This window comes from Helicobacter sp. T3_23-1056, assembly GCF_053654535.1.
This window is the reverse complement of sequence record NZ_JBSIUU010000013.1, coordinates 1-57,671: the sequence shown is the minus strand read 5'-3', so window position 1 is coordinate 57,671 and position 57,671 is coordinate 1. Positions and strand designations below refer to the sequence as shown.

Genomic DNA, 57,671 nt, shown 5'->3' with positions numbered 1-57,671 from the left:
GCAAAAAATAGCCTCAAAACACGCTCCTTAAATAAATCCATTAGGGCATTAAAAATTAGTCAAAATAAACAAATTTTATGCCAAAAAAGCAACTAAAATCTTGCGATAAAAAGCTACAAACCAAAACACTTTAAGCAAGATTTTATGGATTTCTTGTTTTTTTGGCTTTTTTGCGCAATTTTTAGGCAATGTAGCAATAAATTATTTATTCTGCGATAAAATCTCGCAAGTTTGTTTTGTCTAAATTTACATAAAATTTACAAAATTTATCATTTTTTTTCACAAAGTTTTTTGATGCGTGATACCTCGTTTGATTTAAGGATATACCTTGACTTACACAGATTCCAAACTTTCTAAAAAATCCAAATCAAATCATAGCCAGACACTCACATACAGCGATAGTGGCGTAAATATCGATGAGGGAAACGCGCTTGTGGATTCGCTAAAATCTGTGGTAAAAAGCACTTTTGATGATAATGTGGTGGGCTCTATCGGCTCTTTTGCAGGGGCGTATGCGCTTCCTAGCGGGTATAAAGAGCCTATTTTGCTAGCTTCTACTGATGGCGTGGGGACAAAACTCCGCCTTGCCATAGAATCAAAAAAGCTAGATTTTGTCGGCATTGATTTGGTGGCGATGTGCGTGAATGATTTGATTTGCAATTTTGGAGTGCCTTTGTTTTTTTTGGATTATTATGCTACGGGGAGGCTTGATAAACATAGTGCATTGCGCGTGATAAAAGGCATAGCGCAGGGGTGCAAAATCGCTAATTGCGCGCTTATCGGTGGGGAGAGTGCAGAGATGCCCTCAATGTATGCTAATGGGGATTTTGATTTGGCGGGGTTTAGCGTGGGGATTGCAGAGAGAGAGGATTTAGAGAGAATCAAAAGCGTAAAAGAGGGCGATATTTTGGTAGGGTTTCCAAGTAGTGGCTTGCATTCAAATGGATTTTCTTTAGCACGAAAAGTGCTTTTTGAGGTAGAAAAAATGGATTTTGACAAAAAAATCTCTGCCCTAGATTTTCGTCAAACTTCTAACACAAATAGCAAAAATCCAAAAACAATCAAAAAACCTCTTATAGACGCGCTTTTAGAGCCTACAAGCATTTATGTGCCATTTTTTAGACAAAAAAAGAATCTAATAAAATCCCTAGCACATATCACAGGCGGTGGCATACTAGAGAATCTACCTCGTGCCTTGCCAAACGGACTAGGTGCAAATATAAATATAGATTCTATCCCTAGCCAAGAGATTTTTAGTCTGCTTTGTGAGCGCGTGGAGCTAAAAGAGGCGTATAGGGTGTTTAATATGGGTGTGGGGCTTATCGCGTGTGTGGAGCAAACAAGCGTGGATAAAATCTTGCAAGGAAGCAATGGCTTTGTGCTAGGGGAAGTAGCAAGGCAAGATACTATCACGCTAAAAAGCCAATCTAGCGTTGTTTTAAAACATTTGATAAACCAAAATAGCCCAACAAAAGACGCACAAAAGCAAGCAGCTAAAAATCAACTACCAAAAAAACAAATGTGCAAAAAACAAATGCCCAAAAAGGATAAAGCGTGAAATCATTTTTTAAAGCATATACGCTACCTTTTTTGGTGCTAGTGCTAGGGCTAGTGATGTATTATGTGATGTTTATCAAAAGCAATGAACGATATAATCAATACTCTAGCAGGGATTATAATGCTGGATTTTATGGCGAGCGTAGCAAAGAATCTAACAAAGAGGATTCTAATTTCATAAGCGAATTTTTCGCCTCTATCAAGCAAATATTTCTAAATAGCAATCCAAATCAATATCCAAAAGAGGAAAGTCAAGCCCATTTCACCCAAAGCACCACTAGCCAATCACAAGAGATTTCACAAAATGAGTTATCCAAGTCTTTGCAAGAAAATCTAGCCCAAGATAGCCAAAATCAGCATAATCTAGCGCAAAATAATCTATCGCAAGAACGCAATTTGCACGAAAATCACACAGCCCAAAATCCACCGACTAATGATTTTACTACCGATACAAATATCGCCACAAACACATTTTCAAATACGCCCGCAAATATTACTACAAACACCGCCACAAACACGCCAAATAACAACACAAGCACTTCGCAGGGAATCACACATTATGCCCTTACGAGGGTAAATGTGCGAAAAGAGCCAAATATGAATGCCCCTGTGATTGGCAGGCTATCGAGCGGGGAGAGCACCAAAGTCATCAAAATCAATGATGAATGGGCACAGCTTGATAATGGTGGCTGGGTAAGTGTCAAACTGCTTACTTTGCAAAAAGAGAGCGAAATCTCTAGCAGATTTAGCACGCAAATCCAAATCTATATCGCCTCTGTAAATGCAAACATACGGCAAAAACCTGATAATGACGCCACACTTGTAGGCTCAATATTTAAAGGCGAGAGGGTGCGGGTGCTAAGCGTGGCAAATGGCTGGGCTAGACTAGAAAATGGCGGATATGTCGCAGCTAGATTGCTATCAAAAGATAGTGAATAATGCCTAATTTGGGCTAGATTTTAGAAAATGAAATATCTTTGTGTATTTGGAAATCCTATTTCACATTCCCTCTCCCCTCTTATCCATAATTACGCGCTTTGTAGCCTTGATTTGCCATTTGTGTATGGTAGATTTTGCCTCCAAAATGGCGAGAATCTAAAAGAGAAATTTTATAGCCTAAATCTTAGCGGGGCAAATGTTACGATTCCGTTTAAAGAATATGCGTTTAAGCAAGCCGATGAGCTAGATAGCCTAGCCCAAAAAATCGGCGCGGTAAATACGCTTGTAAAAATGAAAAATGGCAAACTAAAGGGGTATAACACCGATGCGAGCGGGTTTGTAGCAAGCCTAACAAATACTATGCTAGATTTTAGGCACAAAATCATAAATCCTACGCCTTTTAAAAGCGCGCTAGTGCTAGGGGCTGGCGGGAGTGCTAAGGCTGTGGCGTGTATTTTAGATGAGATTGGGCTAGAGGTGCTAGTGGCAAATCGCTCTAGCCAAAAGAGGGATTTTTATGATGCGTGCGGTATTAGGTATTGTGTTTTTAGCGAGCTAGAGACAATGCTAAAATATAGTGCAAAATCTAGTGCAACACCTAGTATGAACACACATTTTGATTTAGTCATAAACGCCACAAGTGCGAGTTTGCAAGGAAATCTGCCATTGCAAAAAGAAGTATTGCAAGATATTTTTTCACGCGCAAAATTTGCGTATGATTTGATGTATGGGGAGAATCTAACGCCATTTTTAGCCCTAGCCAAAAAATGCAATCTCACATATAAAGATGGCAAAGATATGCTTTTGTGGCAGGCTGCGGAGGCATTAGCGATTTTTATTTCACAAGATTTTGCAAGCAAGGATTTGAGAAATAGTGCTAGCAAAAATGACAAAGAATATTTTACAAAGCAGGGGGATTTTACAAAGTGTGAGGATTTTGCAAAGCACGAGATTTTGGCAAAGAAAATGGATTTTTCAAAAAATATCGCCACAGATTTTCAGCACGACAAAAGCAAGACAATCACGCATATTTATTCGCTAATGCTCCAAGCAATAAGGGATAAACATTGAAGGAATTTCTTATTAGCCTTTGTTTTGGCACAAAGCAGATTCCCAAAAAATACGCCTATCTTTATGAGCAAATAAAATCCTGCGGAGCGATACAAGACAATACAAAATCTAGCCACAAATCGTTTAAAAATCCCACAAAATCTACCAACGACTTTTTTAAGCTAATGCCTACATTTGGAATTTTTTGCGTGCATAAAACCACGCCAAAATCTACCCAAAAAACGCAAAAAATTTCGCAAAAAAAACTCTCCAAACATACTACAAAAAATCTCTCCAACCCTCCCAAACTTGCCCACAAAAATCAACTGATTTTTTTACAAGATATTACAAAAAAGCGCAATGATATAGCCCTAATGCGACAACATATCCCCACGCATTTGCAAGAAATGCTAAGTGATAATGACATTGTTTTAGCCCTTTTGGTAGGAAAGAGGGGCAAAGAATATGTGCGAATCATAAAGGTTTTATCTAGCGATTTTAGCCACAATCAAAAACGGCTTGTGTATCTAGAAAAACACCAAGACAAAATCATCGGCATTGATTTAAAAAATGGCGAAATCTATCCCCTACCTTTTTCGCAAAAATCTTTATCGCAGTTGCCATTTCATTGTGTGCTTAGCTATGAAAATGCGCACAAAGACAATCACAAAAAACCACAAATACATAAGATTTTGGGCGTGCTAGAAGATGCGCATATCGATGAAAAAATCGCATTGTTTTTGCACGGCAGGGAAGAGGATTTTAGCGCGGAATGCAGGGGGTTGGCACGGAGTTTTGGGGATAGGGTTGAGCCTAGTTTGTATAAAAATCGAGTGGATTTAAGGGGGCTAGATTTTATTAGCATTGACCCAAGCGATGCAAAGGATTATGATGATGTGATTTTTTATGATGAGAAAAAGGGTGTTTTGTATGTGGGGATTGCTGATGTGAGTGAGTATGTCCTGCCAAAAACCGCGCTTGATATGGAGGCAAAATCTCGCAGTTTTAGTTTGTATTTTCCGCACAAATGCTACCCTATGCTACCCCAAGAGCTAAGTGAGAATCTATGCTCTCTAAAAGCAGATGAGACAAAGCTAGCTATGGTGTGTGAGATAGAGTTTGGGCGTGCAAAAAATCCCAAAAATGCAATATCTTGCCAAACAAAATCAAAACAACTACAACCCCATAAACCAAAATCGTGCAAAATCTATGAAGCAATCATACAGCCAAAAGCAAATGTAAGCTATGAATATATCGACACGCTTTTAGACGCGCTAGAATCTAGCAAAAACACACCACAAAATCCCTCAAAAAATATCACAAAATCTACCACCAAATCTAGCCAAAAATCTAATCTAAAATCCATTTTTGCCCCGCTAAAATCGCTTAAAAATCCCAAATGGATTTTAGATTTTAGTGAATTGGCACAGGGGTTAAAAAAAGAGCGATTACAAAATGGATTTGATTTTTTTACCAAAGAGCGCAAGATGATATTGGATAAAAATAACGAAATAAAATCCATAAAAGAGATTTATCCCACGCGCTCCCATAACCTAATACAAGAAGCTATGCTACTAGCAAATGTAGCAGTGGCAAAAATCCTAGATAATACACTTGAAGGCAGGGGAATCTACCGTGTGCATAATCCTCCGACAAAAGATAGGCTACACGCGCTTTTTGCCGAGCTAGCATTGCTTGGGTATGAGATAAAAAAGCAAGGCACAATCTATGAGCAAATCTCTGCTTTGCAATCCCAGCAACAAAATCTAAACGATAGAGAATATATCGACAAGCTAATCATCAAAGCCCAGCAAGAAGCAAGATACGCGCCTAGCAAGGAAGCGCATTTTGGGCTAGGGTTTGAGGCGTATAGTCATTTTACTTCGCCTATCCGTAGGTATAGCGATATTTTAGCCCATAGGCTTATAAAGCTATTGTTACAAAGCTATGGCGGGGTGCTAGATTTTGCGCTAGATTGTGCAAATGCCACGACTAAAATCACGCCCAAAATCAATCAAAAAATCGCCACAAAAAATACGCAAAAAATCACGCAAGATTTCACAAGGCATATCAATTTTGTTTTAGATTCTATCGCTGTGGCTACGCCACTGCTAAATGACGCAGAGAGAAAAATCACAAAATGTGAAATGGGTTTTAAAGATAGAAAATACGCTAGAAGCGCGCTAAAAATGCTAAGAGCAAATGAGGAAATTTGCATTAGAATCATTGATGAGCGATACCCCGCAATCGGCGTGGTAGAATCTAACCCAAAATCTAATGACGCAAAATCTAGTCAAAATGATAATGTAGCGAAATCTAACACAAAAACAAATCTTGCAAACAATGTATTGCAAGGTGCGCGGGTGTTTGTGCTAGATAGTGATGAGGATATAAAAAAGTATGGATTATATCTTGCTAGAATTATCGAGGTGGAGCTAGGGAGCGCGAAAATCTATGTCAAAATCCATTCTAAAATCAATGATTTGCAAAATCAACCTTTGCAAAAACTACATTCCCAAAATCTGCATTTGCAAAATCCATATCCCAAAAATCCCAAAGCAACCCCCTCAAAAATCCACAAACATAAAAAACGCACGCAACAAAAAAACACCAAAATCAACGCCACACGCACAAAAACTCTAACAAATAAAAGGGCTAAATAATGTATAATGTGCCAAAAAATAAGGGGTGTAAAATGACACAACCAAACGAAAAAAAACCACAAAGCCACTTTCACAAGGCATTTGCTAGTATTTACCTGCCTATCAAAAACCTAATCGCGTTTATAAATTCCATAAAAAACAATATTTTTAAAATCTTAAACGATGTTTATCATTTTTTGACTTACAAAGAAGAAATGTTTTATTATGCCTCTTCGCTTAGTTTTTATACGATTTTTGCGCTTATCCCTATGCTCTTTATCACTTTTTCTGTCCTGCTTGCATTTTCACATTTCCAAGACAAAATCAGCGATATTCAGCACCTTATCATTTCAAATATTTTGCCTGCAAATGCTGAAATTGTGATTAAATTTATGAATACATTTTTAGAAAATGGCTCAAAAATGGGAGTGGTAGGCGTAGTAAGCGTGTTTATCACTTCGCTACTTTTTTTTCGCAACTATGAATATATCACTTCTAAAATGTTTGATTCTAAGCCACGCAAATTTTTTGATTCGCTGATAATGTATTGGACGATGATTACGCTATTTCCTTTGGGTAGCGTGGTGATATTTTATTTTAGCGCGAGTGCGCAGGGGATATTTATGCAGGGAGGGAAATCGCTCTTTTTTAGCGATTTGTTTTCGTGGCTTGCGACTTGCGTGCTGTTTTTGATTTTGTTTCGCATCTCGGCAAATAAACCACTGCATAAACGAACGCTATTTTTTAGCTCTTTTGCCTCTGGCACCGTGTGGTTTGCGCTAAAAAATCTATTTGTATTTTATATCACTTACAACAAAACCTACACCACGCTTTATGGCTCTGTCTCAATCATTCTTTTTCTTATGGTTTGGATTTATGTTTCGTGGCTTGTTATGCTTTTTGGTATGCGCTCTTGTCAGGGGCTTTTGCAATGGTTTAAAAACGATTCACGCCAAGCAAGCAATGAGACAAAAGGCAATGAAAACATATAAGATTTTGCTAGATTTTCAACATTTTCGTTAAGTTTGAGCTAAGTTTGCGACTAAAAAAGGGCATAGATTTTGAAGTATATGATGAGTTTTTATACTCCGCCAAAAGATTTTGCAAGACTAGGCAAAATCGTTATGCTTAGCCCCAAAGATTTAGCAGATTTTGGAGAATCTAGCGTATTTTTGTGCCATACAAAAATATCAACCAAAAATCCACAATTTTTAAGCGGAATCTATTTTGAAAATCAGCTAGAAAATATCCCACAAAATCACTCACAAAATCTACAAAAATATAACAAAAAAATAAAGAGCGCGAATATTGATTTATCGCAATGCGAAGTTTGCCAAGATGGAAAAAAAGATGGGCAAAAAGAGGGGAAAAAAGAGGGCAAATATGACAAAGAATGGGATATTTTCAAGCAAACAAAAGAATGGCTAGATTTGTATTTTGCAGGGGAGGGGTTGCCACCTTTGCCCCCGATTGTGCTAAAAGGCTCTAGTTTTAGGCTAAGCGTGTGGCAAGAACTGCTAAAAATCCCTTATGCAAGCACGACTACTTATGGCACACTAGCCACAAAAATCGCCACACTTAAACAAATGCCAAAAATCTCTGCCCAAGCCATAGGTGGCGCAATAGGGCAAAATCCTATCTCAATCCTTATCCCCTGTCATCGTGTCATAGGCGCAAATGGGGATTTGGTAGGCTATGCTAGCGGGTGTGAAAAAAAGAAAATCTTGCTAGATTTTGAAGCTAGACACAAAGCCACATACAAACAAACGCCAAAAAACACCCAAAAAACGCCCAAAAACACCCAAAAAAACCAATGAAGTGCAGGTAGTTTATAAAAGCGCAGGCAATTTATGAAGCACAGACAATTTATAATGTTCGTGCTTAAAATCTATTTGCAAAAATTGACTAAAATCCAAGACTTAAATGCTTGCATTTATAAAATACAAATTCTACTTTCAAAGAAATCACGCAAGGAAACTACGATGAAACCAAACCAACCAAATGCCAAAGCACATTCTCGCAGAGAATTTATCAAAACTTCTGCTAGCCTAGCACTAGGATTAGCCCTGCCACCTCTAGCATTTTCAAATCTAGCTTATGCCAAAAAATCCTCGCAAGGCGATTTAAAACCTACCTTACAAACCACTACGCTAAATAACGGAATCAAAATCCCGCTTGTGGGGTTTGGCACTTCTCGTATGGGAGGGGGACAATGCCAAAAAGCCGTAGAAAACGCGCTAGAAGTGGGCTACCGACTAATCGACACCGCGCAAATGTATGGCAATGAGCTAGAAGTAGGCAACGCTATCAAAACTGCGCTAAAAGGTGGCAAAATCAAACGCAATGAGCTATTTATCACTACGAAATTATCAAGCGATATGAGTTATGATGAGACCCTAAAATCCACACTTGCTTCGCTAAAAAAACTCCAAATTGATTATGTGGATTTGCTACTTTTGCACAAAAACTATCCTCAATCACTCGCTATGTATAGGGCGATGGAAACACTCCACAAAGAAGGCAAAATCAAATCTCTTGGGATTTCAAATTTTGATGTGCAAAATTATGAAAATTTCATCAAAAAATGCGAGATAATCCCTGTGCTAAATCAAATGGAAACGCATATTTTTTATCAGCAAAAACCGCTAAGAGAAACGATGAAAAGCTATGGGACAAAGCTAGAGGCGTGGAGTCCTTTTGCTAATGGTAAAAATGACTTTTTTGCAAATCCTACACTTGCAGAAATCGGCAAAAAACATAGCAAGACGCCAGCCCAAATCGCGCTTAGATTTTTGGTAGAGCAAGATATTATTGTCATACCAAAAACCTCTAAAATCGAGCGAATGAAAGAAAATATCGATATTTTTGATTTTGCGCTAGATAATGTAGATAGAGAAGCACTAAACGCGCTAGATACCAATGAGCCGTTATTTAAGTGGTTTTAAATGATTTAGGTGGCGTATCAAAGTGTAGATTTTGTGCTTTTGTGAAGCAGGGGTAGATTTTCTAATGATTGATAAAATCACGCCACAAATTTTAGAAATGCAAAATTTAATTTGTCAAAATCTAAATTTATGCAAAATCTAAATTGGGTATGGTAGAAAAAAGTAGCAAAAAAGTAGCAAAATCTAAAAAAGTGTAAAAAAGAAAAACGATGCTAAAACTCTCTCGCACAAATGCGTGGATAATGCTTTTTGCCGCCATTGGCTTAGAAATCTGCGGACTTAGCCTGCTAAAAGTCTTTGAAGCAAATCCTATTTTAGGCAAAGCCATTTTAATCGCGCTAATGAATCTCTCATACTTCCTTATGTCCCTTACGCTACGCCAAATCGCCGTAGGCGTGGCTTATGCCACTTGGGAAATCATAGGCGGGATTGGCGTGCTGCTTGTGAGCTTTGTGTTTTTTGACCCTGTTTTAAGCACGGAGCAGTATTTTGGGATTGTGATAGGTTTTGTAGGGATTATTTGCATAATTTTAGGCGAAGAGCATAGTGAGGAATCACCGCAAAAATCTAGCCTAAAATCTAGCACGAAATCAGAATCTAAATCTGTGGCGGATTTTGGCGTGGATTCTATCTTAGATTCTAGCACGCAATCTCGCCTAGATTCTCACGCAGATTTTAATGAGGGGCGCAAATGATAGCATTTTTATTAGTCGCGCTCTCTGGCTTGCTAGATGTGTTTGCAAACCTCGCACTAGCGAAATCAAATGGCTTTAAGAATCTAAAATGGGGGATTTTGGCGTTATTGCTTGTGGATAGCGTGTTTTTGTTTTTGGCGTTTGCGCTGGATTTGGGTATGGAGCTCCCTGTGGCTTACACTTTGTGGGGGGCGATAGGGATTTTAGGCACGGTGGTTGGGGGGTATTATTTTTTTGCCCAAAGGCTAAAGCCCATTGGCTTTGTGGGAATTGTGCTAGTGCTTATCGCGGTGTATTTGCTCCATTTTGCGTGATTTAAATAAAAAATCTTATGAAAACACTTTACAAACTTTTTAGCCTAAGACAAGGCGAGTTTAAGATTTTAGCCCTATCATTTGCCTTTATTTTTGCGATTTTTAGTTCGTATTCTTTGCTTCGCCCTGTGCGCGATGCGCTAGGACTTAGCGGGGGAGATGATGGGCTAAAGTGGCTATTTTTAGGGACTTTTGTGGCGTGCATTCTCTCTGCTCTTGCGCTTATGTGGCTTAGCACGCGCATAAAGCGTAGATTTTATATGGATTTTGTGCTAGTGTTTTTTGTGCTAAATTTGCTCATATTTTATGTCGCTATGTTGGTTATCATCAAAGATAGCGCGGAGTTTGTATGGCTTTGTCGGGTGTTTTATGTGTGGGTTAGCGTGTTTAATCTTTTTGCATTTTCAAGTGCTTGGAGTTTGCTAAGCGATATTTTTAGCAAGGAAGCAAGCCAAAGGCTTTTTGGCATAATCGCTGCTGGGGCAAGTCTAGGGAGTATCGCTGGCTCTGCAAGCGTGAAGTTTTTTATCAACCATATTGGCGTAAGCAACATTATCTTTGCCTCAATGATTTTACTAGGCATAGCACTTGTGCTAAAAAACGCGATGATTGCGGAACTCAAGCGGTTTGAATCGCTAAAATCTTTAGCGCGATTTGACAAAACAATCGGCGCGAAAAATCCATTTGTAGGATTTTCACTCATTGTGAAGTCGCGCTATTTGATTGCGATATGCGTGTTTGTGCTATTGCTTACAGCTGTTTCGACTTTTCTTTATATGGAGCAAACGCGAATCATAAAAGAGCTTTTTCTCACACCTGAAGCGCGAAGTGTAGCCTTTGCAAATATTGATTTAATCGTGCAAAGCCTCTCACTCTTTATCCAAATCTTTCTTACCGCCAAAATCGCTCGCTTTTTTAGCCTTAGCGCGTTGCTAGGCATAGTGGGGTTTGTGGTGGGCGTGGGCTTTGTGGTGCTAGCTTTTACCCACCCTGCGTTTTTGCCATTTATCATTGTAATGTGTATTCGCAGATTGGGCGAATACGCGTTAGTAAAGCCCGCAAGAGAAATGCTTTTTGTCCCGCTAAGTAGCGATGAAAAATACAAAGTCAAAAGTTTTATCGATACGGTGGTATATCGCGGGGGAGATGCTTTGAGCGCACAAGTGGAGAGTGCGCTATTTAGCACAGGCATTAGCGTGGTGCTTTTAAGCGGAGGGTTTATTAGCTTTGTGTGGGGATTTTTGGGAATCTTTTTAGGCAAAAAATACCACACAAAAGACACCACAAAGGTTAGATTTGATGTTGGCTAGTTTTTGTCTAAAATTTATGCAAAAGCATTCTTGCTTATGTGGGCTAGTGGGCTAAACTTTTGATTTTGCCTAGCTAAAATCTCATAAAATCCAAACCCCCCAACACTCCCTACAAAATCCCCTCCAAAGCTACCAAAATCTAAAATCTCAAAATATCTATGGGCTGTAATATCTGCTCCTGTGTAGCGGGCGTGGATTCTTTAGAATCTTTAGATTTTTTTGATTTAGATTCTTTTTCATTTTCGTTTGATTCTTTTTCTTTTGGCTTAGATTCTTGCGCAGGTTTTAGAGTGTCTAGTTTGGCGTTTATCGCTTCTTTGTAGTGGCTTTTTTCAATTAGCTCTTTGTATGTTGTCTTATACTCATTGCCTGTGCCTTTTCTTGGAGGGTTGTTGTTCCACACCACACCGCATTTTTTGCCGATGATTTTACAGCCTGTTTTAAATTTCGCATTGCAGGTTTCCTCTATCGGCTCGCACTTGGTATAAAACTCTTCCCCATCAATGATTTTTAAATCCGCCGTTTCAACGCTCTCATAAATAGGCTCAATTTTTTCTTTTTTGATAAAAGCTAAAATCTGCTCTTCTGTGTCTAGTCTTGGCTTTTGGTAGGACTCTAGCATTTTTTGGTATTCTTTTTTGGTTTCTTCTTCTAGTTTTTGTTTGTAGTCTAGGACTTTATCATTCCATTCTTTTGAGATTTTCATCATTTCGGCTAGCTGTTTTTGGTATTTTTCCTCTTTTTGTTGGTAGGATTTTGCCTTTTTTTGCGTGTCATTATCGGGGGCTTTTTTGGTTTTGCCTGTGTTGTAGCTTTGGACTTCTTGGTAGGCTTGCCATTCCTCATCGATGACTTTTTCTAGCGTATTTTGAGCGACATTGCTCGGGTCAAACCCGCTTAATGCCTGCTCTTTAAATCTTTCCAAATCTTTTTGTGCTTTATTTGGGGTTGGAGCTTTGACTTTTTGGACAGCTTTTTGGTAGGCTTTGGCATATAGATTGGTATTTTGTCCTACGGCGTTGTATTCTTGCTCATCGATATATTTGCTAAGCGCGTATTTTTTCTTTATCAGCACGCCATTGCTTTGGGAATAATGCACGATTATCACATTTTCTTTTTCCTCATTTTTGATTTTTTCTTTTGTGATTTCTTTTTCTACACCATTTTTAAAAACCCCTCCAGCACAATTATACGCTTTTGATAATTTGTCTTTATGTATTGTGAAAGTATATGCACCATTTGGGCAACCACCTTTTAGGGAATTATTTATCACTAGCCCTTTGCCATTATAGTAGCTATCTATATCTGCTAGCATACTCGCTAGCGGGACAAAGGTAGAATTTAGATGAAAAGTTTGCTCTTTTAGCCCAAACGCGATTAGCTCTAAGGATTTGTCATTAAACACTTTGGGTATGTAGCCTATGTCTGTTGTGGTGTATTTGACTTTGTCCCCGCTATCAAATGCAAGTGTGATGCCCCGCACCGAGCAAAGCATTATGTCCATTTTTTCAATATCAAATGATATATTTGCTTTGTGAAGCCTTTTGGCAAATGTCCCAAACTCTGCTTTTAGATTCTCATCTTTGATTTTGCTATGGAGGCATTGTGCTACTTCAGCGTAGCTATGTAGCTCACAGCCCATTTTTGTGGCTTTTAGTCGTTTGATTTTTAGCTCATCTCCGCTTGGCAAAGGTGCGTAGCCATTTTCTAGCAGATGGGCTACTTTTAGCTGCATAAGGTTATTTTTGATATTAGTCCTTATGTTGTCTAGCAAATCTTTTTTGCCACAGATTCCAAGCCTGCTAGAATCTTTTGTGGTTTTTTTATCAGGCTCTAGTGCTTCTTGTAGATTTTGTGTTTGTGTGTTTGCGTTTAGATATGTGGAGAATGCTATCACTGCTACACAGGCTAGTTTAAGCATTTGTTTTTGAATGCGATTTTTTTGCTTTGGGATTGTTGGTTTATTAGCCAAAAAATCTTTGGGCATTATTGTTGTTGCCTTTGTTTGTTGTGCGGTTTGCATTATGTGTTTCATTATATGTCCTTGCGTAAGATTATATAAGCATTTTTACTCATTCTTGCATTTTTTATGCAAGATTTTAGGTTTAAAAAAAACTATATTGTATCTTATATTTTTGCGATTAAAAGCAAAATTTTATCTATTTAGAAATATTATTTTTGTTTATTATTTATATGATTTTAGGCAAAATAGAGGATTTATTTCTAAAATCACATTTTGTTTTGTATAAAATCTGTGTGTTTTTATGGCATTTGTATGATTTTGGTGGATTTTGTGAATATCGCTTTGTCGTATTTGATTTTAGTTATTTTATTGCATTTTCGTTGGTCGCATTTGTGCTTGGCAAGTAGATTTTTTTTGTGCTGCGCAGGATTTGCCCTGTGCGTAGATTTTTTGCCTCGACATAGAGATATGCTTTTGTCTGTGTATTTGCCCCTATATGTTGCGTTTGCAAGGCAAATCCCCCCACATACCCATTGCCAAAATCAAATCGCCCTTGATGAAAATTTGGCTTGTTGGCACAAATAAGCGCAATATCCTCCAAACTGCGCAGATATAGGCTAGATTGAAACCTTAAATGAGAGTTTGTAATCCTATCTAGGCTAATGCCACTGCTAGTGCGAATGCTCGCTAAAAATAGCCCAACGATGACTAAAAACATTGCCGCATAAATAAGCCCAAAAGCATTGTGGCTAGATTGTTTTTGGGCGTGGATATGTGCTTTCATCTGCTATGTTGGTTTGTAAGATTTTGTGTATTTGCGGGGGGCAAAATGGGATTTGAAGTTTTTTGGTTTGAAGTTTGGTTTTGATTTATGCGATTTGTATTGCTCGCTGTTTTGGATAAAAATCCTGCTCTATTTATGCAGGTCTGTTTTGTGGCATTTTCAAAAAAGCATAGCAAAATGCTAAAACTATCATTATTTGCCGTAGTGATAGAAAACCTGCTTACCCCGCGCAATATAGGGCTATCATCAAGCAAAAGATTGCTAGAATCTAGCCTAATAGTATGACTAGGAAGCCTTAGCGTGTGATGACTAAAATCTATGCTAGATTCTAACTCGACTAGATTTCGCACTATATCGATGGCATTATTTGCTTCTAAATCTTTTAGTTGCTTGGTGGATTTGCTAAGGCTGTGTCGCTGAAAATAAAGCGTAGCTTGGCTAAGAACTATGACAATGAGGGATAAAATCCCTATCGCTAGCACAAAATCAAGCAAAATAAAGGCGTTTTTGGTGGCAGGTTTTTGGGATTTGTTGTGCGGGTGTTTTTGTGCGTTGTGGGGGTTTTTGTTGCGTGTGTGGCTTCGGTGTTTTGTGGTTTTATGGATTTTCAAAGAGGGGATTTGCAAATATGGAATCTGTGGCATTTGCAAAAGTGGCAAGCGTAGCATTTGTGTTTTTATCGTTGTTTGTAAAAATTGGCAATGCGCAAAGTATTGTTGCTTAGTGCTTGTCTTGCTTATTGCTCGCAGTTTTGAGGTTTAAATATTTTAAATCCCTGTTTTGCGCTCTCAAACATCGCCCCCTCGCAAAACTCCCCATTTGTGCCGATGATTTTATGGGATTTGGAAGAGATTTTGGATTCTAGCTCGGTTAATATTTGCTCTTGTTGTGTTTGCTCAATATTTTTCACCAACTCTTGGCTTTGTGTCCTCGCGTAATAAAATCTACCCAAAATCCCAAATGCCACCCCCAAAATCAGCACCACAAATACCACTTCAAGCAATGCAAAAGCATTGTGAGTGCAAATTATCTTGCATTGTTTGTGTCGGTTTGTAGATATGGGTTTTTGTTTTGGCATAGTTCGTTTTTTTGGTTTTTGTAGTGTTCGTATCATTTTTATATGCGCCTTAAATTAAAACTTGATAACAGCGATTAGCACGCCAGCAGTGGCTACCTGAATGCCAACAACCCATTTTATGATATTTATTTTTACCTCTGCGATTTCGTGTTTTAATTCTGCTTTGACGCCTGATACTTCTTGCTTGACTTCTGCAATTTCTTGCTTGACCTCCGACCTCAAATCAGCAATATCTTGCTTTAATTCTGCCTTGACTTCTGCTATTTCTTGCCTTACTTCGACAATTTCTTGCTTGACCTCCGACCTCAAATCTGCAATATCTTGCTTTAATTCTGCTTTTACTTCTGCTATTTCTTGCTTGACCTCCGACCTCAAATCCGCAATATCTTGCTTTAATTCTGCCCTAACTTCTGCAATATCTTGCTTTAATTCTGCTTTGACCTCCGCCATTTCTTGTCGCATTTGTGCTTGATGGGCTTTAAACTCAGCTTGGAGTAAATCTTTGCTTACGATTTCGTGTTTTACCTCATCAATCACTTGTTGTTTTAGTCGTCTAGAATTTAGGTTAAAACTAGCTTCAAACGCTTTTTGAGCAATGTTTGCTTTTTCTTCTCCAAATGCTTGGATAAAAAATGTATTGACTTCATCTTTTGTGAGTTCTTCTACCATTTATGTCCTTTTATTTGATTAAGGCGCAGGTTGCCAAAGTTTTGACAAGTTGCCAAATGTTTCGCAATGTCGCAAAAAAGTGGCCTATTATATCTAAATTTTGTGCCTTGTTTGTCATTTTTGATTTATGAAAAATTTTAGGGCGACTTAGTTGCTTTGATTTTATTTTGCATTTTCATTCATATTTGGCAGGGCAAAAAATTCCTTTTCAAGCACCACGATTTTGCTAGGCTCATCGCCATTTTGTTCGTTACTATGTTGTTTAGCGCGTTTGTCGCTTATTTGCAACGATACTATCCATCTCCCCTCTAGCTCTAGCATAAAAAACGGGCTAGCATAGATAAAATCTACTTCTTTTGATTCTTTTGTATTGTTTGAGGTTTTGGGCTGTGTATCTTGCGCGTGTTGCTTTGTTAGCTTGCCGATGGCGATTTGCGCGCCTTTTTTGCTAGGTTTAGCAGAGGTATAAGAGTTATCGTTAGGATTGTAGATAAAAATCTCTTGTTCATCAAGTTTGCCAATTTTTTGGATAAACGCCTCTATGTGCAAATCCTGTGGCATTGCTTTTTTGCTAACCACGCGCAAAAATATCGTGTTTAATGACTTTGTATGCAGGGTAGTTGATGGGTTATTAGCGGATTTGTCCCTATGAGGTGGGCGCATATAGGGCGAGTATGGGCGCAGGGATTCATCATTTGTAGGGGTGGCATTTGCCTGCAAAAAAAAGTCAAAATCCCCCTCTAACGCTTTCGTTGATTCTAGCAAGTCATTTATCGCTAAATCCATATCATCGTGCTTGATAAAAAACGGCACATCATCGACAACGGGATTTTGCACGGAAATGCGGATAGACACACTAATAAGCACCACACCTAGCAAAATCACTAGCAAGATTCCGTAGGGCCAGAAATTTGTGGGCTTTTTAGATGTTGTGTGTTTTTTAGATTTTGTCGCGTGTGCTTGCTGTGTCGTCTTATTAGAAGTGTTGTTTGTAGAATCTATCGGGTTTGGCATATTTGTCCTTTCATATTTGTCTTTGGGATTTTGGTGTTTTTAGATTTTGCTTTATTTTTAGGCAGATTTTGTTTTTCTAGGCAGGTAAGCAAACGCAAAAAGTCCCAAAAGAATAAAAAGCATCGCATACAAGATAAACTTCACATAATTTCTAACCCCCTCCTCATCGCGTGGGAAGTTGTTTTCTAGCTTGAATTGATACGCATCTGCAATTCTATCAGCAATTTCTGCATAGCCGTTTAATATCACGCCAGAAATGCGATTGGGCGTGAAATCCTCCTCTTTGTGTGGCAAAAGTGGTGCCATATAATCAAAAAATATAGAATCTAGCGTTTTTGGGCTAAGAAATTCTTTTGTGTTTTTTTGTGATTCTTGGGAGGGGTTTATGTTGTTTGATTGCGTTGCGATATTGTCTGCCTTAGCGTTTGAGATATAGTGCAAATTTGGACTTGAGACAATGTCTATTTTGTGCTCTTGGACAAAAAGAAAAATAATCACATAAGGTGCGTCTAGCTTAGATATGACTTGGGCTTGGTATTTTTTGCGGGATTCTTTCGTGGGGAAGCACGAAGGCAGCGAGACTTCATCGATGACATCTACAAAGAGTTTGATTCCGCTTTTGCTAAACACTTCGCTTGCAAGCGTGGATATAAACTCTTTAGATTTTGGGACAATGATATTTTTTGAATTTCCAAAGATATATGTAGAATTTGGAGTAATGCTATGGAGCAAAAACGAATCTAAATTGTGGGTATTTTGCGGGGTATTTTTGGAGGATTTTGCGTTGTTTAATCCATCTTTTGATTTATCGTTTAAGTTGTTATTAAAGTTTTGATTCAAGCTATTATTTAAGCCATTATCTAAGCAGGGAGAGGTGTGAGAATCTTGTTGTGAAGCAAGCGCAGTATTTGTAAAAATCGCAAGACTAGCTAGCAAACATAAAACAAAAATCTTTTTTAAGTTTTGCGCTAGATTTTGGCAAAGATTTTTAGAATCTTTAGGCAAGATAGCGCGTTTTAAGGCTTCAAAAAACACATTTGCAAAATCAGCTTTGCGATGATTTATCGTGCTGATTTTGCCTAAAATCAATTTGCCAAATCCGCGCAAAAGTCGCTCCCCTTACACGAGGTGCAAAAATCCATCAGGGATAAAAGCAATCGTAATAGAAGCAAGAGCCAAGACAACTATCATTAGTCCAAGTAATTTTTCTAGCGTTGTTAGCATTTTATCTCCTTATTTTGCATCTTCAAAGTGGTCTTTGTTATCCGCGCTTTGTGCTTCGATATTTCCACTATCTTTGATGATATAGTAGTTTGTCGAGTTTTCACTCTGAATCGTAGCCGCTGCCACGCCAAAGCAAATCGCTAGCACCACTACAAGCACCACAGCCACAAGAAACCCAAAAAGTCCATTTATACCAAATAAACCATTCATATTGCCTCCTTAGTCTCGCACTTTGAGTGAGTTGATATACGCAGCAAGTGCTTGGATTTGAATGTCATTAAAGTTTGCATAGCTAAATGATGGCATTTTGCCAATAAAGCCTTTTTTGCCATCGCGCAAGATATGCTTTACAAACTCATAGTTGCCATATTCTGTCAAATCCGCAGCAAAACCCTCGATTTCTGAGCCATTGCCCTTGCCATCTTCGCCGTGGCAAGTTACACAAATCATCTCATACACAGCCTTGCCCGCTTCGACATCTTCTTGAGAGTATTTTGTAGCTTGCGCAGGGGAAAAAGTCTGCATCACATAGGCAGCGACTTGTCGCTTTTCGTTTTCATCTTCTAGCAAGCCCGGAGTCATCTCTCCACCTGCATAATTTAGCCCCTTGCTCCCCTCTGTGATGACTTTTATGATTCCCTCTTCTTTGCCCCAAGAGCGCAAATCCTGTGCTTTGCCGTCCATTCCTTCAGCGTTGATTCCGTGGCATTGGGAGCATTGCACCAAAAAAAGTCCTTCACCCATAGCGACTTTTTCGCTTTGACTAAGCCCTTGCCATTTTTGCTCAAATATCGCGTTATTGTTTTGGACTTCTTCGTTGTATTGCCCGATTTGAGAAAAAGTGCCTAATGGATAGCCCACAAAAATATACCAAAGCCCCCACACGATAAGCCCCATAAAGATAAGCACCCAGCCCACAGGAATGTCGTTTTTAAACTCGCCGATTCCGTCCCAATAATGCTCTGTTAGCTCTCCTTCTGCTTTTGCGTCTTTCATTTTTTTGAAATAAAAGCCCACCACATAAATCGTAATCAACAAGATTACTACCGCACCCAAAAGGGTGATTTTAATGACGCTGTCATTTGACCAATTCATTGCCTACTCCTTTGTTGATGTTGTGCGAGGTTCGACTAGCTCATCATTTAGGCTATCATTGACAGCCAAATCGCCGTATTTCTCATAGTCGCGGATACCTTTTTTTTGTCTGCGCCACATAGAAATCGCATACGAATACAAAAATATAATCAAAAGTATAGTAACGACAAAATACGCACCAACCCTTATGTATTCGATATATTGAGCTGTCATACCTCTTGCCTTTTATTTTGTTCTTCTGCTTTGCCCTAGACTATTTAGATAGGCGATTAGTGCTACGATTTCTTTGACTTCACCTTTTTCTAAATAGTCTTTAATGTCTTGACTTTTCATATCTTCGACAAGTGCTTCCGCCTCTTTTAGATAGATTTCTTTTGCTTCCTCGATATTTGTGCCGATGGATACGCCACCTTGAGTGTTATAAGGGACGCTAAAGATTTCCATTTGAGTGAGGGCTTCTGCATACGCTGTCTCAAAATCTACATTTTTATCGTAAAGATGTTTATATGCAGGCATAATAGAAGCTGGGACTACACTTTTTGGGTCAAACATATGATTTTCGTGCCAATCTGTGGAGCGAGAATCCCCTATCCTATGCAAGTCTGGTCCTGTCCGCTTAGAGCCCCACAAAAATGGTCTATCATAAGCGTATTCACCGCTTAGACTTGCCATACCATATCTATCGGTTTCAGACTGAAAAGGGCGGATAAGTTGAGAGTGGCAATTATAGCAACCCTCTTTCATATACACTTGCCTGCCTGCAGTCTCTAGCAAGCTATATGGCTTTAACCCATCAATAGGGCGAGATGACTTAGAAAAATCTGGCAAAATCTCTACAAGCCCTGCGATAGAAAACACTAACAAAAACGCCACTGTAAAAAAGAAAGGATTTTTTTCTAACCAACTAAACATTGCTACCTCCTTTTAAGCAGCCATAGGTGAGGCAGATTTTGGCTCACTCTCTAGCTCTTTTGCTGCAGTCATTGTCATTATGGCGTTGTAAATAAACATCACAAAACCTACCAAATACAATGTCCCGCCAATCGCACGGATAAGATAATATGGGAATAGCACGCTAACAGTGTCGATAAATTGATACGCTAGATTGCCGTATTGGTCCATATCTCTCCACATCATACCTTGCGTAATGCCCGCAATCCACATACTAGAGAAGTAAAATACAATCCCAATAGTCATAATCCAAAATTGTATATCCATAATCTTTCTAGAGTAGATTTCGCGCTTAAACATTCTAGGCAACATATGATAGCACGCCGCAATGAGCGTGAATCCTACCCAGCCTAGCACACCATCGTGGACATGCCCTACAATCCAATCAGTAAAGTGTGCCAACGCATTGACAGATTTGATAGATTGAATCGGTCCTTCTAGCGTGGATAGCATATAAAATGTCGAAGCCAAAATCAAAAACTTAATAAGCGGGGATTCTTTTAGTTGATGCCATTGCCCGCGCATTGTGAGAAGCATATTTACCGCAGTCCCCCAAGATGGCAAAATCAAAATCACAGAAAACACTGAACCTAGAGTCTGCACCCAATCAGGCACGGTAGAGTAAATGACATGGTGTCCGCCAGCCCAAATGTAGATAAACATCAAGCTCCAAAATGAAAATAGCGTGAGTTTGTAAGAAAATACGCTTTGCCCAGATTCTTTTGGCAAAAAGTAATAAATCACGCCGATAACCCCAGAAGTGAAAACAAATGCCACAGCATTGTGCCCCCACCACCATTGGATAAGGGCGTCATTGCTACCTGCATATAGTGAGATAGAATGCAAGACACTCCCTGTGCTAGCGACAAGATAAGTAGGAATCGCAAGGTTGTTAAAAATAAATAGCACAGCAATAGCAGTAAAAGTCGCCATAAAATACCATAGCGAAATGTAAATCACATTCTCGCGTCTAACGCCCATAGAGCCAAACATACTCGCACCCCATAGCACCCAAACGACTACGACTACCAAGTCCAAAATCCAAGGAAGTTCAGCGTATTCTTTTGATTGTGTAAAGCCTGCAAAAAGCAAAATCACTGCTGCAAGCATAAGCACGATATAAATCCAAAAATGCGCTAAGCCTATGAATTTTAGAAGTGGGTGTTGGTGGTAAGTGATTTTTAGCACCCTTTGTCCCAAATAATACCACGCAGCCCAAATCCCGCTAAGAGTGAAACCATAAATGATTCCATTTGTGTGAAGTGGTCGAAGTCGCCCAAAGATTCCATACTCGCCAGCGATGTAGTTTAAATCAGGAAACGCCAGCTGAAACGCCAAAACAACGCCGATAAGCATACCGATAAACCCGAATGCAAGCGTTGAAAACAAAAACAATTTTGCGATAGAATAATCATATTCTAAAGTTGCTGCATTGTCTTGCATCTACTCTCCTTTTCTCCTAAGAAATATAAATCAAAGCTATTCTAACCTTTTTTTGATTTTTGTATCCTTAAATTTGTTGATTTTTTTCAAAATAGGCTACATTTTGCAAATAGATTTAGCTAGATTTTTTACAAAGTATCCAAACAATCAATATCAACTTCAAGTCTTTTGTCGATAACAAGGGCTTTTTGAGAATGAGTGTTTTTGTCCTGTGAATCTTGGCTATGTTTTTGTGTAGATTTTACCCATTTTTGTGGTTTGCCATTACGGATTGTTGTTTGATTTTGCAGGGCATTTAGCGCGTCTAATATATCGCTGATTTTTTCGCCATTTAGCAGTATGTGAAACCTCCATTTGCCAGCTATGCGCTCGATAGCGTTGCTACCATAGCCGATGATATGAATCTTTTTTTGCATTTTTAGGATTTGCAAAATCTCGTGCATTTGCTCTTTTGCTTTTTCTTGTCGTTTATTGGCACAATGAATCATCACAAGTTTTCTAAACGGCGGATAGTTTTTGCTCCGTCTTTTTTCCTCCCACGCCAAAAACTCCTCATAATCCCCCAAAAATCCTTTTATCCATTGTGTTTGCAAACTTTGGATAAATACCTTGCCACTGCTTTTTCGCCCCGCTCTCCCAGCGATTTGATGAAGCAGTGCGACCCCGCGCTCAAAACTCCTAAAATCCCCTCCATTTAGCACATAGTCAATCCCTAGCACCACCGCTAGCTCGACATTGTGATAATCGTGCCCTTTTGAGAGCATTTGCGTGCCGACAAGTATGTTAATTTCGCCGTTTTTAAACTCTTTTAATGTCTTATTTAGCTTGCCACTTGTAGTGATATGGTCTTTGTCAAAGATTCCTATTTTTATATTATTAAATATTTCGCCATCTTTTTTGGATTCTACAAAGGCATTTTGCAATTCATCTGCGATTTGTTGTGTGCCTACTCGCTTGGTGGTTAGGTTTGGGCTTTGGCATTGTGGGCAGGATTTTGGGATTATTTGTGCATAGCCACAATAATGGCAAACAAGGCAGTTTTTTTTGATATGCAAGCTCATATTTACACTGCAAAATGGGCAGGCAAATCCATATCCGCATTCTTGGCATAATAATGCCTTAAAATTTGCCCTTGTAGGCACAAAAATGATTGCTTGTTTTTTGGATTTTATGGTGGATTTTATATGGGCTAAAAGATTGCTTGTTAGGCTTGTGGGGGCATTTTCAAAGATATATTGTTTTGTTGCATTTTCAAAAAACACCCCTTTTAAGCGGTAGAGATAACCACCTTTTTTTGCTAGATAGTAGCTTGAGAGGCTTGGGGTGGCTGAGCCTAGCACTACTTGTATGCCACATTTTTTGGCTAGATACATCGCGCAATCGCGTGCGTTATAGCGCGGATTTTTAAACGATTTATACGCATCATCGTGTTCTTCGTCAATGATTATAAGCCCTAGATTTTGCAATGGCAAAAATAGCGCAGAGCGCGCACCTGCGATGATTTTTAGCTCACTAGATTCTAGTTTGGCTAAAATCTCTTTTTTAGATTTTTGGCTTACTTTTGAATGCCAGATTCCAACCAAATCCCCAAACGCGCTTTTTAGCCTGCTTTCTATTTGTGGCGTTAGCGAGATTTCAGGCATCAAAAAAAGAGCGGTTTTCCCTTGATTTAGCATTGAAGCGATTAGGTGAAAATAGATTTCGCTTTTGCCACTGCCTGTATCGCCAAAAAGCAGGCTTATAGGCTTATCACTCACAAAATCTAACGCGCTTTTTTGGGCATCGCTAAGGGGATTTAGGTTGAAAAAATATGGATTTTTAGATACTTTGGGCGTAAAGATTTTAGTATGGCAAATGGTAACTTCATTGTTAGATTTTAGGATATGTTTTGCGCTGTCATTGCTAGCATTAGATTCTGCGGAATCTAATGCGCGGCAATCTATTGTTTTTTCAATGATTTTCTTGTCATATTGAGGGTTTAAGCCCGAAATATCTCTATTTTTAAGCTGTGATTGAGATACTTCGGTCGCTTGCGCTCCCTCAGTATGACAAGTATCGCCGTCATTGCGAGCAAATGCGTCCGCATTTGCGTGGCAATCTATTGTTTTGTCAATGATTGTCTTGTCGTATTTAGGCTTTGAAAAAGCCGAAATATCCCCCTGTGTTTTTTGTTTGGATATTTCGCTTTGCGCAGTATGACAAGATGATAGATTGCCACGCTCGCTATCGCTCGCTCGCAATGACGATTCTGTGTTGATTTCTTGGCTAGATTTTGGGCTAGATTCTAATGTGGATTTTACCCTCCACCTAGCCCCCTCCGCCATATTTTGATAGTTTTGTGAGGTGGAATCTATTTTGTCATTGCGAGAATTTGCGACTTTGTCAAAAGTTGCAAATTCGTGGCAATCTATTTTGTTGTTGTCAAAAAGTGGATTTTGCTTGTGCAACTGCGCCCACTCGCGCTTATGCGACAAATCGCTACTTCGTAGCTGTGGGCTTGTGCCACACGGATTTTGCAAATCCGCTTGCGATGACGATTCTACATTAGAATCTACCCTCCCCCTAGCCCCCTCCGCAAGGGAGGGGGGATTATTTTTATCATTTGTAGCCCCCTCCGCCACATTTTGATGATTTGGGTAGGGGGAATTTTTTTCGTCATTGCGAGCAAATGCGTCCGCATTTGCGTGGCAATCTATTTTGTTATTGTTAAAAAGTGGATTGCCACGCTCGCTATCGCTCGCTCGCAATGACGAACTATCTCTATTTGCGCTAAAATACGCATTTGTGATAGAATCTTGCGATAAATAATCCTCGCCATTTTTTTTATCAATCGAAGTTGGTGAGGTGGTGCTTGTGGAGTTTTTTGCAGATTTTGGGAGTGAGCTAGGCTCTCTTGCCTGCGAACTCTCAAAATCTGCAAAATCTATGCAATGACTACCCGCAGACAAATTGCCATTACCCAAAGAACCCAAAGACGAATTGCCCTCATTAACATAATGTGGTTGCATTAGATTATACACCTCCCCAACCCCCACATAATAATAATACGCCACAAACTCTGCCAACTCCACTTGCCTACTATCAAAATACCCCCTTTGCCCCACCACCTCTTTGCATTCAAAGCTAGGTTTTGCCACCACGCCTAGCACCACGCCTAGCACCTTTTTTTCCTTCAAGTCAATCTCTACAAGCGTGCCTTTTGCATAATTATGCGTTGCCTTGTAAGTAAAAGGTGGGGATTTCACACCAAATGGCGAGATAAGATAATAATTCATTATTTTTGCCCAAAAATCTTAGGATTTAAAAAACTTTGTGATAGCGCGCAGGCGCGATTTTGCGCTAGAATCTAGGCTAGAAGTCAAATCTTGCTTGGTAGTATCGAGTTTTTTTTTCTTAGGGCGTGATATGGGGCGCAATGTCGCACTATCAGACAAAAAATCAAAATTAGGCGGGGTTTTTGTATGTGTTTTGGATTGCGAATTGTTTTGCTCATTTGGTTTTTGATTCTCATTTGTTTGTAAAATCTGCGTATCAAAATCCCCCAAATCAAATTGTGCTTGGTTTAATTTTATAGAATCTACTTGCCCTTGCGCTAAGTTTTTGTCGGTTGTTTCATCATTTTGTGGCTTGCTAGATTTTGTTTTGATATTTGTTTCGCTAAATGTTGATTTGCTAGATTCTGTGTCGCTAGATTTTTCTGCGTTAGATTTTGCTTCATTATTTTGCTTTGATTCATCGTTTATTTGCTTGTTATGTTCTTTATCCGTGTTATTATCGCTGTTTGATTGCTTGCCCTCATCTATATCATCGGTATATTCATTTTCTTTTTGTGCCATTATCCTATCTAGCTCATCATCGCTTATGAGGCTATCTATCTCGCGTCTATCGTGCAGGCTAATCCCCCCTAGCCACCCAAACTCTCCAAACCCACCATAAGCCTCGCCACTATGGCTTGCAAAATCCCCAAAATTATCATTTTGAAAATCCTCCAAATTATCTTGCATTTCTACTTCATCTAGCGTTTCTTCTTGGCTATTTGTATCGTTATTTTTGCCACTATCTGCGATATTTTTAGCAAAATCTTGCAATGTGTCTTGGCTAGAAATCCGTGCTAGCGCGTGGTTAAGCTTTTGGTCGATAGAGTCTATCTTAGATTCTAGCTCGCATTTAGATTGCACAGAGTTTAGATACGCTCGTATCAAGTCTAGCAAATCTAAGTTTTTTGATTGTAGCAATTCTTTGATTTCTGTTATAGCATTTGGCTCAAAACCTTTTAGAGAAATGCTAAATTTACGCCCAGAAATGTTGATTTCTAGCTGTTCATCGACACCTTTTTGCAGCTTGCTATCCGCACTAGATTCTAGCTGTTTATCGATAGGCTTATGCCGCCTCTCCCACTCGTTAGTCGGGCTAGATTTTGGCATTACAAAATCCCTTTTTGTGATGATTTGCAATGATTTGTTATGCAAGTTTGGATTTTTATCATTCCATCGCAAAATCCCATATCAATCCTTTTTAGCGCGACATAAGCGCGACTCAAATGTCATATTTGCTGTAATATAATGTTTGATTTTAGATTATGTTAGCGTTATTTTGGTGTAGTTTGATTTTGCGCTTCTTGGCTTTTGGTGCTAGGGATTTTATCATTGATTTTATTATACAGCGATTCTATCGCCTTGTCTCTTTGGGCGATTTCCTCATATAGCCCAGATATTTGCAAATCCTTTTGTTGCGCCATAGATTCTAGGCTTTTGATCTTAGATTTTAGCGCGTTTATCTCGCTTATTTGTTCCTCATAGCTTTGCAAAATAGAATCTATTTTTGCCTCCAGATTCTGTATCAAAGACATTGTTTTTCCTTAAAATAATTTTAAAAGCATTAAGAGTTTGAATATAATTGTATCGCAAAAATTTGCAAATCTCATTAGATTAGGATTATAAAATGTCGCAATCTTTCACCCTTGAATCGCAATACTCCCCCGCAGGGGACCAGCCACAAGCCATTAGCAAAATCACGCGTAGTTTCTCACAAGGGGCGCGATATGCCACGCTACTAGGCGTTACAGGCAGTGGCAAAACATTCACTATGGCAAATATCATCGCTAGCTTAAATATGCCAACGCTTATAATGACGCATAACAAAACCCTTGCAGCCCAGCTTTATAGCGAGTTTAAGGGCTTTTTCCCGCGCAATAAAGTGGAGTATTTCATAAGCCATTTTGACTATTATCAGCCCGAAGCCTACATTCCGCGCCGCGACCTTTTCATAGAAAAGGATTCGAGCATAAATGACGATTTGGAGCGACTGCGCCTAAGCGCGACTACTTCGCTACTTGCGTATGATGATGTCATAGTCGTGGCGAGCGTGAGTGCGAACTACGGGCTAGGCAACCCCGCTGAATACCTCACAATGATAGAAAAAATAGAGGTAGGCGAGTCGCGCAACCAAAAAGAGTTTCTCATCAAACTTGTAGATATGGGCTACACGCGCAATGACACGGCGTTTGAGCGTGGGGAGTTTCGCGTGAGCGGGGAGGTGGTGGATATTTTCCCTGCGTATAATGAGAGCGAGTTTATCCGCATAGAGTTTTTTGGCGATGAGGTGGAGCAAATCGCGGTGTATGAGGCATTGGAGCGACAAAAGCTAAAAGTGCTAGATTCATTCGTGCTTTACGCGGCAAATCAATTTATAGTCGGGGCAAATCGCCTAAGCGAGGCGATTCACAATATCGAAGTGGAGCTAGATTCTAGACTTTTAGAATTTAAAGCGCAAAATAAAGAAGTCGAATATCAGCGGTTAAAGGGGCGCACAGAGTTTGATTTAGAAATGATACGCGAAAGTGGAATCTGCAAGGGCATCGAAAACTACGCGAGGCATCTCACAGGCAAGAAAGCAGGGGAGACGCCATATTGTCTGTTAGATTATTTCGAGCAAAAAAACAAGCCCTACTTAGTCATAGTCGATGAGTCCCACGCGAGCCTGCCACAATTTGGCGGAATGTATGCGGGGGACAGAAGTCGCAAAGAAGTGCTTGTGGAGTATGGATTTCGCCTGCCTAGCGCGCTAGATAATCGCCCGCTAATGTTTGAGGAATTTATCGCCAAAGCCCCACATTTTCTCTTTGTCTCTGCCACGCCCGCACAGCTTGAGATAGGGCTTAGCGGGGATAATATCGCCGAGCAGATTATCCGCCCCACAGGGTTGCTTGACCCGCTTTATGAAGTGCGCGATAGTGGCAATCAAGTGCTTGATTTGCTCGATGAAATCAAAATCCGCGTGGAGAAAAAACAGCGCGTTTTGATTACCACGCTTACCAAAAAGATGGCGGAGGAACTGACAAAATATTACAGCGAGCTAGGCATAAAGACGCGCTATATGCACAGCGACATAGACGCTATCGAGCGCAATCATCTCATACGCGCTCTGCGCTTGGGCGAATTTGATGTGCTTGTGGGGATAAATCTTTTGCGCGAGGGGCTTGATTTGCCCGAAGTTAGCCTCATTGCGATATTAGACGCGGATAAAGAGGGGTTTTTACGCAGTGAGACAAGCCTAATCCAAACGATGGGGCGCGCGGCGCGAAATGTGGAGGGTAAGGTAATTTTATATTCTGCTAAAGATAAAAATGGCGAGATAGTGATTACGGGGTCGATGAAGCGGGCGTTTGAAATCACGGACTATCGCAGAGGCAAGCAAGAGGCTTACAACAAAGCGCATAATATCACGCCAAAGGGCGTCTCACGCAATGTCGAGCAGGAGCTAAAAATCGAATCTAGCGGATTATCCCAACTCTATGAATCAGGGCGCAAAAAAGGCGCGAAAATCCCCAAAAGCGAGCGAGAATCTATCATAAAAGAGCTAAAAAAACAAATGCTACAAGCCGCTAAAAATTTAGAATTTGAAGAAGCCGCACGACTACGCGATGAAATCGCTAGAATCAAGGCGATGTGAGAGATTGCTTAGATATTTGCTTCAAACGCGACAAAGATATAGATTGATGCGAAAAATCTAGCGGATTTGCATTGCTTACAAGTAAGTCTTGCAATGACAGCGCAAATGCAGATTGCCACGAATCTAGTTTTTTGACAAAATGCTAGATTCTTGCAATGGCGATTCGGGGTGTGGATTCTCGCAATGACGATTGGGGTGTGTGGATTGCTTCGGCGATTCGTTGAATCGCCTCACAATGGCGGATTTTTTTGTGCGGATTTTTTTGTTTGGAATGTTTTGATTTGGCGTTGTAAAATCTTGCAAGGGTGAAATTTACCCACCACCTAGCCCCATCGTGCTAATGGAGGGGGACAAATGGCGAATCCCTTCGCTTGCGGGAGGGATTTAGGGTTCTTGCGAAATGGAGGCGGAATCTTTTGATTGCCACGGATATGCTAGCGGATTTTCTCGTAATGACAAAATCACAATAAAATACGAACTTAAGCTATCATTGCTATTATATGTTGGCTTAAAACTTGTAACCAAAGTATTTTCTTAAAAGAAAATTAAGCGATTTATCAAAGCTAAAAATCCCGCTCATCGCCACATACAAGCAAGAAAAAATAATGCAAATCCTAACACTAGCCCAAAGAAAAGATGAAATTTTGCACTCACTTATCTTACACAATCAAAACTTTTCAAAGGCGATTTTAGATAAAATTACGCAAAACATAAATTTTACCCAAAGGAACGCACAATGAAAACCACACAAACCACCATAAACAATATCGTTTGGAAAGCCTGCGACACCTTTCGTGGCTCTATGGACAATAGCGACTACAAGGACTATATCCTTACAATGCTTTTTATCAAGTATTTAAGCGATTTTCACAAAGAAAAAGTCGAGCAGCTCACGCAGATATACAACGGCAACACCGAGCGCATAGAGGCAAAGCTAAAAACACAGCGATTTTTTCTTGATAAAACTTGCACATTTGACTACTTGCTTAGCCAAAAAGAGTCCCCAAATTTAGGTGAGATTATCAACACCGCGTTAGAGAAAATCGAGCAGGATAATAGCGAAAAATTAGAGGGTATTTTTCGTAGCATTGATTTCAACAACAAAAACAAATTAGGCGATACCAAAGAGCGCAACGCCTTGCTAAAAAATTTGCTAGAAGATTTTAGCGATTTTAGCCTTGATTTGCGTCCATCGCATTTGGAGGACAATGACTGCTTAGGCGATGCCTACGAATATCTTATCGCGCATTTTGCCGAGAGTGCGGGTAAAAAAGGCGGAGAATTTTACACGCCAAGCGCAGTTTCATCACTACTAGCACAGCTTGTCGAGCCAAAAGATGGCGTAAGCGTGTATGACCCCGCTTGTGGCTCTGGCTCTTTGCTTATCAAAGTCGCAAAAACACTCACTTCGCAACACAAAAACGCAAATTTTAGGCTTTAAATGGGCAAACCCACGCCCTTTGCAAAATGAATATGTTTCTCCACGAGATAAACGACTCCAAAATCTTATGGGGCGATACGATTCGCAATCCTTTGCACACCACTTCGCCAAGCGAATTGCAACGATTTGACATTGTGGTGGCAAATCCGCCTTTTAGCCTTGATAAATGGGGCGAGGAAGTCGCCCAAAATGACGCTTTTAATCGCTTCAAATTTGGTATCCCGCCAAAAAGCAAGGGCGATTATGCCTTTGTGTTGCAGATGTTGGCATCTCTTAATGACAACGGCACTATGGGAGTCATACTCCCACACGGCGTTTTGTTTCGCGGGGCTAGTGAGGGAGCTATCCGCCAAAATCTTATCGACAAAAACCTGCTCCACGCGGTTATCGGGCTACCTGCAAATCTATTTTTTGGCACGAGTATCCCCGCGTGCATTTTGATTTTTAAAAAGCAAAAAGCTGATTTTAATGTGCTTTTCATAGACGCTTCAAAAGACTATCAAAAAGGCAAAAATCAAAACAAACTTGACACAGAGCATATCACAAAGATTTTACACGCTTACAAAAGTCGCGAATCTATCGCTAAATACGCGCATTTAGCGACATTAGATGAAATCAAAGCAAATGATTACAACCTAAACATACCCCGCTATGTCGATAGCTTTGATGAAGAAGAGACTATCGACTTAAATGCCACAAAGCACGAGATTTCACGCCTTGAAAACGAGCTAGATTCAATCCAAAAAGAAATGAATGGATATTTAAGGGAGTTGGGGATATGAAATATTTGATAAAATATTGTATCTATAATAAAAACTTAAAAGGAAAAACACAAAAATGAATGACTTAACGCCACAAAATATCAAAGCCAAAATCCACACGATTCGCAACGCCCAAGTAATGCTAGATAGGGATTTAGCCGAGCTTTATGGGGTGGAGACAAAGCGCGTAAATGAAGCAGTGAAAAATAATGCCGATAAATTCCCAAGCGATTTTTATTTCGAGTTAAATAAAGATGAGTTTGAGATTTTGCAGTCGAAAATTTCGACCGCAAATTTTGCCAAAACGCGCGTCTTGCCAAAAGTTTTCACAGAACAAGGCATTTATATGCTTGCTACAATCTTAAAAAGTCCCATCGCCACGCAAACAAGCCTTTTTATCATAAGGGCATTTGCGCAAATGCGACAAATCATAGCAAACACGCCCTTTGAGCGATTTGAGCGCATAGAGCAAAGACTAAATAACCACGATAAAAGCATAGCCAAACTTACCAAAGCATTACAAAACGAGCCACCAAAGCAGGGTATTTTTTATGATGGGCAGATTTATGAATCCTATGCTTTTGTGAGCGAACTTATCAAAAAGGCAAAAAAGCGCGTTTTTCTTGTGGATAATTATATCGATGAATCTACGCTCACCCTTTTAAGCAAAAACAAAAACGCCAAAATCACGCTTTTTACCAAAAGCATTTCAAAGTCCCTGCGCCTTGACATTGCTAGATTTAACGCACAATTTGGCAATAGACTCACGCTAAAAGAGTTTGCGCTCTGCCACGATAGATTTTTAATCATTGATGATGAGATTTATCACTTTGGCGCAAGTCTCAAAGATTTGGGCAAAAAGTGGTTTGCATTTAGCAAAATGGACAATGAATCGTTGGGGATTTTGGAAAAACTTAAAAAGGCAAAAGATGAATAAAAATCAAAACAAACAAAAAAGCCCCCTCCCTTGCGGTGTGGAATCCCAAAAAAGCCCCCTCCCGCAGCACGAGTGGGGTTTGGGGGTGGGTAAAGATTTGCAAAGTAGTGCAAAATCCCGTCATTGCGAGATTCGCGTAAGCGAATCGTGGCAATCCATTAGTAAAATAAGAAAGGCAAAAGATGAATAAAAATCAAAACATAAAGCAAGGGTATAGGCAAAGTGAGATTGGGATTTTGCCACAGGATTGGGAAGTGGTGCGCTTGGGGGAAGTTTGTGAATTATTTGCAGGTGGTGATGCGCCAAAAGATAGATTTTCAAAAACTAAAACGCCACAATATCAAATCCCTATTTTCAGTAACGGAATCGGTGCTAATGCACTATATGGATACACGAATCAAGCAAAAGTAAATAAACCTTGCATTACAATTTCAGCTCGTGGCACTATTGGGCATTGCATATTGCATAAAGAGCCGTTTTTGCCCATAGTAAGACTTATTGTTGCCTTGCCAAATTCGCAAATAATCATTGCTTTTTTAAAGAATTATATTGATTCTATTGATATAGAAGCTACAAATGCAGGTATCCCACAATTAACAATACCTATGATTTCAAATCTCCAAATCCCCTTGCCGCCACTAAAAGAGCAGGAAAAAATCGCGCGGATTTTGGGCGCGTGGGATAATGCCATAGCCACGCTTGATTTGCTTATAAAGGCAAAGCAACGCTACAAAAAAGCCCTTATGCAACGCCTACTCACCCCACCTTGTGAATCCAAAACCGACAAAAGTCCCCTCCCTTGCGGAGGGGATTTAGGGGTGGGTAAAATAGCGCAAGATAAGACAAAAGCTGTGCTAGATTCTCTTGATATGACCCACCCCCTAGCCCCCTCCGCAAGGGAGGGGGGACAAAAGGCGAACCCTACCGCAATGGAGGGGGGACAAGAGAGGTGCGACTCCGCAAGGGAGGGGGGACAAAAGGCAAGTCCCTCCCCTTGCGGGAGGGATTTAGGGTGGGGTTCTGCCGCAAGGGAGGGGGAATCTTTGGATTGCCACGAATCTGCGACTTTTGACAAAAACGCAGATTTTCGCAATGGCGAATCCCTGCGCTTTGGCGGATTTAGCGATAAATGGCAGGAATTTAGGCTAGGGGATATATTTGAAGTTACAAGGGGTTATGTTTTGCCAACAAAAGAGATTAAAAAAATACAAGATAAAGAATATTGTTATCCTGTATATTCATCGCAAACGGCAAATGGTGGTTTATTGGGATACTATAAAGAATTTCTTTTTGAAAATTGCATTACTTGGACAACTGATGGAGCAAATGCTGGTGAAGTTAATTTTAGGGCTGGAAAATTTTACTGCACAAATGTTTGTGGAGTTCTAATCAATAAAAATGGATACGCAAATAAATGTGTTGCTGAAATTATAAATGCTATATCCAAAAAATATGTTTCTTATGTGGGCAATGCAAAACTTATGAATAATGTAATGAGTGGCATTAAAATAAAACTCCCCACGCTTGCCGAGCAAAAGAAAATCGCGCAAGTATTAAGCGTGTGCGACAAAGAAATAGCGATTTTGGATTCAAAACTACAATGCCTAAAAACGCAAAAAAGAGGACTTATGCAACAGCTTTTAAGCGGCAATGTGAGGGTAAAATGCTAGATTATCACGAATCTGCTTACGCGAATCTCTATAATGACACCAAAAAGCGAATGGTAAGAATAAAATGATAGAATTTTGCAAGTCAAAATATTGTGCGGATTTGATAAATCTGCGTATAAATGAAATAGAAAGGTAAAAATGCCACACGATAAAGAAACCCAAAGCGTAGAGTTTAAGCGTATTTGGAGAGATGAATATATCAAATGGATAAGTGCTTTTGCAAATAGTGATGGAGGCACACTCTATGTGGGGCGCGGTGATAGTGGCGAAGTGGTGGGCGTGAAAAATGCCAAAGATTTGCTAGTAACTATCCCAAACAAAATCCAAAATCTGCTAGGCGTAGTGCCAAGCGTGAATCTACATACAGAAAATAGCAAAGAATATCTAGCCATAAGTGTGGAGCATTATCCTTATCCTGTGAGCTATAAGGGAGCGTATTTTGTCCGCAGTGGTAGCAGTGTGCAAGAGCTAAAAGGCAATGCGTTAAGTCAATTTTTGCTTTCAAGGCAGGGCAAAAAGTGGGATAGTGTGCCTGTGGTGCATTTGAAATTTAAGGATTTGGATAGCTTTGCATTTAAGGCGTTTAGAGAAAAGGTGGCAAATAGAAAAAGGATAGATTATGAGCTACTAAATGAGAGCGATGAGATGCTTTTAGAAAAGCTACATTTAAAAGATGGAGAGTATTTCAAACAAGCCACCACGCTACTTTTTGCCAAAGAGCCACAAAAATATATCACAGGAAGCCACATAAAAATAGGCTTTTTTGAGTCAAATAGTGAGCTAGCTTACCAAGACATTATTGGTGGAAATTTATTCGCGCAAGTGGATAAGGCAATGGAGTTAATTTTTAGCAAATATCTAAAAGCGATGATTTCATATAAAGGAATGCAACGAATCGAACGCTATCCCGTCTCTGAACTCGCATTTAGAGAGGCTCTCACAAATGCAGTGGTGCATAAAGACTACTCATCGCAGTTTGACATACAAATAAGCGTGTATAATGATAGACTTATGATATGGAATGCAGGGGATTTGCCACCGCATTGGGATATACAAACGCTTTTGGACAAACACGCTTCACAGCCATATAACCCGACAATAGCATATCCGTTTTTCTTAGCTGGATATATCGAATCGTGGGGAAGAGGCATAGAAAAAATCATCGATGAATCTAAAAAATTTAATGGCATTATCCCTACTTTTAAAGCGCAAAATGGGCTTTGGGTGGAATTTGTCTTTAATGAAAAAATGGAAATGGGGTTGGGTGATGGGTTGGTTGATAAGTTGGTTGATGGGTTGGTTGATGCGCAAAAAAATATGCTAAAACTTATGCAAGAAAACCCGCAAATACCTGTAAAAATCCTTGCGACAACGCTTGGTATAAGCACCACAGCAGTGGATAAACATATCAAAGCCCTTAAAAAACAAGGCTTGATAAGACGCGTGGGCAATACAAAAAGCGGACATTGGGAGGTGCTACTATGAGAGACATCACAAGCGAACAATTTTTGCAAAAGCAGTGTATTGAGCTTTTTAAGGCTATGGGCTATGACTATATCGCACCTGAAAATGCGCTAAAAATGCGTGGCAATGATACAAATAACATAATTTTGCGCGACATACTGCAACCCCAACTAAACGCGCTAAATAGCTTTGAAGTGCGCGGAGTGAAGCAAAAATTTAGCACTGCAAATATACAAAAAGCCATAAATGAGATAGAGCCGACACACCAAATCGCCCAAAATGGCGGACTTTTGGGTGTGAATCAACATTTAAGCGACAAACTCATACTTGGCAGTAGCTTTGAGGAAAACATAAATGGCGTAAAAAAGAGCTTTTCACTGCGCTACATAGACTTTGAAAATGCTGAAAATAATGTATTTAGCATAAGCGAAGAGTTTGAAGTAAAGCGGTGCAAGGCAGATAAAGACAAAAAGCACAGACGGGCTGATATAGTGCTATTTGTCAATGGAATCCCGCTTGTAGTAATCGAGCTAAAAAAGTCATCGCGCAATTACGAGCTAGGCATAAAACAGCTTGAAATGTATCAACAGACAAGCGAAATCCCGCGACTCTTTGCCACCGCGCAACTTTGCATAGCGGGAAGCTATGATGCAAAATATGGCACAATAAAAACACCACAGCAATTTTATAGTCTATGGAGGGAGGATACAAAGCAAGATTCGCAAATTTTAGAGAAGATTCACGCGCTTATCCCAAGCAGAATCCCTACAAATTTGGACAAAAGCCTAGTGGCATTGTGTGATAAAAATAGGCTTTTAAGGCTTATAAAGCATTATGTGCTGTTTGATAAAGGCATAAAGAAAATCTGTCGTTATCAGCAGTTTTTTGCCATAGAGCGCATTTTGGCGCGTGTAGAAAATCTAAATGATGGCAAACGCAAAGGCGGACTTGTCTGGCACACACAGGGCAGTGGCAAAAGCCTAACGATGATAATGCTTACAAAACTACTTCAAGCCAAATTTTCGCAAAGCAAAATCATCGTTGTAAGCGATAGAATCGATTTGGACGAGCAAATCAAAGGCACTTTTGAAAACACACAAATCAAAGTCGCCCAAGCCACTAGCTCAAATGATTTGCTAGACAAACTAAAACGCGGTGTAAGCATAATCACTACGCTAGTGCATAAATTTGAAAAACTCAAATACGCAAAATTTAGCCAACGCGATAAATTTAACACAAGCGCGGATATTTTCGTGCTTGTCGATGAATCTCACCGCACACAAAGCGGGGAGCTGCACCGCGCTATGAAAAAGGCTCTGCCTTACGCTTGCTACATAGGCTTTACAGGCACACCTTTGATGAAAAATGAAAAAAATAGCTTTGCAAAATTTGGTGGCGAAATCCACCGCTACACGATACAAGAAGCAATCAATGACAAAGCAATACTCCCGCTAATGTATGAAAGTAGGCTTGTGGAGCAAGATATACGCGATAAAGACGCGCTAGATTTGCGCTTTAATACCATAACGCGAAATCTAAGCGATGAAAAAAAGGCGGATTTATCGCGCAAATGGGTGCAGTTTCAAAAAATCGCTTCAAATGAAAATAGGCTTTTTTTAATCGCGATAGATATTGAAAGGCATTTTAAGGAAAATCTAAAAGGGCTAGGATTTAAGGGGATTTTGGCGACAAATTCTAAATACGAAGCGATGAGCTATTATAAGATTTTCAAAGAAAATACCGAGCTAAAAACCGCGCCTATAATTTCAAGCAACGAGCAAGAGGGCTTTGAAAATGAGCGAAAAGATTTTGTCATAAAGGAATGGAATGCAGTAGTAGCGCAATATGCACACGATGAGACGCGATATATCAACTACGCCAAAGATGAGTTTATAAACGGCGATGAGATAGACTTGCTAATCGTGGTAGATAAGCTACTCACGGGCTTTGACGCCCCACGCGCAAAAGTGCTATATATCGATAAAAGCCTAAAAGAACACAACCTTTTGCAAGCCATAGCGCGAGTAAATCGACTTTACAAAGGCAAAGATAATGGCATAATAATCGATTATCGTGGCTTACTAGGGCATTTGGATAAGGCTTTGAGTGATTATGCGCCATTAAGTGGCTTTGATGAAGCGGATTTGACAAACGCGGTAATTGACATAAAAGAAGCGATACAAAAAGCAAAAGACGCGCATAAATCTTTACAAGGGCTTTTTGCAAAGGCAAAGAGTGGCGACAAAGAGAGCTATATTGAGATTTTGCGCGATGATGAAGTGCGAAATAAATTTAAAGAGATTTTGTGTGAATTTTCGCGCAACTTTGCTATGGCATTAAGCAGTGAGTGCGTGAGCGAGGTGCTAAGCGAAAAAGAAATAGCGCGATTTAAGGCGGATTTAAGGTTTTTTAATGAGTTGCGAAAAGAGGTGCAAATACGACTTTGTGAGGCGTGTGATTTTGGAGAATTTGAAGCGCAAATGCAAAATCTGCTTGATAAATTTGTGAGTGCAAATGCGATAAATTCGCTTGGAAGTATCCCAAATATCTTTGATGATGATTTTGAAAAGCAAGTGGCGCGTTTGCTTGGGACAGATGAAAATTTACGCGCAAAGGCAGATAGTTTGCTAAATGCCATTTCAAATGCGATAACCCAAAAATTAGAATCTAATCCCGCGTTTTATAAAAGTTTGTCTGCACAAATTGAAAGCATACTAAATGACTATAAAGAGCATAGAATAAACGATGAACAAAAGCTAAACCTAGCAAGGCAAATGCACGAAAAACTACTCACAAAATCTGTAAGCAATAAAGAATCTTATCCGCAAGAAATCGCGCAAAAAGATAGCTTAATCGCTTTTTATGATAATTTGAGTGAGATTTTGGGCGAAGTTTTTGATGGCATAAAAGATTTGCAAAGTGGCGATTTTGAGCAAATCATCACAGATTTAAGTTTGCAAACTGATGAATTTTACGCTGGAGTTTGCAACAAACCGCAATGGTTTGATAGCAGTGAAGTCAAAAATGAATTTGAAAGCGCGTTGCAAGATAGTATGTGGGATTTGGAGGATAGATTTGGCGTGAAAATCAGCGAAAATGATTTTGCCAAAATCTGCAAGGTATTGCAAAATATCGCGGTGGATAAGTATGTTTAATGTTTATGGATAGCTAAAAGCATTTGCAAATTTTATGTAGTTCGTAAGATTTATCATTTATTTTAGCCATTTTTTACCCAAATTTTCTTATAATGCGCTCCGTGATAAGAATGATTTATCACACAAATCACAACAAATAAAGGAGAAACTATGTTTGAATTACGAGCATTACCTTACCAAAAAGACGCTTTTGGGGACTTCCTAAGCCCTATCACATTTGATTTTCACTATGGCAAGCATCATCAAACTTATGTCAATAACCTTAACAATTTGACTAAGGGTGGCGAGTTTGAAAATGCCGAGCTTTATGACATTATCAAAAAGGCGAGTGGCGGAGTGTTTAACAACGCTGCGCAGGTGTATAACCACGATTTTTATTGGGATTGTATCACGCCTAATGGCGATGTGGGCGCGATGAGCGCGGAGCTAAAAAGCGCGCTAGATTCTGAATTTGGCGGAATCGATGGCTTCAAAGAGAAGTTTTTGAGCTCTGCGACTACGCTATTTGGCTCTGGGTGGTGCTGGCTCGTGCTAAACGCGCAAAACAAAAAGCTAGAAATCGTGCAAACAAGCAACGCAGCCACGCCCATCACAGAGGATAAAATCCCGCTACTTGTGGTAGATGTGTGGGAGCACGCGTATTATATCGACCACAAAAACGCGCGCCCTGCGTATTTGGAAAAGTATTTCGCGCATATAAATTGGGGCTTTGTCTCTAAGGCTTATGAATGGGCGCAAAAAGAGGGCGTAAGTTCGGTTAGATTTTACATAAACGAGCTACATAAGAAGTAGCACGACAAACCACCATAAATCAACACAATCAAGCAAAAAAGATAAAAACAATACGCAAAAAAGTGTTTTTATTTGTTGGCTGTTTGAAATGGTGTTATTGGCGTTATGCAGGTGTGCATATAGTGAGAAATACGGCTTTGTTGTATTTCTCACCTGCTGTTTTGCTACGCCAAAGACTAACAATGTATCAAAGGATATAAACAATGCAAAATCCTAATACAACACATTCTATCATTGCCCCCCCCCCCAATAAAAACTTCCTTTTTAACATAAATTATATTCTTTCCTTTGTCGTGCTATATGTGATGAGTCTAGTCATTTTTAGCATTTCGCGACTTGTTATGCAAATAGCATTTGTGGATTCTAGTGCGAGTATGAGTGATAAACTAGCTCTGTATAAATATGGATTTTTGTATGATACGCGCGTGATTTGTATCGCGCTTATGGTGTATTTGGCGATTATATATGTGCTAAAACCGCTTGGATTTTTTCTAAAAAACTACAATTTTTTATCAAAAATGATTTTTTACATTTATAATGTTTATGCGTTTGCATTAGGCTTTGTGTGTGCAAGTTTTAGCATTGTAAATTTTTATTATTATGAAATGTATAAAACAAAGATTGACATTTTTATATTTGGGCTGAAAGATGATAACACAAAAGAGATTTTAGGCATTATATTTAGGGATTATCCTGTGGCTGTTTTGCTTATCTGTATTTTTGTCATTGCCACGCTTTTTGCGCTTGTCAATGCCAAAATCTTATCAAATAGATTCTCTCAAAAACTACAAACCTTTTTTGTAGTCAAAACTCCTATCTTTATCTTAGCAAATTTGATACTTTTAGCATTGCTTTTTATCGGTGCTCGCGGTTCTTTTAGTTCGTTTCCGCTTGGCGAAAAAGATAGCAATATTTCCACGCTTGCTTCTATAAATGCGATAAATCCAAATCCGATTTTAGCATTTGCGTGGGCTTTGGGGTATTATCAAAGCGACAATAACTATACCATAGCTAATAAAGAAGCGTTTGACAAAGAGTTTGCCACGCTACAAAATGAGCTTTTTGCACTGCATCACAAAAGCCCAAAATCTAGCTCCACAAACCCCACACCAAAACCACATATCATCATAAATCTTATGGAGAGTTTTGGTAGCGGGGCTATCAGTCTAGATGATATGTTTTGTGATGAAAAATGCTGGAGTGAATATCTCCCAAATGATGCGCAGGCACAAAATCTACAAAATCAAAATCTACAAAATCAACAAGGCAAAAATCCAAAACTTGACTTGCTAGGCAAACTAAAAACGCATTTTATAAATGCAGATATTTTCAATCACAAATCCCATCAAAAAACCTCTCGCAAATCCACACAGCAAAATCTTACACAAACCGTTACGCAAGATTTTGTTTTCTGGCGATTTTTTAGCTCCCATCTAGGCACTGCGCCATCATTTTTTGATTTGTATTTTTTGAGTCCTACGATAAATATCTCCACAGGCAAAATGAAAAAAGAAAAGCTACCAAATGCGCCACTTACCGTGCTAGAAAAAAATGGCTATGACATCGTGTTTGTTACTTCTAGCTCTGGCTCGTGGGTAAATATAACCGAATACCTAAAAAATCAGGGCATACATCAAATCCACGATGCGCCCTACCTCATATCCAAATACCAAGAAGCAACCACCAATCAAAATAGCTTTGGAATCAATGATGAGTATATCTACAAAGATATTATAGAAATCCTAAAATCCGCCACCAAACCCACAGCTATTTTTACGCTCACCACTTCAAATCACCCGCCTTTCATCACGCCTAGTGAATTTGATGAAATCAATGCACCACATATTAGCACCGAAGTTACAAACACGCTAAATCAAAAAGCCAAAACCAAAAAAGTGCTAGGCTCATTTTTGTATTCTAACAATGCTTTTGGGGAATTTTTGAGCGCGCTAAAAGATTCTAAAATCGGTAAAAATACGATTGTATTTGCCACAGGCGACCATCACTTGCGCGATTTAAAATCTTTTGTGCCACGCTACAATGCCCTAAATTTTGCCGTCCCACTTTATATTTACATTCCAAAAGAAGTGCAAGATTCTCTTGCACGCTCTGGTAGGGCGATTGATTATGACCCTTTGCGTGTAGGCTCTCACAAAGATATTTTTCCTAGTATTTTTGAGCTATTTTTGGATAGCGCACAATACTTTTCACTAGGCGGGCGAAATATACTAGGCAAGACAGGCGCGCAAAATGATTTTGACAAATATGAGTTTGGTATAAATGCTGGGATTTGGGCTGATAGGGAGGGTATTTATTATAATGGTTCGCTTTTTAGATGGAAAAACAATGCAAAATATACTAGCCTGCGCGATTTACTAGAAGTAGAGACTACCCCTAGTGCTAGCACGCAAGAAAAGCAAGATTTTAAACATAAATTTGATAGACTAAACCAAATGCAGTTTCTTTGGCGGTTGAATAAAAAATTGAATCAAAAATAAAACGCAAACTCTGCATATAGATTCCATTAAAAACATAGATTATTTTTCATTATTTTCACTCGTTTTTTTGACATTGTATTTTTTTGCTTTTATTTGTGTTTATGTAGATTTTGCTATATCGCAAGATTTTATATTGCGGTGTTTTGCAAGTAGCTATGATGAAAAAATACGCATTTTTTATCATAGCCAAGTTTTTTATGAAGTTTGATAATGTGATTTGGCTATAATGTCGCGTTGTGTATATTTAGACATATATGATAAATGTTTTAATATACAAAGATTTGCAACATACAAATTAGTAACCAAAACAAATGCAAGCAACATAAGCCTAAAATCCCAACTGATAAAACATAACTTATTAACATATTTTAGGAGATTCCCATTTTTACTCATTTTGCCACCACGCCAAAAACCAACAACACAAAAAAACTTCACCTACTCTCACTAGGCTGCACCAAAAATCTAGTCGATAGCGAAGTAATGCTAGGGCGATTAAGCGCGCTAGAGCTAACCGATGACGCAAAAGAAGCAGATGTGATTATTGTCAATACTTGCGGGTTTATCCATAGCGCAAAGCAAGAGAGTGTGAGTGAGATTTTGCGTGTGGCTAGTGAGCGAAAAAAGGGCGCGATTCTCGTGGTAAGCGGGTGTCTAAGCGAACGATATGCAAAAGAGCTAGAGAGTGATATGCCTGAGATTGATATTATCATCGGTGTGCGTGATTATGATAAAATCGATAGTTTGCTAGAAAAAAAAGGCTTTATTTTTGCGCAAAATCAACGCATTCCATTTGCAGATTTTGCGCAAAAAAACCTTGCAAAAAAAATCCCACAAATGACACAAAATCAAAATCTATCACAAAAAAACAGCCAAAAAATCACAACACAAAAAACCTCAAACCAAAATCTATCAAGCACGATTTTTTCAAGCAATGACAAAGTATTTTTAAGCGATGAAAACTCTAAGCGCGTAATCAGCAATTCTGCTATTCACGCATATATAAAGCTAAGTGAGGGTTGCAATCAAAGTTGTTCATTTTGTGCGATTCCTAGCTTTAAGGGGAAACTTCAGTCCCGTTCTATCGCAAGTGTGCTAAGCGAGGTAGAAAATCTAGCAAAGCAAGGGTATAAAGATTTTAGCTTTATCGCGCAAGATTCTAGCTCATATTTGCTAGATTTTGGTGTGAAAGATGGGCTTATCTCCCTTATCAAAGCACTAGATTCTAGCGGGGCGGCAAAATCTGCTAGAATCCACTATCTCTACCCCACCACCACAAGCCACAGACTAATCGAAACCATAGCAAAATCTGCTGTGGTGCAAAACTACTTTGATATGCCAATCCAACACATAAGCGACAAAATGTTGCGACTTATGAAGCGAGGAATGGGCAAAAGCAAGCTAAAACAAATGCTAAATCTTATGCGCTCTGTCCCAAATGCGTTTTTGCGTAGCACGATTATCGTGGGGCATCCTTGCGAGGGGGAGAGGGAGTTTTGCGAGCTAAGGGATTTTATAGATGAGGGGATTTTTGATAGGCTAAATCTTTTTGCGTTTTCTAGCGAAGAGGGGACTTATGCGCATACGATGAGCGAAAAAATCCCTACAAATGTGGTAAATAAGCGACTAAACGCGCTAAATAAAATCCTAAAATCTAAAGACAAAACTTACTATAACGCTCTAAAGGGAAGTAAAATCCCCATTATCATAGAGGGCAGAGCGGAAGTAAGCCCGCATTTTTACTCTAGCAGGGATATTCGCTGGGGGCTAGAGATAGATGGCGAAATCCTAATCAATGATAGCGCGATAGAAAAACTAAATATAGGCTACTATGAAGCCAAAATCACAGAATATAAAAACGGACTTTTGTTTGGCAAAATCCTAGACACGCTCCACTAAGGCAGATAAAAACTAGCTAAAAAATGCCTACTATAAAATAAAACAAAGCGCAACACCATATCAAAAATAAAATCTCACGCCAAGCAATATCTTAAAAATCCCACCTAGAGCGGATTTTTCATTTCTATCTGGTATTTTGGTGCTAAGCTCTGCGATACCACCGCCCAACTCAAAAAACACGCCATTGCCTTTAAGCGAAATAAACTCGTGCCCGATTCCCGCTTGTGCTTCGTAATAATGCGGGGAACGCCAAAACCCACCATAATCCACCACACCAAATCCACCGCTAATGTGTAAATACGGGCGGAAAAACGCCAATCCTATATGAGAGGCGAGCGAGCTACCAAGTGTCGCGCCTAGCATAAGTTTTTCGTGGGCGATGAGGGCTACCGTATCATAGGAAGTGCTACGAAGTTTTATGCCTTTTGTCTCAAATGAGATAGCATTTCGCAACTGCCACACTTCACCACAATACAAACAAAACCCCACCTCCAATCCACCGCCCATCATAGAGCCAAAGTTGCCAAAGATTCCCAATGCAAAATTTGCCTTTGAATCAAAATGTTTGTTTGATTTTGAGACGATAGATTGCGCGGGATAGTCTCCGTCTAATCGTGCGTTATGTTTGGAATCATTTGTAGCGTGAGTTTGACTAGAATCTACGCTAGATATGCTATTTTTTGTGCTAGATTCTTTGTTGTCTTGCATAGCGAGATTTATGCTATGTGGAGTGGTATTTAGAGTGATATTTGATGATGGAGTGCCTGCATAGATAGCTTGGAGCGACACACCCCACACAAAAGCCAAAAACGCATTCTTAACCCCTTGCATTGTCGTCCTTTTTAAAAAATCTTGTTGATATTATACTTTTTTGGCTTAAGTTTGGCTTAAGTTTGCGACAATCTAAGTGGCAATTTTTCATACAAAATTGCGCATTAGATTTAATCACATTGCTTTGATTCTAGCGATTTTATCACGCAAGGTGTGCGCTTATCTAAATTCTAGATTTTTTACCATTTCAAGTATTTTTTAGCTTTTTGTGAGAGATTCTCTCTTGCGCTAATATCGTTTTTGCGTGTTGCTTTTTTATACTATTTTTGTAGATAGAAACAATCTCGGCGAACAAGCAAAAAAAGAATTTGACAATTTCCGCATTCAAAATCGCAAATTTAGCGAAATTTACATTACAAACCACTTGCAAACAAACCACATTGCAAAGCAGCTACAAAAATTGATATATTCGCATACTAGATTTGCTAACAATAAAATTTGACACTTAAATTATGTTAAAATGCAAAATTATTTTTTGCAAAAAGGTTGAATGTATGACAGCAAATGCTGTCGGTGTAGTGAGGGCTATCAATGGCGAATCTGCTATGGTGTTATTTATCGGCGCAAATGAAATTAAAAGAGTTGATTTTGCGGATTTAGAATCACTTGTTATTTACAAAACAGGTAAGGGCTATGACAAAAAGATATGCAATATTTGCCATATTCTAAAAGAAACTAATGACTTTGAAATCAATCAAACAGACGCCAAAGGACTTAAAACCACGCGTCCAAGTTGTAGAGAATGCAGAAAAAGTATCGATGGAATGAAGCTATCCCCTAGCGAAAAAAGGCGAATGGATAAAATCGCGCCACCAAAAGGAAGTATTTTTACTTGTCCAATTTGTGAAAAGCGTAGCATAGTAGGCGTTACGGCAAATCTAGTCCGAGACCATAACCATAATACGGGTGAGGGCAGAGAGTGGATTTGTGATAGTTGCAATACGGGACTTGGTAGATTTAAAGATAATCCAAAATTTCTACAAAAAGTCATTGAGTATTTGCAAAAATATGAGAAATAGCAAACTCTCTAAGTCCTAATATTTTACACAAATCAAACAATAGCACAAAATTTCATAATCATTTAACTACACACAAAGCTATGCCAAAAGGCATTTGACGCGAAATCTCATAAACGAACTACACAAAAAGCTAAGATTCGCAGGGCTAGAGATTGTAAATCTATGGAATGCCTACGCACTCACGCAAAAAGGACGCGTAAAGCCACTAAAAAATCAAGATTCAAGCCAAAATTCAAGTGTGGCAAAGCTTACAAATCTTATCCAACTTGTTAGATTCGAGCTAGGATTTGATAGTGAATTGCGCGATTTTGGTGGTGTGGCAAACTCACGCTTTGAGCTATGGAAAGGCAGACAAATCAAAAAGGGCATAGATTTTAGCGCGGAGCAACTAGAATTTCTAACCCACATAAAAGACTATATTATCGCAAATGCTTATTTGGCAAATGATGATTTGCAGGGGCTAAATGACGCTTGTGGCGACACAAACGGAGTCTTTGTCGCAAAAGCCCTTTTTGGCGAATCTTTCGCCCCTTTGCTTGATGAGCTAAATTTAGCACTAATAGCGGGATTAAAGGCGAGTTAAAAAATGTTTAACGGAAAATTTGATATAATTTTCGTTATAGAATTTTAAATTTTGGAGTGGCTAAATGACACGAGCAGAACAATTTGACACAAACATAAAACAACCATTACTTCAAATGAAAAATGAAGTAGAAAATTTAAATATAGATGATTTGGACGACAGCCAAAGACTAGAATTTGCTAGGGCACAAAAAGTTTTAACATATATTCAAAATTATGTAGATTTATTAGACCCCGATTTGTTGCCACAAAATTTTTATACTCAAATGTTATCAAAAACACAATCTTGGAATAAAACAATCCCACATTTAAATCAAATATTAGATGACATTTTGTTTTATTTGGCTTCTTATGGCAGTATTTATATCCCTAAAAATCAAGTTTCTAATACCATTAGCGAAATAATGAAAACTTATAGCACAACGATTCAGCAATCTTTGCAAGAAATAAATTTTAACAAAATCAAAAAAGACGCCAAAGCGATAGAAAATTACGAAAATAAATTATTGAGCGCAGATGATAGCATTCAAAGTCAAATAGCAGATTCTCAAACACAAATTCAAACTTGGTTTAATGAGATTCAAAGACTTAGAAACATTTTTTTTGTCAAACAAGACAATAGCAATATATCATTAGAAACAGAACTTCAAAATGCTAAAACCACAGCAACTAGCATTGTCAATGATATTGAACAAAAAGAGAAAGAATTTTCACAAAAGAAGATTGAATTAGATGAATTTTATATAAAAATTTTTGGTGTTATGGAAAATGGACAAAGAGTTGGGGGATTGCAACAAGAGATTAAAAATAGACAAAAACAACTTGATGAGTATGATAAAAAGCAAAAAGAAGCAATACAAGTTTGGAAAGATGAAATAGAAAATCTATTAAAAGATGCTACAAATGCGAGTTTGTCCAGTTCGTATGAAAAATCAAAAGAGAGTTATACAAAGGCTATTTATGGTTGGAATGCGACTTTTATTGTATCAATGCTTAGCATTGTTGGCATTGCCTTTTGGAGCTTTTTTGCAGTTGCAGATAAAATAAACGAGCCATTAGCCATTTTAGGTGCTATATTAGTTAGATTGCCTTTTTACATTCCACTAGCTTGGCTAGCAATTTTTTCTACACAAAGGCGAAACGAGTCAAAAAGGCTACAAGAAGAATACAAACACAAAGAAACGCTTGCTAGAAGTTTTTTAGGATATAAAAAACAAATTGATGAGATACAAGATAACCCAGCACAATACAATATAAATTTAGCTAAAAGGCTAATGGAAAATCTCGTAGAAATGACTAGTGAAAATCCAAATAAAACACTAGATAAAACTAAAAAAGAAAATATCCCTGCAATAGAATTTGGAGAAAAAACATTAAACTTCATAAAAGATATGCTTGAAAAAAAATAGAAAATGCAGACAATACTTTCAACTTCTTGGCAAATCAAACCCCTAAATTCTTTCGGCATTTTTATTCGTGGTGTTTCTTATAAAAAAGAACAATTACTCAAAGAAAAAACTTCAAATTCAGTGTTTTTGCTTCGTGCAAACAATATCCAAGAAAAATTAGATTTAGCGGATTTGCAAATCGTCCCAAAAGAACTTGCAAAAGGCACAAAATTATTCAAAATAATGACATTGTGTTTGCTATGAGTAGTGGCAGTAAGCATATTGTAGGCAAAAATATCATTTTAAAAAATTTGCAAGATTATTCTTTTGGTGCATTTTGCGGACTTTTTAGAATTACGAATCAAGCATTAAACCCGCATTATTTAGCTTACTTTTTGCAAAGCGATTTTTATAAAAAATACATTGTCAAATTTGCCAAAGGCACAAATATCAATAATTTAAGATTTGGCGATTTAGAAAATTTGCAAATCCCTCTTGCGACCACTTGATATTCAAAAGCGCATTGTGGCAAGGCTTGATGAAGCATTTGCGCGAATCGATAATGACACAAAACACCTAAAATCCGCCAAAGATAATCTCACCAAATACAAGCAAAGCCTACTAAAATCCGCATTCAACGGCACACTCACAAAAGAGCCGTCATTGCGAGGGAGCAAAGCGACCGAAGCAATCCACTCTCATCGTCATTGCGAGTCCTTGCGACAGCAAGGCGAAGCAATCCACAAAAAAGATATAGATTGCCACGATTGGCTTACGCAAAATCTCGCAATGACAAATAATTAAGCAAATTTTGTTACAATGACTTCATTTAAAAATTTAAAGGGGCGAAAATGAATGTAAGTTTAGAGATACCAAAAGGGCGCGAGGCGTTATTTTTGCGCTATGCAAAAGGGCAAAACAAATCCATAAATGAAGTATTAAATGAACGCGTGATAGAATTTTTGGAGGAATTAGAGGATTTAGAAGACGCTCTGCAAGCACGAAAAGAGCGCGAAAATGGCGAATCTGGCAGGGCGTGGCAAGAGATAAAAGCAGAGCATAATCTATGAGAATCGTGCTAAACAAAAAAGCACAAAAGCAGTTTGACAAACTCACAAGTGTGGCAAAAAGCGCGTAGCAGAGCTTTTTGATGAGATAGAATCTTTAAGCAATCCGCGAAGCAAAGGCAAGGCGTTATTATATCGGCTATCTGGGCTATGGCGATACAGAGCTGGGGATTATCGCGTGGTGTGTGATATAGCAGATGATGAGATGATAATCTATGCGATAAAAATCGCGCATAGAAAAGAAGTGTATTAGGATTTACAACATTTTTTGAGAATTTTACTTCGCTCAATACGGCAAGTGAAAAAATGAGATTGATAAATAAAAGGCAAAAAATTTGAGTGGATTTTTGGGGTGATTTTGGGGCGCGAATCTTGCGTGCAAAATCACACGGATTGTAGATTTTGCACTAAACTAATGCGCGGGTTTCGCACATAAAATCCACGCGTTTAGATTCGCGCTAAATCACTAGCATTTTGCCATCTCGCACACAAAAATCATCTCTTTGTGGTTGCTAAACTCTGTCTTGCCCGCGCTAAAAGCCTTAAAATCAAATTCGTATTTGTGGGTAATGCCTTGTATTTGCAGAATCTGTGTGATTTGCTCTAATGAAATTTTGTTTTGGCTTGAGGTTGATTTGGACGAATAAGTGTTATTATAAAGTTACAAGCAAGATTTTGGTGCATTTGGCAAGATTTGCTATTAAATCGCTAAATGCCTCTTTTGCGGTGGACTTGCAATACTCGCTTACATTTTCAGGCGTGGGCTTTCGCGCAATGCCATAGAGTTTGGGTTTATCATTTTTGCTCAGCGTTTCAAGCAGATGATAAAATCTCGCATACTGCCTAGAATTGTAAGGCGGGTCAATAAAGGCTATGTCGTTTTTGCGATTTTGCTTTGCAAATTTATAGAATTAACTTTTGCGTATATAGCGTTTTTACATTTTCGTTTCTTGTCGCACAACTTTTTTCTTTCTTGTTTGCGCATTCTTTTGGATTTCAGCGTGTTCGTTTTTGGTTTCTAGTGGCCAGTCTTTGCCTTGTTCTTGCACATTCCAATCAGGGTGTTTGCCACCTTCACGCGCCAAATAATCCGCCACGCAACACTCCTCAATCAGCTTATACGAAATATAGGCATTTTTGACATTTTTTAGCCCAAAAAGCCCTTTGATTTCTTTTTCAAAATTCTCTTGATAAATCATATAAAATTCGATTTTCGCCCCGCTTAAAATCGTATGATAGAGAAAATACCACACGCCAAAACTACGGATACTAGGGCGTCCTTTGACTCCGCCGTCTTTGTAGATTTCTAGCGTATTTTTGATTCCGCCCACCGCTTGAGAGCCACCGATTTTTTTAATCACACCATCAACCACGATTAAATAAACCCGTGCAACATTTTGGGTTAAAATGCTTTGTGGCAATGATTTGCCGTTTTCATCTCGTAAATCTTTAAGATAATTAAAATTTAGCTTCGTGCTACCCGCCACAAACTCCACATCTGCGATTTTAAACGCCGTTTTGACTTCGCTAATTTTCATTTTTACACCCTCATTCTTTGATGATTAAAAGCTCGTGGCTTTGCTTGATATTATCCGTGTCGCCTCGTTCGATTCGATTTTTGCCGATGCGCGTTTCGCCCTGTCCCATTGTGTATTGCCACTTTGGCTCTAAAATCTTAAAGTCTTTATACGCCTCTCGCACCCATTCGCAGTCATTGTAGCTTAGCACAAATTTGCCCTTATGTGCGTGTAAGCACTCCGCCAAAAGCTCGTGTTTGAAGCCATTGTGATGAATGGGAAAATTTCGCATAGGGTAGATTCCCTTAAACATTTTGCTATCCCCTGTGAGAAAATATGGCGGGTCGCAGTAGAAAAAGTCGTTTGGATATAGCTCAAACACGCGCTCAAAACTCGCGCACTCCACGCTAAGATTTCGCGCTTTTTTGTTGCGCCCAAAATCACGCAGTTTGTTTAGCATATTGCCATAGCGCGTTTTGTCCTCATAGATTTTGCTCATCCACCCCAAAAATCCCGGTCCATAGCTAAGATTAAAATTAAAATAATAATCCCGCGCTAAGTTAAGCGAATCTAGCGTTGCTTCATTTTTATAATGCGCTTTTAGTTCGGCTTTTATACGCTCATAAGTCTCTTTGTTTGGCTCTAGATTCACGAGGATTTCGCACAAGGCTTTTGAATCACTAAGCAAAACCTGCCAAAAATTTACCAAAATATCAAAAATATCAAAGGCTTTGACTTCCAAATCTAGCTCTAATGCACTTGCCACCTCCACGCTCCCACCACCGATAAATGGGCTTATTACGCGATTTATATCATTTGGAAAATGCTCCAAAATTAGCCCCACAGCTAGGCTTTTGCCCCCTCCATAGCGAAGTGGGGATTTGGTGTAGCGTTTGTAAGTTAGATTTTTGCCTTTGAGTGAATCTAAAAATCGTGCTTTTTTCTCCGCCAGATTCTCGCTTAAATCCGCACTAGAATCCACCTCAAAAAGCGCGGGTTGAGCGGGTTGATTAGAAAAGTTGTAAGCCAAATTTGACATAGTCATTATGTTCCTTGAAAAAACAAAATTTTGTGATTATACAAAATTTGACTTAATGCTAAATGACAAAATCTTATATTCGCTTTTTCTCATCGCTACGCCTTATAATTACTCACATAAATTTCGCGCGAATCTTTTTTGATGCTATTGTCATTAAAGCTAATGTAATTACTCACAATGTCCGTGCAGTGATATTTTTGCGCGAAGTTTTCTAATAACAATGCGCAAATCCTACCCAAATCTCCCCGCAATGTAATCCCTTGTCTTTTTCTCTTTTGCTTCATCGCTAAAAATCACTTTGGTTTTGTTAAACTCCACCACTTCGCCTAGCCAGAAAAACGCCGTTTTATCGCTGATTCGCATTGCTTGTTGCATATTGTGCGTAACGATTATGATAGTGTATTTGGTGCGCAAATCCTTGATTAACTCTTCGATTTTTAGCGTAGAGATGGGGTCTAGCGCGCTTGTAGGCTCGTCCATCAAAATCACTTCGGGATTGATTGCCAACGCCCTTGCAATGCAAAGCCTCTGCTGCTGCCCACCGCTTAGTGAGAGCGCAGAATCTTGCAACCTATCTTTTAGCTCATCAAAGAGCGCGACATTTTTTAGGCATTTCTCCACGATTTCATTAAGCTTATTTTTGTCCTTGATTCCGTGCGTTTTGGGACCAAACGCAAGATTTTCATAGATACTCATAGGAAATGGATTTGGCTTTTGAAACACCATTCCCACCTTTTTGCGAAGCAGATTGACATTGTAATTTTTGTAGATATTTTTGTCATTGAGTAAAATCTGCCCTTTGATTTTGCAACCCTCCACAAAGTCATTCATACGATTGAGGCTTTTTAGAAGCGTGGATTTGCCACAGCCACTAGGACCGATAAACGCACTAATCTCATTTTCTTGCAACTCCAAATTGATATTTTTCAGCGCGCGAAAATTGCCATAGTAAAGATTCATATCCTTGATTTTAAACGCCACACCCATTTTGTCTCCTTTTGTTTTGGTTTGTCATTTGTCATTGCGAGAAGTCGGCACGACTTCGTGGCAATCTATTCGTTGTCATATTGAGCGAAGCGAAATATCTCTTTGTATTTTGAGTTTTTGAGATACTTCGGTTTCTGCGAAATCTCAGTATGACAAATTGTGGTATTTGGATTGCCACGCTCACGCCTTGCGCTGGCTCGCAATGACAATGCAATTTCTCTCCCCCTATTTTTGCAGTTTTTTCACTGCCAGATTTGAGAGCAGGTTTATCCCCACCACGATAAAAAGCAAGATTACCGCCGTAGCATACGCCTGCTCTATGTATAGCCCCTCGCTTAAAAGTGCGTAAAGATGCACACTAAGCGTCCGTCCAGAATCTCCCACTCCCGCCACCTTTGCCACGCTCCCAGAAGTATAAAGCAATGCCGCGCTCTCCCCGATAATGCGCCCCACGCCTAAAATAACCCCGCTTAAAATCCCGCTTAACGCGCAGGGCAACACCACGATAAAAATCGTCCGCAGTTTCCCCGCACCCAGCGCGAAGCTCCCCTCTTTATACGCGCTTGGGACGGATTTGAGCGATTCTTGTGTGGCGGTCAAAATCAAAGGCAAAATCATAACCGCGAGTGTGAGCGAGCCAGAGAGCATACTAACCCCCATTTTGAAATAGATGACAAAAGCCAAAAATCCAAAAAGCCCATACACAATGCTAGGAATCCCCACTAGCACTTGCGAAGCGAGGTTTATCACGCCCACCACCGCGCTATTTGGCTTGGCGTATTCTTGCAAGAAAATCGCCCCAAAGATTCCAAAAGGCAGGGCAAAGCACAGCGACAGCGCAATCATAAAAAGTGTGTTCATGATTGCAGGTGTCATCGAAGCATTTTCGCTAGAATACTCCCACTCAAAGAGTTCCGCGCTTAAAAACGGAATGCCTTTTAGCAAAATGTAGCCTACGATGAGCGCGATTGTGGCGAGCGTGAATCCCACGCCCACATACATAATCCCCCTTAAAAATAGCGATAAAAAGTCCTGCGCCTTTATGGTAGCTATCATCTCTTTGTCGATTTTGTCTCTAAATCCCATTTAATCGCCCCTTTTTTAGATTTTGCTTGTCATTGCGAGAAGTCGCACTTTTTAATGGCGACTTCGTGGCAATTCCGCCGTCATTGCGAGAAATGCGACAGCATTTCGTGGCAATCTATGTTTTGATTCGTGGATTGCTTCGGCAAATCTACGATTCGCCTCGCAATGACGAAATGTTTTTAGATTCACGCCTTACGCCCTTTTCTTTATCGCTAAAAAGCACGCATTGATTAGCAATATAAACACAAACAGCACCGCACTTGAAGCGATGAGCGCGTCCCTGTGAATCCCGCTTGCATAGCCAAGCTCTAGCACGATATTTGTCGTCATCGTCCGCACGCCATCGCTTATGGATTGCGGTATCACGGGTTGATTCCCAGCGATTACGATTACCGCCATAGCCTCACCGATAGCCCGTCCAATGCCTAAAATCACGCTTGCCAAAATCCCGCTTTTAGCATCACGCAAAACGACAAAAAACACCGCTCTCTCCACGCTCGCCCCTAGCGCGATTGCGCCCTCAAAGTAGCTTTTACTCACCGCTTCAATGCTACTTTTTGACACCAAAATTATGGTGGGCAAAATCATCATCGCAAGCAACACACTCGCGCTCAAAAGCCCCTTGCCATTTGTCTCAAAGATTTGTGAGAAAAACGGCACAACCACAATAAGCCCAAAAAATCCATACACAATGCTAGGAATCCCAGCCATCAGCTCAACCAAAGGCGTTAAAAAGCGATTTTGGCGCGAAAAATACGCCAAATACACCGCGCACAAAATCCCAAAAGGCACGCCAAAGGCAATCGCTAATCCCGTTACGAACACGCTCCCCACAATCATAGGGAAAATCCCAAAGACTTCATTAAGTGGCTGCCACACATCGCCTAAGAGAAAGTCGCCAACGCCAATGTGATAAATCGTAGGCACAGCATTGCCAAACAAAAACGCGCAGATAACGATAACCGCGAGAATGCAGACAATCGCGCTAAAGCCAAACATCGCGCGCATTATGGATTCTACGCTGCAACACTCACGCGCAAAGATTTTCAGTCTTGGCGCGTTTTGGTGGTGTTTGTGGGCTAAAAATCTCTGCAAGATTTTGCCCTGCTGTTTTAGCGTTTTTTTCTTTTTTGGCATTTTAGATTCCTAATTTATGTTTTTGTTATCGTGTCATATTGTCATATTGAGGGAGTGAAACGACCAAAATATCTCTAACTTTAGGTTGAGATACTTCGAGCTTTGCCCTCAGTATGACAAACAATGAGCGTCATTGCGAGAAATCGCGCTTTTTATGAGCGACTTCGTGGCAATCCACGCCCACGCCGTCATTGTAAGCAATGATTCCACTTCCGTCATTGCGAGAAAATCCGTTAGGATTTTCGTGGCAATCTATCACTAAAAATCGCAAAAAGCGTTATTTAGCAATTTGTGATTATGGATTGCCACGCTCATACTTTGCGCTCGCTCGGCACTCGCTCGCAACGACAACGCACATTGTCATTTTGAGCGAATGTAAAAAACCTCTAGATTCAAAAATCTACTTGCCCAAATCTTCCCATTTGGTGATTTTCCCGCTAAAAATCTCTTTGACTTGTTCCTTGCTTAGGTTAGTGATTTTGCTTTGTGGATTGACTATCACGGCTAGCCCATCGATTGCTAGCACTTCGGCTTTTAGCCCCGTGCTTAGCTCACTCTCTTTTAGCTCACGGCTTACCATTCCTATGTCTGCGATTCCCTGCAGGACAGAGTTTATCCCTGTGGTAGAATCAGATTGCAAAATCTCAATCTCTACGCTTGGATTTTGCGCCTTATAGGCTTCTTTTAGCTTTTCCATTAGTGGGGTAATCGAGCTTGAACCAGCCACCACGATTTTGCCATTTAGCTTTTTGCTTGCTACTTTTTTGACATCAAGCGGAATGTATCCCGCCTTGCTAATCACTTCAGCATTTGCCTTGCTAAAATCTAAAAAGTCCCGCACTAATGCAAGTTTCTCTCCGCTTAAGCCCTTTGTTACGACATTGAATGGGCGCGAAATCGTGTATTTTTTAATCTTAATATTTGCTACACTTGGCTCAACGCCATCGATTTGAATGCCCTTTACCATTGGCTTTAGCGAGCCTAATGAGACATAGCCGATGGCGTTTTTGTCCTTTGCGATGCTTTGAAGCATTACGGCGGTGGAGTTGGTAATCTCTGCTTTTAGTGTCGTGGTATCGACTTTTTTATCGCCCTTTTTCTCAAGCAATCCAAAAATCTCCACAAACGCCCCGCGTGTGCCCGAGCCATCTTCACGCGAGATGACATTGATATTTCCCATTTGTGATGCTTTCGCGCTTAAAAAAAGCGAGCCTAGTACCAAGCATACAAGCCCTAAAATCTGTGCGATTTTCGCACCCTGTGCTATGTGTCTAAACATTGTGTTCTCCTTACATTGATTTTTTTATGTGGTTTTTGGTAGATTGTCTAAGGTTTTAAAATCTTGCAATATACGCAATTCCAACACGGCGAAATCATAACAACGCAATGTAAGAGCAACCCACAAGATTTTGTAAAATCTTTGTAAAATGCGTTATGGAATCTTTTTTGCTAGATTTTGCCAAAGGCTAGCAAGATTTGGGCTAAATCCAAAATCTAAAAATCCCAAACAAATCTAAGCCACAAAATCTAAGCAAAAAAAGGATTTCGTATGCTTCGCTCACTTTACACAGCCACCACAGGTATGCTAGGACAGCAGCTCCAAATCGACACCACTTCAAACAACATAGCCAATGTCAATACCACAGGGTATAAAAAACAACGCGCAGAATTTAACGATTTGTTTTACCAAACTTTGCAATACGCAGGCACGGCAACAAGTGAGACGACAATGTCTCCCACAGGCATAGAAGTGGGGCTAGGCGTGCGACCGGGCGCGATACAAAAGCTTTTTTCACAAGGTAGCCCAAAAGAGACTGAAAACAATCTTGATGTGGCTATCGAGGGAAAAGGATTTTTCCAAATCGCCCTGCCTGACGGCACGATAGCTTATAGTCGCGATGGTGGGTTTAAGCTAGATGACGCGGGAAATCTAGTAACCGCACAGGGCTACTTGCTCCAGCCACAAATCACAATCCCACAAGACACCACGCAAATAAACATCGGCACAGATGGCACGGTAAGCGTGGTGCAGGCAAATAGCGGGGTAAGCAATGTGCTAGGGCAAATCGAGCTTGCGACTTTTATCAATCCCGCAGGATTGCACTCACTAGGGGATAATCTCTATCTAAACACGACTGCTTCAGGCGACCCTATCGTAGGGGTGGCTACCACAGAGGGTTTTGGCACGCTTCGTCAGGGATTTTTAGAGCTTAGCAATGTAAAGCTAGTCGAGGAAATGACAGATTTAATCACGGGGCAGAGGGCTTATGAGGCAAATTCTAAGACGATTCAAACGGCGGATTCTATGCTTCAAACGGTAAATTCACTCAAACGATAATGCTACATTGAAAAATAAGGCGTAGATTTTTAGATTTTGATAGTTTTAAAAAGTAGTGTGAAGTGGCGAATTTTAGCGATTTGAAACAAGCAAGCGATTTAAAAATAGCGAGCGATTCTACGCAAGCAAGCGTATCAAAAATAGCGAGCGATTCAAAAAGAGTGGGCATCGCAAACTGCAAGACGCTCATCATAAAAATCGGTAGCCAAATCCTAGCTAGCCAAAATCCTAGTAGCGATTTATCAAAATCAAATTCATTTCCAAACCAAGATTTTATCGCTTCTTTGGCACGACAAATCGCCACGCTAAAAAAGCAAATCCCAAATATTATCATCGTTTCTTCAGGTGCGGTGGCGTGTGGGTTTAAGCAGCTAGGGCTAAAAGAGCGTCCAAAAGACATAATCGACAAGCAAGCAAGTGCGGCGATCGGGCAGGCTAGGCTTATGTGGGAGTATCAGCACGCATTTAGCAAATACGATTTGCAAGTCGCCCAAATTCTGCTAACAAAAGATGATTTGACTTCGCGCAAACGATTTACCCACGCGCATTCGTGCATAATGCGATTATTACATTTTGGGGCAATCCCTATCATCAACGAAAATGACACGATTTTGGTCGATGAGCTAAAATATATCGAAACTTTTGGGGACAATGACAATCTAGCTTCGCTTCTTGCAGGGACGATAGATGCGGATTTGCTACTCATACTCTCCGATGTAGATGGGCTATATAGCGCAAATCCCGCGACAAACCCAAACGCAACCAAAATCGATGAAGTCAAAGAAATAAATGATGAGATTTTAAGCCTAGCAAGGACAAGTGGAGCAAAAATCAGCACGGCAAAATTTGACAAAACAAAACTAGGCAGGGCAAAACTAGGCACAGGCGGTATGGCTAGCAAACTCATAGCCACAAGGCAAGCTATATCGATGGGCTGTGCGGTGGCGATTATCAAAGGCAATGAAAATGAAGTGATTTTGCGCTTTTTTGCAGGGGAAAATCTAGGGACATATTTTCCTTTGCCAAACGAGATTTTATCTCGCAAAAAAAAGCGGTTTTGGATAGAATCTGTGGCGATTACGCAGGGGCAGATTTTGATTGATAGTGGCGCATTTAGCGCGATAAAAAACCATAAATCGCTTTTGCCAAAGGGGATTTTGGGAGTTGTGGGGGAGTTTGGCAGTGGCGATGTGGTAAGCATTTGCGTAAGCCAAGATGAACAAATACGCGAAATAGCGCGTGGGCAAAGCAAGTATAGTGCTAGCGAAGTGGCAAAAATAGCAGGGAGTGATTCTGCTAAAATCGCAAAAATACTAGGCAAAAGCAGGGGCGATGAAGTCGTGCATATCGATGAGCTGGTATTGCTTGCGTGATAGATTTTGTGATTTTTTTTATGTTTAGTTTTTATGTTTAGTTTTTATGTTTAGTTTTTATGTTTAGTT

General features: G+C 39.6%; 62 protein-coding genes and 3 pseudogenes (1 of these 65 running past the window's edge). 35 read left to right on the top strand and 30 right to left on the bottom strand.

All coding sequences use genetic code 11. The features are described from left to right. Positions 1-17, bottom strand: the beginning of a protein-coding gene (locus ACWIUO_RS08180; protein ID WP_454177410.1) for a hypothetical protein. The gene continues 1,408 nt to the left of window position 1, outside the view; 17 of the gene's 1,425 nt are visible here — the first part of the coding sequence; the start codon lies at positions 15-17; the stop codon falls past the left edge of the window. Between the two features lie 311 nt (positions 18-328). On the opposite strand from ACWIUO_RS08180, the pseudogene purM reads away from it, so the two are divergent. The 10 genes and pseudogenes from purM to ACWIUO_RS08130 all read left to right on the top strand — a co-directional run. Then, a pseudogene (gene purM, locus ACWIUO_RS08175) lies at positions 329-1,420 on the top strand (phosphoribosylformylglycinamidine cyclo-ligase); the annotation flags it as partial. A 134-nt stretch (positions 1,421-1,554) separates the two neighbouring features. Next, complete coding sequence (locus ACWIUO_RS08170; RefSeq protein WP_454177409.1) at positions 1,555-2,496, top strand: SH3 domain-containing protein; 942 nt, start codon at positions 1,555-1,557, stop codon at positions 2,494-2,496. A gap of 27 nt (positions 2,497-2,523) precedes the next feature. Then, entirely contained in the window at positions 2,524-3,567 is a 1,044-nt protein-coding gene (locus tag ACWIUO_RS08165) for a shikimate dehydrogenase (RefSeq protein WP_454177408.1), read from the top strand. Then, positions 3,564-6,209, top strand: coding sequence for an RNB domain-containing ribonuclease (locus ACWIUO_RS08160; protein WP_454177407.1), 2,646 nt, complete (start codon positions 3,564-3,566; stop codon positions 6,207-6,209). Before ACWIUO_RS08165 ends, ACWIUO_RS08160 begins: the two co-directional genes overlap by 4 nt. Before the next feature lie 32 nt (positions 6,210-6,241). Beyond that, the gene (locus ACWIUO_RS08155) at positions 6,242-7,180 is read left to right on the top strand and encodes a YihY family inner membrane protein (protein WP_454177406.1); all 939 of its coding nucleotides are present in this window, start codon (positions 6,242-6,244) and stop codon (positions 7,178-7,180) included. A 78-nt stretch (positions 7,181-7,258) separates the two neighbouring features. Continuing rightward, positions 7,259-8,005 carry a methylated-DNA--[protein]-cysteine S-methyltransferase gene (locus tag ACWIUO_RS08150; RefSeq protein WP_454177431.1) on the top strand — a complete coding sequence of 249 codons (747 nt, stop codon included), beginning with the start codon at positions 7,259-7,261 and terminating at the stop codon, positions 8,003-8,005. Between the two features lie 165 nt (positions 8,006-8,170). Further along, entirely contained in the window at positions 8,171-9,133 is a 963-nt protein-coding gene (locus tag ACWIUO_RS08145; protein WP_454177405.1) for an aldo/keto reductase, read from the top strand. 209 nt (positions 9,134-9,342) lie between these two features. After that, complete coding sequence (locus ACWIUO_RS08140) at positions 9,343-9,828, top strand: DMT family transporter (protein ID WP_454177404.1); 486 nt, start codon at positions 9,343-9,345, stop codon at positions 9,826-9,828. Further along, positions 9,825-10,142 (top strand): SMR family transporter, encoded by a 318-nt coding sequence (locus ACWIUO_RS08135; protein WP_454177403.1) that lies wholly within the window; start codon positions 9,825-9,827, stop codon positions 10,140-10,142. The genes ACWIUO_RS08140 and ACWIUO_RS08135 overlap by 4 nt, the downstream gene beginning before the upstream one ends. A gap of 17 nt (positions 10,143-10,159) precedes the next feature. Next, positions 10,160-11,452 (top strand): NTP/NDP exchange transporter, encoded by a 1,293-nt coding sequence (locus ACWIUO_RS08130; protein WP_454177402.1) that lies wholly within the window; start codon positions 10,160-10,162, stop codon positions 11,450-11,452. 139 nt (positions 11,453-11,591) lie between these two features. On the opposite strand, the gene ACWIUO_RS08125 is transcribed toward ACWIUO_RS08130, so the two are convergent. The 15 genes from ACWIUO_RS08125 to ACWIUO_RS08055 all read right to left on the bottom strand — a co-directional run bounded on the left by ACWIUO_RS08125 (position 11,592) and on the right by ACWIUO_RS08055 (position 26,522). Beyond that, on the bottom strand, positions 11,592-13,487 hold the full coding sequence (locus tag ACWIUO_RS08125) for a hypothetical protein (protein ID WP_454177401.1): 1,896 nt from the start codon (positions 13,485-13,487) through the stop codon (positions 11,592-11,594). Positions 13,488-13,776: 289 nt separating this feature from the next. Further along, positions 13,777-14,199 (bottom strand): hypothetical protein, encoded by a 423-nt coding sequence (locus tag ACWIUO_RS08120; RefSeq protein WP_454177400.1) that lies wholly within the window; start codon positions 14,197-14,199, stop codon positions 13,777-13,779. Continuing rightward, the gene (locus ACWIUO_RS08115; RefSeq protein ID WP_454177399.1) at positions 14,196-14,867 is read right to left on the bottom strand and encodes a hypothetical protein; all 672 of its coding nucleotides are present in this window, start codon (positions 14,865-14,867) and stop codon (positions 14,196-14,198) included. The genes ACWIUO_RS08120 and ACWIUO_RS08115 overlap by 4 nt, the downstream gene beginning before the upstream one ends. A gap of 68 nt (positions 14,868-14,935) precedes the next feature. Next, complete coding sequence (locus ACWIUO_RS08110) at positions 14,936-15,313, bottom strand: type II secretion system protein (protein ID WP_454177398.1); 378 nt, start codon at positions 15,311-15,313, stop codon at positions 14,936-14,938. Between the two features lie 18 nt (positions 15,314-15,331). Beyond that, on the bottom strand, positions 15,332-15,946 hold the full coding sequence (locus ACWIUO_RS08105; RefSeq protein ID WP_454177397.1) for a coiled-coil domain-containing protein: 615 nt from the start codon (positions 15,944-15,946) through the stop codon (positions 15,332-15,334). A gap of 162 nt (positions 15,947-16,108) precedes the next feature. Beyond that, the gene (locus ACWIUO_RS08100) at positions 16,109-16,960 is read right to left on the bottom strand and encodes a hypothetical protein (RefSeq protein WP_454177396.1); all 852 of its coding nucleotides are present in this window, start codon (positions 16,958-16,960) and stop codon (positions 16,109-16,111) included. Positions 16,961-17,017: 57 nt separating this feature from the next. Further along, positions 17,018-18,067: a hypothetical protein gene (locus ACWIUO_RS08095; protein WP_454177395.1), complete on the bottom strand. Its 1,050-nt coding sequence runs from the start codon at positions 18,065-18,067 to the stop codon at positions 17,018-17,020. Positions 18,068-18,193: 126 nt separating this feature from the next. Then, entirely contained in the window at positions 18,194-18,394 is a 201-nt protein-coding gene (locus ACWIUO_RS08090) for a DUF4006 family protein (protein WP_454177394.1), read from the bottom strand. A 9-nt stretch (positions 18,395-18,403) separates the two neighbouring features. Continuing rightward, positions 18,404-19,279: a cytochrome-c oxidase, cbb3-type subunit III gene (gene ccoP, locus ACWIUO_RS08085; protein WP_454177393.1), complete on the bottom strand. Its 876-nt coding sequence runs from the start codon at positions 19,277-19,279 to the stop codon at positions 18,404-18,406. Positions 19,280-19,282: 3 nt separating this feature from the next. Continuing rightward, on the bottom strand, positions 19,283-19,492 hold the full coding sequence (locus tag ACWIUO_RS08080; RefSeq protein ID WP_454177392.1) for a cytochrome c oxidase, cbb3-type, CcoQ subunit: 210 nt from the start codon (positions 19,490-19,492) through the stop codon (positions 19,283-19,285). A 12-nt stretch (positions 19,493-19,504) separates the two neighbouring features. Next, complete coding sequence (gene ccoO, locus ACWIUO_RS08075; protein ID WP_454177391.1) at positions 19,505-20,191, bottom strand: cytochrome-c oxidase, cbb3-type subunit II; 687 nt, start codon at positions 20,189-20,191, stop codon at positions 19,505-19,507. A gap of 12 nt (positions 20,192-20,203) precedes the next feature. After that, entirely contained in the window at positions 20,204-21,673 is a 1,470-nt protein-coding gene (gene ccoN, locus ACWIUO_RS08070; protein ID WP_454177390.1) for a cytochrome-c oxidase, cbb3-type subunit I, read from the bottom strand. Positions 21,674-21,801: 128 nt separating this feature from the next. After that, the gene (priA, locus tag ACWIUO_RS08065; protein ID WP_454177389.1) at positions 21,802-24,948 is read right to left on the bottom strand and encodes a replication restart helicase PriA; all 3,147 of its coding nucleotides are present in this window, start codon (positions 24,946-24,948) and stop codon (positions 21,802-21,804) included. Between the two features lie 18 nt (positions 24,949-24,966). Further along, positions 24,967-26,169, bottom strand: coding sequence for a hypothetical protein (locus ACWIUO_RS08060; RefSeq protein WP_454177388.1), 1,203 nt, complete (start codon positions 26,167-26,169; stop codon positions 24,967-24,969). A 92-nt stretch (positions 26,170-26,261) separates the two neighbouring features. After that, positions 26,262-26,522, bottom strand: coding sequence for a DUF904 domain-containing protein (locus ACWIUO_RS08055; RefSeq protein WP_454177387.1), 261 nt, complete (start codon positions 26,520-26,522; stop codon positions 26,262-26,264). A gap of 92 nt (positions 26,523-26,614) precedes the next feature. On the opposite strand from ACWIUO_RS08055, the gene uvrB reads away from it, so the two are divergent. Next, complete coding sequence (gene uvrB, locus ACWIUO_RS08050) at positions 26,615-28,624, top strand: excinuclease ABC subunit UvrB (RefSeq protein WP_454177386.1); 2,010 nt, start codon at positions 26,615-26,617, stop codon at positions 28,622-28,624. Positions 28,625-28,747: 123 nt separating this feature from the next. On the opposite strand, the gene ACWIUO_RS08045 is transcribed toward uvrB, so the two are convergent. Next, complete coding sequence (locus tag ACWIUO_RS08045) at positions 28,748-28,927, bottom strand: hypothetical protein (protein ID WP_454177385.1); 180 nt, start codon at positions 28,925-28,927, stop codon at positions 28,748-28,750. Positions 28,928-29,024: 97 nt separating this feature from the next. On the opposite strand from ACWIUO_RS08045, the gene ACWIUO_RS08040 reads away from it, so the two are divergent. The 11 genes and pseudogenes from ACWIUO_RS08040 (at position 29,025) to ACWIUO_RS07990 (ending at position 38,844) form a co-directional block, all read left to right on the top strand. Continuing rightward, positions 29,025-29,162 (top strand): hypothetical protein, encoded by a 138-nt coding sequence (locus ACWIUO_RS08040; protein ID WP_454177384.1) that lies wholly within the window; start codon positions 29,025-29,027, stop codon positions 29,160-29,162. Positions 29,163-29,229: 67 nt separating this feature from the next. Continuing rightward, positions 29,230-29,364: a hypothetical protein gene (locus tag ACWIUO_RS08035; RefSeq protein WP_454177383.1), complete on the top strand. Its 135-nt coding sequence runs from the start codon at positions 29,230-29,232 to the stop codon at positions 29,362-29,364. Beyond that, complete coding sequence (locus ACWIUO_RS08030; RefSeq protein WP_454177382.1) at positions 29,361-30,065, top strand: type I restriction-modification system subunit M N-terminal domain-containing protein; 705 nt, start codon at positions 29,361-29,363, stop codon at positions 30,063-30,065. The genes ACWIUO_RS08035 and ACWIUO_RS08030 overlap by 4 nt, the downstream gene beginning before the upstream one ends. A 26-nt stretch (positions 30,066-30,091) precedes the next feature. Further along, entirely contained in the window at positions 30,092-30,847 is a 756-nt protein-coding gene (locus tag ACWIUO_RS08025; protein WP_454177381.1) for an N-6 DNA methylase, read from the top strand. Between the two features lie 55 nt (positions 30,848-30,902). Then, entirely contained in the window at positions 30,903-31,763 is an 861-nt protein-coding gene (locus ACWIUO_RS08020) for an ORF6N domain-containing protein (protein ID WP_454177380.1), read from the top strand. Continuing rightward, on the top strand, positions 31,756-31,953 hold the full coding sequence (locus ACWIUO_RS08015) for a hypothetical protein (RefSeq protein WP_454177379.1): 198 nt from the start codon (positions 31,756-31,758) through the stop codon (positions 31,951-31,953). The genes ACWIUO_RS08020 and ACWIUO_RS08015 overlap by 8 nt, the downstream gene beginning before the upstream one ends. Next, a pseudogene (locus tag ACWIUO_RS08010) lies at positions 31,946-32,435 on the top strand (restriction endonuclease subunit S); the annotation flags it as partial. The gene ACWIUO_RS08015 and the pseudogene ACWIUO_RS08010, both read left to right, overlap by 8 nt. A gap of 71 nt (positions 32,436-32,506) precedes the next feature. Then, positions 32,507-33,433, top strand: a complete 927-nt coding sequence (locus ACWIUO_RS08005; protein ID WP_454177430.1) for a restriction endonuclease subunit S — start codon at positions 32,507-32,509, stop codon at positions 33,431-33,433. A 138-nt stretch (positions 33,434-33,571) separates the two neighbouring features. Then, positions 33,572-34,918: an ATP-binding protein gene (locus ACWIUO_RS08000; RefSeq protein WP_454177378.1), complete on the top strand. Its 1,347-nt coding sequence runs from the start codon at positions 33,572-33,574 to the stop codon at positions 34,916-34,918. Continuing rightward, positions 34,915-38,052 (top strand): type I restriction endonuclease subunit R, encoded by a 3,138-nt coding sequence (locus ACWIUO_RS07995; protein WP_454177377.1) that lies wholly within the window; start codon positions 34,915-34,917, stop codon positions 38,050-38,052. The genes ACWIUO_RS08000 and ACWIUO_RS07995 overlap by 4 nt, the downstream gene beginning before the upstream one ends. Before the next feature lie 150 nt (positions 38,053-38,202). After that, the gene (locus tag ACWIUO_RS07990) at positions 38,203-38,844 is read left to right on the top strand and encodes a superoxide dismutase (RefSeq protein ID WP_454177376.1); all 642 of its coding nucleotides are present in this window, start codon (positions 38,203-38,205) and stop codon (positions 38,842-38,844) included. Here ACWIUO_RS07990 and ACWIUO_RS07985 read toward each other — a convergent pair. Further along, on the bottom strand, positions 38,830-39,048 hold the full coding sequence (locus ACWIUO_RS07985; protein ID WP_454177375.1) for a hypothetical protein: 219 nt from the start codon (positions 39,046-39,048) through the stop codon (positions 38,830-38,832). The two genes, ACWIUO_RS07990 and ACWIUO_RS07985, sit on opposite strands and share 15 nt — an antisense overlap. Here ACWIUO_RS07985 and ACWIUO_RS07980 point away from each other — a divergent pair. Together ACWIUO_RS07980 and rimO are read left to right on the top strand one after the other, a co-directional pair. After that, positions 39,048-41,342, top strand: a complete 2,295-nt coding sequence (locus ACWIUO_RS07980; protein ID WP_454177374.1) for an LTA synthase family protein — start codon at positions 39,048-39,050, stop codon at positions 41,340-41,342. The genes ACWIUO_RS07985 and ACWIUO_RS07980 overlap by 1 nt on opposite strands. Positions 41,343-41,723: 381 nt before the next feature. Further along, entirely contained in the window at positions 41,724-43,238 is a 1,515-nt protein-coding gene (gene rimO / locus ACWIUO_RS07975) for a 30S ribosomal protein S12 methylthiotransferase RimO (protein ID WP_454177429.1), read from the top strand. Between the two features lie 60 nt (positions 43,239-43,298). On the opposite strand, the gene ACWIUO_RS07970 is transcribed toward rimO, so the two are convergent. Continuing rightward, positions 43,299-44,069 carry a hypothetical protein gene (locus ACWIUO_RS07970; protein WP_454177373.1) on the bottom strand — a complete coding sequence of 257 codons (771 nt, stop codon included), beginning with the start codon at positions 44,067-44,069 and terminating at the stop codon, positions 43,299-43,301. A 494-nt stretch (positions 44,070-44,563) separates the two neighbouring features. Here ACWIUO_RS07970 and ACWIUO_RS07965 point away from each other — a divergent pair, with 494 nt between their 5' ends. From ACWIUO_RS07965 to ACWIUO_RS07935, 7 genes and pseudogenes are all read left to right on the top strand, one after another. Beyond that, positions 44,564-45,088, top strand: a complete 525-nt coding sequence (locus tag ACWIUO_RS07965) for an Hpy99I family type II restriction endonuclease (RefSeq protein WP_454177372.1) — start codon at positions 44,564-44,566, stop codon at positions 45,086-45,088. Between the two features lie 91 nt (positions 45,089-45,179). Next, a pseudogene (locus ACWIUO_RS07960) lies at positions 45,180-45,671 on the top strand (type I restriction-modification enzyme R subunit C-terminal domain-containing protein); the annotation flags it as partial. A gap of 64 nt (positions 45,672-45,735) precedes the next feature. Continuing rightward, positions 45,736-47,079: a hypothetical protein gene (locus tag ACWIUO_RS07955; protein WP_454177371.1), complete on the top strand. Its 1,344-nt coding sequence runs from the start codon at positions 45,736-45,738 to the stop codon at positions 47,077-47,079. Positions 47,080-47,082: 3 nt separating this feature from the next. Beyond that, the gene (locus ACWIUO_RS07950; protein ID WP_454177370.1) at positions 47,083-47,322 is read left to right on the top strand and encodes a hypothetical protein; all 240 of its coding nucleotides are present in this window, start codon (positions 47,083-47,085) and stop codon (positions 47,320-47,322) included. Then, on the top strand, positions 47,319-47,567 hold the full coding sequence (locus ACWIUO_RS07945) for a restriction endonuclease subunit S (RefSeq protein ID WP_454177369.1): 249 nt from the start codon (positions 47,319-47,321) through the stop codon (positions 47,565-47,567). Before ACWIUO_RS07950 ends, ACWIUO_RS07945 begins: the two co-directional genes overlap by 4 nt. A 16-nt stretch (positions 47,568-47,583) precedes the next feature. Continuing rightward, a complete protein-coding gene (locus tag ACWIUO_RS07940; RefSeq protein WP_454177368.1) occupies positions 47,584-47,862 on the top strand; it encodes a hypothetical protein in 279 nt (92 codons plus the stop codon). A gap of 47 nt (positions 47,863-47,909) precedes the next feature. Next, positions 47,910-48,128: a hypothetical protein gene (locus tag ACWIUO_RS07935; RefSeq protein WP_454177367.1), complete on the top strand. Its 219-nt coding sequence runs from the start codon at positions 47,910-47,912 to the stop codon at positions 48,126-48,128. Between the two features lie 8 nt (positions 48,129-48,136). Here ACWIUO_RS07935 and ACWIUO_RS07930 read toward each other — a convergent pair whose 3' ends face one another. Further along, entirely contained in the window at positions 48,137-48,415 is a 279-nt protein-coding gene (locus tag ACWIUO_RS07930) for a hypothetical protein (RefSeq protein WP_454177366.1), read from the bottom strand. Positions 48,416-48,628: 213 nt separating this feature from the next. On the opposite strand from ACWIUO_RS07930, the gene ACWIUO_RS07925 reads away from it, so the two are divergent. Further along, positions 48,629-48,772 carry a hypothetical protein gene (locus ACWIUO_RS07925; RefSeq protein ID WP_454177365.1) on the top strand — a complete coding sequence of 48 codons (144 nt, stop codon included), beginning with the start codon at positions 48,629-48,631 and terminating at the stop codon, positions 48,770-48,772. A 6-nt stretch (positions 48,773-48,778) separates the two neighbouring features. Here the strand turns inward: ACWIUO_RS07925 and ACWIUO_RS07920 are convergent, their stop codons facing one another. From ACWIUO_RS07920 to pstA, 7 genes are all read right to left on the bottom strand, one after another. Continuing rightward, entirely contained in the window at positions 48,779-48,991 is a 213-nt protein-coding gene (locus ACWIUO_RS07920) for a DNA adenine methylase (protein WP_454177428.1), read from the bottom strand. A 69-nt stretch (positions 48,992-49,060) separates the two neighbouring features. Next, positions 49,061-49,663: a type II restriction endonuclease gene (locus tag ACWIUO_RS07915; RefSeq protein ID WP_454177364.1), complete on the bottom strand. Its 603-nt coding sequence runs from the start codon at positions 49,661-49,663 to the stop codon at positions 49,061-49,063. A 10-nt stretch (positions 49,664-49,673) separates the two neighbouring features. Continuing rightward, positions 49,674-50,687: a DNA adenine methylase gene (locus ACWIUO_RS07910; RefSeq protein ID WP_454177363.1), complete on the bottom strand. Its 1,014-nt coding sequence runs from the start codon at positions 50,685-50,687 to the stop codon at positions 49,674-49,676. Between the two features lie 89 nt (positions 50,688-50,776). Beyond that, complete coding sequence (locus ACWIUO_RS07905) at positions 50,777-50,932, bottom strand: hypothetical protein (RefSeq protein ID WP_454177362.1); 156 nt, start codon at positions 50,930-50,932, stop codon at positions 50,777-50,779. Then, complete coding sequence (gene pstB / locus ACWIUO_RS07900; RefSeq protein WP_454134986.1) at positions 50,913-51,662, bottom strand: phosphate ABC transporter ATP-binding protein PstB; 750 nt, start codon at positions 51,660-51,662, stop codon at positions 50,913-50,915. Before pstB ends, ACWIUO_RS07905 begins: the two co-directional genes overlap by 20 nt. A 71-nt stretch (positions 51,663-51,733) precedes the next feature. Next, complete coding sequence (locus ACWIUO_RS07895; protein ID WP_454177361.1) at positions 51,734-51,877, bottom strand: hypothetical protein; 144 nt, start codon at positions 51,875-51,877, stop codon at positions 51,734-51,736. A gap of 16 nt (positions 51,878-51,893) precedes the next feature. Then, positions 51,894-52,754, bottom strand: coding sequence for a phosphate ABC transporter permease PstA (pstA, locus tag ACWIUO_RS07890; RefSeq protein ID WP_454177360.1), 861 nt, complete (start codon positions 52,752-52,754; stop codon positions 51,894-51,896). Positions 52,755-52,780: 26 nt separating this feature from the next. Between pstA and ACWIUO_RS07885 the strand changes: the two genes are divergently transcribed. Then, the gene (locus ACWIUO_RS07885) at positions 52,781-52,984 is read left to right on the top strand and encodes a hypothetical protein (RefSeq protein WP_454177359.1); all 204 of its coding nucleotides are present in this window, start codon (positions 52,781-52,783) and stop codon (positions 52,982-52,984) included. On the opposite strand, the gene pstC is transcribed toward ACWIUO_RS07885, so the two are convergent. The 3 genes from pstC to ACWIUO_RS07870 all read right to left on the bottom strand — a co-directional run bounded on the left by pstC (position 52,947) and on the right by ACWIUO_RS07870 (position 55,170). Next, positions 52,947-53,891, bottom strand: coding sequence for a phosphate ABC transporter permease subunit PstC (gene pstC / locus ACWIUO_RS07880; protein WP_454148579.1), 945 nt, complete (start codon positions 53,889-53,891; stop codon positions 52,947-52,949). The genes ACWIUO_RS07885 and pstC overlap by 38 nt on opposite strands. Positions 53,892-54,021: 130 nt before the next feature. Continuing rightward, the gene (locus ACWIUO_RS07875) at positions 54,022-54,162 is read right to left on the bottom strand and encodes a hypothetical protein (protein WP_454177358.1); all 141 of its coding nucleotides are present in this window, start codon (positions 54,160-54,162) and stop codon (positions 54,022-54,024) included. A gap of 129 nt (positions 54,163-54,291) precedes the next feature. Continuing rightward, a complete protein-coding gene (locus ACWIUO_RS07870) occupies positions 54,292-55,170 on the bottom strand; it encodes a substrate-binding domain-containing protein (protein ID WP_454177357.1) in 879 nt (292 codons plus the stop codon). A gap of 270 nt (positions 55,171-55,440) precedes the next feature. Between ACWIUO_RS07870 and flgG the strand changes: the two genes are divergently transcribed. Together flgG and proB are read left to right on the top strand one after the other, a co-directional pair. Next, positions 55,441-56,229 (top strand): flagellar basal-body rod protein FlgG, encoded by a 789-nt coding sequence (gene flgG / locus ACWIUO_RS07865; protein ID WP_454177356.1) that lies wholly within the window; start codon positions 55,441-55,443, stop codon positions 56,227-56,229. A 62-nt stretch (positions 56,230-56,291) separates the two neighbouring features. Beyond that, positions 56,292-57,602 carry a glutamate 5-kinase gene (gene proB, locus ACWIUO_RS07860; protein WP_454177355.1) on the top strand — a complete coding sequence of 437 codons (1,311 nt, stop codon included), beginning with the start codon at positions 56,292-56,294 and terminating at the stop codon, positions 57,600-57,602. Positions 57,603-57,671: the final 69 nt, after the last annotated feature.

Bases quoted from the DNA above. Each gene is read 5' to 3' on its own strand.
- ACWIUO_RS08165 (WP_454177408.1), top strand. From the start codon at position 2,524: ATGAAATATCTTTGTGTATTTGGAAATCCTATTTCACATTCCCTCTCC.
- ACWIUO_RS08155 (WP_454177406.1), top strand. From the start codon at position 6,242: ATGACACAACCAAACGAAAAAAAACCACAAAGCCACTTTCACAAGGCA.
- ACWIUO_RS08150 (WP_454177431.1), top strand. From the start codon at position 7,259: ATGATGAGTTTTTATACTCCGCCAAAAGATTTTGCAAGACTAGGCAAA.
- ACWIUO_RS08145 (WP_454177405.1), top strand. From the start codon at position 8,171: ATGAAACCAAACCAACCAAATGCCAAAGCACATTCTCGCAGAGAATTT.
- ACWIUO_RS08140 (WP_454177404.1), top strand. From the start codon at position 9,343: ATGCTAAAACTCTCTCGCACAAATGCGTGGATAATGCTTTTTGCCGCC.
- ACWIUO_RS08135 (WP_454177403.1), top strand. From the start codon at position 9,825: ATGATAGCATTTTTATTAGTCGCGCTCTCTGGCTTGCTAGATGTGTTT.
- ACWIUO_RS08130 (WP_454177402.1), top strand. From the start codon at position 10,160: ATGAAAACACTTTACAAACTTTTTAGCCTAAGACAAGGCGAGTTTAAG.
- ACWIUO_RS08125 (WP_454177401.1), bottom strand. From the start codon at position 13,487: ATGAAACACATAATGCAAACCGCACAACAAACAAAGGCAACAACAATA.
- ACWIUO_RS08120 (WP_454177400.1), bottom strand. From the start codon at position 14,199: ATGAAAGCACATATCCACGCCCAAAAACAATCTAGCCACAATGCTTTT.
- ACWIUO_RS08115 (WP_454177399.1), bottom strand. From the start codon at position 14,867: ATGCTACGCTTGCCACTTTTGCAAATGCCACAGATTCCATATTTGCAA.
- ACWIUO_RS08110 (WP_454177398.1), bottom strand. From the start codon at position 15,313: ATGATACGAACACTACAAAAACCAAAAAAACGAACTATGCCAAAACAA.
- ACWIUO_RS08105 (WP_454177397.1), bottom strand. From the start codon at position 15,946: ATGGTAGAAGAACTCACAAAAGATGAAGTCAATACATTTTTTATCCAA.
- ACWIUO_RS08100 (WP_454177396.1), bottom strand. From the start codon at position 16,960: ATGCCAAACCCGATAGATTCTACAAACAACACTTCTAATAAGACGACA.
- ACWIUO_RS08090 (WP_454177394.1), bottom strand. From the start codon at position 18,394: ATGAATGGTTTATTTGGTATAAATGGACTTTTTGGGTTTCTTGTGGCT.
- ccoP (WP_454177393.1), bottom strand. From the start codon at position 19,279: ATGAATTGGTCAAATGACAGCGTCATTAAAATCACCCTTTTGGGTGCG.
- ACWIUO_RS08080 (WP_454177392.1), bottom strand. From the start codon at position 19,492: ATGACAGCTCAATATATCGAATACATAAGGGTTGGTGCGTATTTTGTC.
- ccoO (WP_454177391.1), bottom strand. From the start codon at position 20,191: ATGTTTAGTTGGTTAGAAAAAAATCCTTTCTTTTTTACAGTGGCGTTT.
- ccoN (WP_454177390.1), bottom strand. From the start codon at position 21,673: ATGCAAGACAATGCAGCAACTTTAGAATATGATTATTCTATCGCAAAA.
- priA (WP_454177389.1), bottom strand. From the start codon at position 24,948: ATGAATTATTATCTTATCTCGCCATTTGGTGTGAAATCCCCACCTTTT.
- ACWIUO_RS08055 (WP_454177387.1), bottom strand. From the start codon at position 26,522: ATGTCTTTGATACAGAATCTGGAGGCAAAAATAGATTCTATTTTGCAA.
- uvrB (WP_454177386.1), top strand. From the start codon at position 26,615: ATGTCGCAATCTTTCACCCTTGAATCGCAATACTCCCCCGCAGGGGAC.
- ACWIUO_RS08040 (WP_454177384.1), top strand. From the start codon at position 29,025: ATGGAGGCGGAATCTTTTGATTGCCACGGATATGCTAGCGGATTTTCT.
- ACWIUO_RS08035 (WP_454177383.1), top strand. From the start codon at position 29,230: ATGCAAATCCTAACACTAGCCCAAAGAAAAGATGAAATTTTGCACTCA.
- ACWIUO_RS08030 (WP_454177382.1), top strand. From the start codon at position 29,361: ATGAAAACCACACAAACCACCATAAACAATATCGTTTGGAAAGCCTGC.
- ACWIUO_RS08025 (WP_454177381.1), top strand. From the start codon at position 30,092: ATGAATATGTTTCTCCACGAGATAAACGACTCCAAAATCTTATGGGGC.
- ACWIUO_RS08020 (WP_454177380.1), top strand. From the start codon at position 30,903: ATGAATGACTTAACGCCACAAAATATCAAAGCCAAAATCCACACGATT.
- ACWIUO_RS08015 (WP_454177379.1), top strand. From the start codon at position 31,756: ATGAATAAAAATCAAAACAAACAAAAAAGCCCCCTCCCTTGCGGTGTG.
- ACWIUO_RS08005 (WP_454177430.1), top strand. From the start codon at position 32,507: ATGCAACGCCTACTCACCCCACCTTGTGAATCCAAAACCGACAAAAGT.
- ACWIUO_RS08000 (WP_454177378.1), top strand. From the start codon at position 33,572: ATGCCACACGATAAAGAAACCCAAAGCGTAGAGTTTAAGCGTATTTGG.
- ACWIUO_RS07995 (WP_454177377.1), top strand. From the start codon at position 34,915: ATGAGAGACATCACAAGCGAACAATTTTTGCAAAAGCAGTGTATTGAG.
- ACWIUO_RS07990 (WP_454177376.1), top strand. From the start codon at position 38,203: ATGTTTGAATTACGAGCATTACCTTACCAAAAAGACGCTTTTGGGGAC.
- ACWIUO_RS07980 (WP_454177374.1), top strand. From the start codon at position 39,048: ATGCAAAATCCTAATACAACACATTCTATCATTGCCCCCCCCCCCAAT.
- ACWIUO_RS07970 (WP_454177373.1), bottom strand. From the start codon at position 44,069: ATGCAAGGGGTTAAGAATGCGTTTTTGGCTTTTGTGTGGGGTGTGTCG.
- ACWIUO_RS07965 (WP_454177372.1), top strand. From the start codon at position 44,564: ATGACAGCAAATGCTGTCGGTGTAGTGAGGGCTATCAATGGCGAATCT.
- ACWIUO_RS07955 (WP_454177371.1), top strand. From the start codon at position 45,736: ATGACACGAGCAGAACAATTTGACACAAACATAAAACAACCATTACTT.
- ACWIUO_RS07950 (WP_454177370.1), top strand. From the start codon at position 47,083: ATGCAGACAATACTTTCAACTTCTTGGCAAATCAAACCCCTAAATTCT.
- ACWIUO_RS07945 (WP_454177369.1), top strand. From the start codon at position 47,319: ATGAGTAGTGGCAGTAAGCATATTGTAGGCAAAAATATCATTTTAAAA.
- ACWIUO_RS07935 (WP_454177367.1), top strand. From the start codon at position 47,910: ATGAATGTAAGTTTAGAGATACCAAAAGGGCGCGAGGCGTTATTTTTG.
- ACWIUO_RS07915 (WP_454177364.1), bottom strand. From the start codon at position 49,663: ATGAAAATTAGCGAAGTCAAAACGGCGTTTAAAATCGCAGATGTGGAG.
- ACWIUO_RS07910 (WP_454177363.1), bottom strand. From the start codon at position 50,687: ATGACTATGTCAAATTTGGCTTACAACTTTTCTAATCAACCCGCTCAA.
- pstA (WP_454177360.1), bottom strand. From the start codon at position 52,754: ATGGGATTTAGAGACAAAATCGACAAAGAGATGATAGCTACCATAAAG.
- pstC (WP_454148579.1), bottom strand. From the start codon at position 53,891: ATGCCAAAAAAGAAAAAAACGCTAAAACAGCAGGGCAAAATCTTGCAG.
- ACWIUO_RS07870 (WP_454177357.1), bottom strand. From the start codon at position 55,170: ATGTTTAGACACATAGCACAGGGTGCGAAAATCGCACAGATTTTAGGG.
- flgG (WP_454177356.1), top strand. From the start codon at position 55,441: ATGCTTCGCTCACTTTACACAGCCACCACAGGTATGCTAGGACAGCAG.